The organism is Hydrogenophaga sp. RAC07 (genome assembly GCF_001713375.1).
In the GTDB taxonomy this organism is placed as follows: domain Bacteria; phylum Pseudomonadota; class Gammaproteobacteria; order Burkholderiales; family Burkholderiaceae_C; genus Hydrogenophaga.
The window spans coordinates 4167013-4222272 of the sequence record NZ_CP016449.1 but is presented as its reverse complement, the minus strand read 5'-3'; the positions used below and the strand labels follow the sequence as shown (position 1 = coordinate 4222272).

General features: G+C 67.5%; 56 protein-coding genes (2 of these 56 cut by a window edge). 24 read left to right on the top strand and 32 right to left on the bottom strand.

Annotated elements, in window-relative coordinates:
* The 6 genes from BSY239_RS19695 to BSY239_RS19670 form a co-directional block, all read left to right on the top strand.
* Positions 1 to 108, top strand: the end of a protein-coding gene (locus BSY239_RS19695; protein WP_069048298.1) for a tellurite resistance TerB family protein. 315 nt of this gene lie to the left of the window's left edge; the window shows 108 of its 423 coding nt (coding positions 316-423); the start codon falls outside the window, past its left edge; the stop codon is at positions 106 to 108.
* On the top strand, positions 105 to 515 hold the full coding sequence (locus BSY239_RS22630; protein WP_069048297.1) for a hypothetical protein: 411 nt from the start codon (positions 105 to 107) through the stop codon (positions 513 to 515). Before BSY239_RS19695 ends, BSY239_RS22630 begins: the two co-directional genes overlap by 4 nt.
* Entirely contained in the window at positions 512 to 1147 is a 636-nt protein-coding gene (locus BSY239_RS19685; RefSeq protein ID WP_069048296.1) for an exopolysaccharide biosynthesis protein, read from the top strand. Before BSY239_RS22630 ends, BSY239_RS19685 begins: the two co-directional genes overlap by 4 nt.
* A gap of 71 nt (positions 1148 to 1218) precedes the next feature.
* Positions 1219 to 2694 carry a UbiA family prenyltransferase gene (locus BSY239_RS19680; protein WP_069048295.1) on the top strand — a complete coding sequence of 492 codons (1476 nt, stop codon included), beginning with the start codon at positions 1219 to 1221 and terminating at the stop codon, positions 2692 to 2694.
* A 7-nt stretch (positions 2695 to 2701) separates the two neighbouring features.
* Complete coding sequence (locus BSY239_RS19675; protein WP_069048294.1) at positions 2702 to 3061, top strand: SMR family transporter; 360 nt, start codon at positions 2702 to 2704, stop codon at positions 3059 to 3061.
* 10 nt (positions 3062 to 3071) lie between these two features.
* Positions 3072 to 4616: an ArnT family glycosyltransferase gene (locus tag BSY239_RS19670; RefSeq protein ID WP_069048293.1), complete on the top strand. Its 1545-nt coding sequence runs from the start codon at positions 3072 to 3074 to the stop codon at positions 4614 to 4616.
* A gap of 29 nt (positions 4617 to 4645) precedes the next feature.
* Here BSY239_RS19670 and alr read toward each other — a convergent pair whose 3' ends face one another.
* Positions 4646 to 5761, bottom strand: coding sequence for an alanine racemase (alr, locus tag BSY239_RS19665; protein ID WP_069048292.1), 1116 nt, complete (start codon positions 5759 to 5761; stop codon positions 4646 to 4648).
* A gap of 195 nt (positions 5762 to 5956) precedes the next feature.
* Between alr and lplT the strand changes: the two genes are divergently transcribed.
* Positions 5957 to 7240, top strand: coding sequence for a lysophospholipid transporter LplT (gene lplT / locus BSY239_RS19660; RefSeq protein ID WP_069048291.1), 1284 nt, complete (start codon positions 5957 to 5959; stop codon positions 7238 to 7240).
* Here lplT and BSY239_RS19655 read toward each other — a convergent pair.
* The gene (locus tag BSY239_RS19655; protein ID WP_069048290.1) at positions 7237 to 8427 is read right to left on the bottom strand and encodes a response regulator transcription factor; all 1191 of its coding nucleotides are present in this window, start codon (positions 8425 to 8427) and stop codon (positions 7237 to 7239) included. The two genes, lplT and BSY239_RS19655, sit on opposite strands and share 4 nt — an antisense overlap.
* A 177-nt stretch (positions 8428 to 8604) precedes the next feature.
* Between BSY239_RS19655 and BSY239_RS19650 the strand changes: the two genes are divergently transcribed.
* Positions 8605 to 9087 (top strand): glutathione peroxidase, encoded by a 483-nt coding sequence (locus BSY239_RS19650; protein ID WP_069048289.1) that lies wholly within the window; start codon positions 8605 to 8607, stop codon positions 9085 to 9087.
* A 9-nt stretch (positions 9088 to 9096) separates the two neighbouring features.
* Here BSY239_RS19650 and corA read toward each other — a convergent pair whose 3' ends face one another.
* Both corA and BSY239_RS19640 read right to left on the bottom strand, forming a co-directional pair.
* Positions 9097 to 10083: a magnesium/cobalt transporter CorA gene (gene corA, locus BSY239_RS19645; RefSeq protein ID WP_069048288.1), complete on the bottom strand. Its 987-nt coding sequence runs from the start codon at positions 10081 to 10083 to the stop codon at positions 9097 to 9099.
* 207 nt (positions 10084 to 10290) lie between these two features.
* The gene (locus BSY239_RS19640; RefSeq protein WP_083240082.1) at positions 10291 to 11538 is read right to left on the bottom strand and encodes a patatin-like phospholipase family protein; all 1248 of its coding nucleotides are present in this window, start codon (positions 11536 to 11538) and stop codon (positions 10291 to 10293) included.
* Between the two features lie 133 nt (positions 11539 to 11671).
* Between BSY239_RS19640 and BSY239_RS19635 the strand changes: the two genes are divergently transcribed.
* On the top strand, positions 11672 to 12949 hold the full coding sequence (locus BSY239_RS19635) for an AsmA-like C-terminal region-containing protein (RefSeq protein WP_069048287.1): 1278 nt from the start codon (positions 11672 to 11674) through the stop codon (positions 12947 to 12949).
* A gap of 18 nt (positions 12950 to 12967) precedes the next feature.
* Here the strand turns inward: BSY239_RS19635 and BSY239_RS19630 are convergent, their stop codons facing one another.
* From BSY239_RS19630 to BSY239_RS19595, 8 genes are all read right to left on the bottom strand, one after another.
* Positions 12968 to 14344, bottom strand: coding sequence for a solute carrier family 23 protein (locus BSY239_RS19630; protein ID WP_069048286.1), 1377 nt, complete (start codon positions 14342 to 14344; stop codon positions 12968 to 12970).
* Positions 14345 to 14434: 90 nt separating this feature from the next.
* A complete protein-coding gene (gene fahA / locus BSY239_RS19625) occupies positions 14435 to 15769 on the bottom strand; it encodes a fumarylacetoacetase (protein WP_069048285.1) in 1335 nt (444 codons plus the stop codon).
* Complete coding sequence (locus tag BSY239_RS19620) at positions 15766 to 16575, bottom strand: cyclase family protein (RefSeq protein ID WP_069048284.1); 810 nt, start codon at positions 16573 to 16575, stop codon at positions 15766 to 15768. The genes fahA and BSY239_RS19620 overlap by 4 nt, the downstream gene beginning before the upstream one ends.
* A 24-nt stretch (positions 16576 to 16599) precedes the next feature.
* Positions 16600 to 17376, bottom strand: a complete 777-nt coding sequence (locus tag BSY239_RS19615) for an ABC transporter permease (protein WP_236944107.1) — start codon at positions 17374 to 17376, stop codon at positions 16600 to 16602.
* Positions 17373 to 18116 (bottom strand): ABC transporter permease, encoded by a 744-nt coding sequence (locus BSY239_RS19610; protein WP_069048282.1) that lies wholly within the window; start codon positions 18114 to 18116, stop codon positions 17373 to 17375. Before BSY239_RS19610 ends, BSY239_RS19615 begins: the two co-directional genes overlap by 4 nt.
* On the bottom strand, positions 18117 to 18893 hold the full coding sequence (locus tag BSY239_RS19605; RefSeq protein WP_069048281.1) for an ABC transporter ATP-binding protein: 777 nt from the start codon (positions 18891 to 18893) through the stop codon (positions 18117 to 18119).
* Between the two features lie 13 nt (positions 18894 to 18906).
* Positions 18907 to 19848: an ABC transporter substrate-binding protein gene (locus BSY239_RS19600; protein ID WP_069048280.1), complete on the bottom strand. Its 942-nt coding sequence runs from the start codon at positions 19846 to 19848 to the stop codon at positions 18907 to 18909.
* A complete protein-coding gene (locus tag BSY239_RS19595) occupies positions 19845 to 20576 on the bottom strand; it encodes a TetR/AcrR family transcriptional regulator (protein WP_172823132.1) in 732 nt (243 codons plus the stop codon). The genes BSY239_RS19600 and BSY239_RS19595 overlap by 4 nt, the downstream gene beginning before the upstream one ends.
* A 113-nt stretch (positions 20577 to 20689) precedes the next feature.
* On the opposite strand from BSY239_RS19595, the gene BSY239_RS19590 reads away from it, so the two are divergent.
* Positions 20690 to 22873 (top strand): acetoacetate--CoA ligase, encoded by a 2184-nt coding sequence (locus BSY239_RS19590; protein WP_069048278.1) that lies wholly within the window; start codon positions 20690 to 20692, stop codon positions 22871 to 22873.
* Positions 22874 to 22957: 84 nt separating this feature from the next.
* Complete coding sequence (locus tag BSY239_RS19585) at positions 22958 to 23962, top strand: tripartite tricarboxylate transporter substrate binding protein (protein ID WP_083240081.1); 1005 nt, start codon at positions 22958 to 22960, stop codon at positions 23960 to 23962.
* A 91-nt stretch (positions 23963 to 24053) separates the two neighbouring features.
* On the opposite strand, the gene BSY239_RS19580 is transcribed toward BSY239_RS19585, so the two are convergent.
* The gene (locus BSY239_RS19580) at positions 24054 to 24956 is read right to left on the bottom strand and encodes a DMT family transporter (RefSeq protein WP_069049104.1); all 903 of its coding nucleotides are present in this window, start codon (positions 24954 to 24956) and stop codon (positions 24054 to 24056) included.
* Between the two features lie 55 nt (positions 24957 to 25011).
* On the bottom strand, positions 25012 to 25533 hold the full coding sequence (locus tag BSY239_RS19575) for a flavin reductase family protein (protein WP_069048277.1): 522 nt from the start codon (positions 25531 to 25533) through the stop codon (positions 25012 to 25014).
* Positions 25534 to 25629: 96 nt separating this feature from the next.
* Here BSY239_RS19575 and BSY239_RS19570 point away from each other — a divergent pair, with 96 nt between their 5' ends.
* Complete coding sequence (locus BSY239_RS19570) at positions 25630 to 26508, top strand: M14 family murein peptide amidase A (protein ID WP_236944106.1); 879 nt, start codon at positions 25630 to 25632, stop codon at positions 26506 to 26508.
* A 264-nt stretch (positions 26509 to 26772) separates the two neighbouring features.
* The gene (locus BSY239_RS19565) at positions 26773 to 27666 is read left to right on the top strand and encodes a LysR family transcriptional regulator (RefSeq protein WP_069048276.1); all 894 of its coding nucleotides are present in this window, start codon (positions 26773 to 26775) and stop codon (positions 27664 to 27666) included.
* Positions 27667 to 27678: 12 nt separating this feature from the next.
* Here BSY239_RS19565 and BSY239_RS19560 read toward each other — a convergent pair whose 3' ends face one another.
* Positions 27679 to 29028 carry a D-amino acid dehydrogenase gene (locus BSY239_RS19560; protein WP_069048275.1) on the bottom strand — a complete coding sequence of 450 codons (1350 nt, stop codon included), beginning with the start codon at positions 29026 to 29028 and terminating at the stop codon, positions 27679 to 27681.
* Between the two features lie 118 nt (positions 29029 to 29146).
* On the opposite strand from BSY239_RS19560, the gene BSY239_RS19555 reads away from it, so the two are divergent.
* Positions 29147 to 30064 carry a LysR family transcriptional regulator ArgP gene (locus BSY239_RS19555; RefSeq protein ID WP_069048274.1) on the top strand — a complete coding sequence of 306 codons (918 nt, stop codon included), beginning with the start codon at positions 29147 to 29149 and terminating at the stop codon, positions 30062 to 30064.
* Between the two features lie 48 nt (positions 30065 to 30112).
* Here the strand turns inward: BSY239_RS19555 and BSY239_RS19550 are convergent, their stop codons facing one another.
* Entirely contained in the window at positions 30113 to 30568 is a 456-nt protein-coding gene (locus tag BSY239_RS19550; protein ID WP_069048273.1) for a fasciclin domain-containing protein, read from the bottom strand.
* Between the two features lie 196 nt (positions 30569 to 30764).
* Here BSY239_RS19550 and BSY239_RS19545 point away from each other — a divergent pair, with 196 nt between their 5' ends.
* Positions 30765 to 31409 carry a TetR/AcrR family transcriptional regulator gene (locus BSY239_RS19545; protein WP_069048272.1) on the top strand — a complete coding sequence of 215 codons (645 nt, stop codon included), beginning with the start codon at positions 30765 to 30767 and terminating at the stop codon, positions 31407 to 31409.
* 66 nt (positions 31410 to 31475) lie between these two features.
* Here BSY239_RS19545 and BSY239_RS19540 read toward each other — a convergent pair whose 3' ends face one another.
* From BSY239_RS19540 to BSY239_RS19530, 3 genes are all read right to left on the bottom strand, one after another.
* Positions 31476 to 31898, bottom strand: a complete 423-nt coding sequence (locus BSY239_RS19540; RefSeq protein ID WP_069048271.1) for a universal stress protein — start codon at positions 31896 to 31898, stop codon at positions 31476 to 31478.
* 72 nt (positions 31899 to 31970) lie between these two features.
* Positions 31971 to 32891: a metallophosphoesterase gene (locus tag BSY239_RS19535; RefSeq protein WP_069048270.1), complete on the bottom strand. Its 921-nt coding sequence runs from the start codon at positions 32889 to 32891 to the stop codon at positions 31971 to 31973.
* A gap of 22 nt (positions 32892 to 32913) precedes the next feature.
* Positions 32914 to 33921: a LysR family transcriptional regulator gene (locus BSY239_RS19530; protein ID WP_069049102.1), complete on the bottom strand. Its 1008-nt coding sequence runs from the start codon at positions 33919 to 33921 to the stop codon at positions 32914 to 32916.
* A 106-nt stretch (positions 33922 to 34027) separates the two neighbouring features.
* Between BSY239_RS19530 and BSY239_RS19525 the strand changes: the two genes are divergently transcribed.
* Entirely contained in the window at positions 34028 to 34576 is a 549-nt protein-coding gene (locus tag BSY239_RS19525) for a hypothetical protein (RefSeq protein ID WP_069048269.1), read from the top strand.
* A 144-nt stretch (positions 34577 to 34720) separates the two neighbouring features.
* On the opposite strand, the gene BSY239_RS19520 is transcribed toward BSY239_RS19525, so the two are convergent.
* From BSY239_RS19520 to BSY239_RS19510, 4 genes are all read right to left on the bottom strand, one after another.
* Positions 34721 to 36577 carry a phosphoenolpyruvate carboxykinase (GTP) gene (locus tag BSY239_RS19520; RefSeq protein ID WP_069048268.1) on the bottom strand — a complete coding sequence of 619 codons (1857 nt, stop codon included), beginning with the start codon at positions 36575 to 36577 and terminating at the stop codon, positions 34721 to 34723.
* Between the two features lie 364 nt (positions 36578 to 36941).
* Positions 36942 to 37085: a hypothetical protein gene (locus BSY239_RS22625; protein ID WP_172823131.1), complete on the bottom strand. Its 144-nt coding sequence runs from the start codon at positions 37083 to 37085 to the stop codon at positions 36942 to 36944.
* Positions 37086 to 37137: 52 nt separating this feature from the next.
* Positions 37138 to 37566 (bottom strand): PaaI family thioesterase, encoded by a 429-nt coding sequence (locus BSY239_RS19515; protein ID WP_069048267.1) that lies wholly within the window; start codon positions 37564 to 37566, stop codon positions 37138 to 37140.
* A gap of 36 nt (positions 37567 to 37602) precedes the next feature.
* Complete coding sequence (locus tag BSY239_RS19510) at positions 37603 to 38802, bottom strand: threonine ammonia-lyase (protein WP_069048266.1); 1200 nt, start codon at positions 38800 to 38802, stop codon at positions 37603 to 37605.
* Positions 38803 to 39110: 308 nt separating this feature from the next.
* On the opposite strand from BSY239_RS19510, the gene BSY239_RS19505 reads away from it, so the two are divergent.
* From BSY239_RS19505 to BSY239_RS19485, 5 genes are all read left to right on the top strand, one after another.
* Positions 39111 to 41378: an ATP-binding protein gene (locus BSY239_RS19505; protein ID WP_442905809.1), complete on the top strand. Its 2268-nt coding sequence runs from the start codon at positions 39111 to 39113 to the stop codon at positions 41376 to 41378.
* A 118-nt stretch (positions 41379 to 41496) separates the two neighbouring features.
* Entirely contained in the window at positions 41497 to 42261 is a 765-nt protein-coding gene (locus BSY239_RS19500) for a class II glutamine amidotransferase (protein WP_069048265.1), read from the top strand.
* Between the two features lie 100 nt (positions 42262 to 42361).
* Positions 42362 to 43387: an ABC transporter substrate-binding protein gene (locus BSY239_RS19495; RefSeq protein WP_069048264.1), complete on the top strand. Its 1026-nt coding sequence runs from the start codon at positions 42362 to 42364 to the stop codon at positions 43385 to 43387.
* Between the two features lies 1 nt (position 43388).
* Positions 43389 to 44201, top strand: coding sequence for an ABC transporter ATP-binding protein (locus tag BSY239_RS19490; RefSeq protein ID WP_069048263.1), 813 nt, complete (start codon positions 43389 to 43391; stop codon positions 44199 to 44201).
* A 90-nt stretch (positions 44202 to 44291) separates the two neighbouring features.
* Entirely contained in the window at positions 44292 to 45032 is a 741-nt protein-coding gene (locus BSY239_RS19485) for an ABC transporter permease (protein WP_442905808.1), read from the top strand.
* A gap of 47 nt (positions 45033 to 45079) precedes the next feature.
* Here BSY239_RS19485 and BSY239_RS19480 read toward each other — a convergent pair whose 3' ends face one another.
* Positions 45080 to 46021, bottom strand: coding sequence for an alpha/beta fold hydrolase (locus tag BSY239_RS19480; protein WP_216637487.1), 942 nt, complete (start codon positions 46019 to 46021; stop codon positions 45080 to 45082).
* A 98-nt stretch (positions 46022 to 46119) separates the two neighbouring features.
* Between BSY239_RS19480 and BSY239_RS19475 the strand changes: the two genes are divergently transcribed.
* On the top strand, positions 46120 to 46803 hold the full coding sequence (locus BSY239_RS19475; protein ID WP_236944105.1) for an extensin-like domain-containing protein: 684 nt from the start codon (positions 46120 to 46122) through the stop codon (positions 46801 to 46803).
* A 99-nt stretch (positions 46804 to 46902) separates the two neighbouring features.
* Positions 46903 to 47223: an SMR family transporter gene (locus BSY239_RS19470; protein ID WP_069048261.1), complete on the top strand. Its 321-nt coding sequence runs from the start codon at positions 46903 to 46905 to the stop codon at positions 47221 to 47223.
* Between the two features lie 15 nt (positions 47224 to 47238).
* On the opposite strand, the gene BSY239_RS19465 is transcribed toward BSY239_RS19470, so the two are convergent.
* Genes BSY239_RS19465 through BSY239_RS19445 form a run of 5 tightly spaced genes read right to left on the bottom strand, consistent with a single transcriptional unit; the run spans position 47239 to position 51522 of the window.
* Entirely contained in the window at positions 47239 to 47508 is a 270-nt protein-coding gene (locus BSY239_RS19465) for a VF530 family DNA-binding protein (protein ID WP_069048260.1), read from the bottom strand.
* On the bottom strand, positions 47505 to 48449 hold the full coding sequence (gene gshB, locus BSY239_RS19460; protein ID WP_069048259.1) for a glutathione synthase: 945 nt from the start codon (positions 48447 to 48449) through the stop codon (positions 47505 to 47507). The genes BSY239_RS19465 and gshB overlap by 4 nt, the downstream gene beginning before the upstream one ends.
* Positions 48446 to 49633, bottom strand: a complete 1188-nt coding sequence (locus BSY239_RS19455) for a benzoate/H(+) symporter BenE family transporter (protein ID WP_069048258.1) — start codon at positions 49631 to 49633, stop codon at positions 48446 to 48448. The genes gshB and BSY239_RS19455 overlap by 4 nt, the downstream gene beginning before the upstream one ends.
* 38 nt (positions 49634 to 49671) lie before the next feature.
* Entirely contained in the window at positions 49672 to 50112 is a 441-nt protein-coding gene (locus BSY239_RS22915; RefSeq protein WP_236944227.1) for a hypothetical protein, read from the bottom strand.
* A 12-nt stretch (positions 50113 to 50124) separates the two neighbouring features.
* The gene (locus BSY239_RS19445) at positions 50125 to 51522 is read right to left on the bottom strand and encodes an ammonium transporter (protein WP_083240077.1); all 1398 of its coding nucleotides are present in this window, start codon (positions 51520 to 51522) and stop codon (positions 50125 to 50127) included.
* Positions 51523 to 51800: 278 nt separating this feature from the next.
* Between BSY239_RS19445 and BSY239_RS19440 the strand changes: the two genes are divergently transcribed.
* Entirely contained in the window at positions 51801 to 52562 is a 762-nt protein-coding gene (locus BSY239_RS19440) for a sulfite exporter TauE/SafE family protein (RefSeq protein WP_069048257.1), read from the top strand.
* Here BSY239_RS19440 and mrdA read toward each other — a convergent pair.
* From mrdA to mreC, 3 genes are all read right to left on the bottom strand, one after another.
* Positions 52552 to 54534, bottom strand: a complete 1983-nt coding sequence (mrdA, locus tag BSY239_RS19435) for a penicillin-binding protein 2 (RefSeq protein ID WP_069048256.1) — start codon at positions 54532 to 54534, stop codon at positions 52552 to 52554. The two genes, BSY239_RS19440 and mrdA, sit on opposite strands and share 11 nt — an antisense overlap.
* 109 nt (positions 54535 to 54643) lie before the next feature.
* Entirely contained in the window at positions 54644 to 55174 is a 531-nt protein-coding gene (gene mreD / locus BSY239_RS19430) for a rod shape-determining protein MreD (protein WP_069048255.1), read from the bottom strand.
* Positions 55171 to 55260, bottom strand: partial view of a rod shape-determining protein MreC gene (gene mreC, locus BSY239_RS19425; protein ID WP_069048254.1) — the final stretch only. 849 nt of this gene lie beyond the right edge of the window; the window shows 90 of its 939 coding nt (coding positions 850-939); the start codon falls outside the window, past its right edge; the stop codon is at positions 55171 to 55173. The genes mreD and mreC overlap by 4 nt, the downstream gene beginning before the upstream one ends.

Below are 55260 nucleotides of genomic sequence, written 5' to 3'. Positions count from 1 at the left end.
GCCGACGGTCATCTGGCCGACGGTGAAACCGCGATGCTCGACAGCCTCGCGCGCGCCTGGCGCCAGATGCCCGGCAACCACCGAAACACCGAAGGAGCCTTGTCATGAAAACCATCGTCTGGGGCGTGTTCGCCTTTCTCTCGGTGTGCTGGACCGCGCTGATCGCGCTGTCGGTGCAACTCACCCACTGGCTGGTGGGCGCGGCGGGTTCGGGCCAGGCCACGTCTGCCGCCACGGCCGTGGGCGAGTGGCCCGTGCCGGCCTGGGCCGCGCTGTGGGTCGACCCGGCGTGGATCCAGTCCTTGCAGTTGATGTGGCTGGGCCTCGTGCAGTGGCTGGGCCAGGTGGCGCCGTCGAGCGACGGCGTCATGGGCTGGATCACACCGCTGCTGTGGACTGGCTGGGGCCTGGGCATGTTGTGCCTGCTGGTACCCGCGATCGGCCTGCACTGGATGGTGGGCCGCTTGAACAAACCCACCACGCTGCGCAATGTGCCGGCGCAGGGCCGCGCTTGAGCGAGCGGCTGGCGCAATCGCTGCGCCGCGCGGCCCATGCGCACGCGGCCAGTGCGCGGGGGCAGGCGCCCGACCCGGCCGATCTGCGGCTGAACCTGGCCGAGTTGTTGCAACTGCACGGTGACAGTTCGACCGCCGTGGTGCTGATGCTCATGGCCCTGCTCACCGTGGTGCCGATTGCCGGCGCCGGCACGGTGCTCAGCCTGGGCATCCTGGTCATCGCCTGGGGCTGGGCGCGCGGGCGCGACACGGTGGACTTGCCCGATCGCCTGGGCGCCCTGAGCCTGAACGAACGCTGGACCGGGCGCTGCCTGCACGGCCTGGCCTGGATGTACGAACGGGCCAACCGCTGGCTGCGGCCGCGCTGGTTGGTCTTGAGCCACGACGCCACGCGCTGGGGCTGGGGCGTCTGGATCGCCCTGATGGCATCGGTGATCTTTCTGCCCTTGCCGCTGGGCAATGTGCTGCCCAGCCTGAGCCTGATCCTGCTGAGCCTGGGCTGGATGTTTCGCGACGGCATCGCGCTCGCGGTTTCCGCGGTGACGGGTTGCGCGGCACTGGCCTACACCGCGTCGCTGGCCCACCTGCTGGTGCAACTGGTGGACCGCGCCCGGGGCTGGCTGCCCGTCTGACTCCCGTTGCGGCGGGGTGATGTGCCGCAGAAGCGGCGCCTAGAATCGGCGCACACCACCGGACCCACCGTTTGACGCCTGCCGCCGCCACCGCCCGCCCCACCGAAACCTGCCCGCTGTACGTGGACCTGGACGGAACGCTCACGCCCAGCGACACGCTGTACGAGTCGGTGATGCTGTTCATCCGGCGCAACCCGCTGAACCTGCTGCGCCTCTTCGTGTGGCTGCTGCTGGGCAAGGCCGGCTTCAAGCTCAAACTGGCCAACGCCGTGCGCCCCGACCCGGCGCGCCTGCCCTACCACGAGCGTTTTGTGCAGTACCTGCGCGAGGAACGCGCGCGCGGTCGCAGCCTGGTGCTGGCAAGCGCGGCGGACGCGCGCATCGTGCGCGACGTCGCCGCCCACCTCAACCTGTTCGACGACACGCTCGGCACCAATGCGCGCGCCGACGGCGTGAACCTCAGCCGGGGCAACAAGCGCGACGCGATCGCGGCACACGCGCAGGCCCTTGGCCACAGCAGCTGGGCCTACGCGGGCAACAGCCGCGACGACATCGCCGTGTGGCAGGGCAGCGCACAAGCGGTGGCGGTGAACGCACCGGCCAGCGTCATCAACGCGCTGCACAAGGTGCATCCGCAGGCGCGGGTGTTCGAGCGTGAACCGCTGCGCCTGAAGACCGTGCTGCGCGCCATCCGTCTCAAGCAGTGGTCCAAGAACGCGCTGCTGTTCATTCCGCTGCTCGCCTCGCACCGGCTCGACCCCCAGCTCTGGGCGCTGGTGCTGGTGGCGTTTGTGGCGTTTGGCCTGTGCGCCTCGGCCACCTACCTGTTCAACGACCTGCTGGACCTGCCCAACGACCGCGCACACCGCCTCAAGCGCTTTCGGCCGCTGGCCGCGGCCACCATCAGCATCCCGCTGGCGGTGGTGCTGGGCAGTGTGATGCTGGTGCTGGCCTTCGTGCTGGCCTGGGCGGTGTCGCCGGCCTTTGCCGCCATGCTGCTGGTCTACACCGTGACCACGCTGGCCTACTCGCTGGTGCTCAAGCGGCTCGCGCTCATCGACGTGCTGGTGCTTTCCGGTCTGTACACCTTGCGCATCGCCGCTGGCGCGGTGGCGGCGCAGGTGGAGCTCTCGAACTGGCTGGCCGCGATCTCGATCTTCTTGTTCCTGAGCCTGGCGCTGGTCAAGCGCTGCGCCGAACTCGAAGAGCTCGACGACGAACGCACCACGCTCGCACCCGGCCGCGGTTACCAGCCGCGCGATCTCTCGTCGCTGCGCGCCATGGGCATGGCCAGTGGCTTCCTGGCGGTGATGGTGCTGGCCCTGTACATCGACAGCCAGAACAGTGAAATGCTCTACGCCAACCCCGAGTGGTTGTGGGCCGCCGCACCCGTGCTGCTGTTGTGGATCATGCGCATCTGGCTCAAGACCGGGCGGCGTGAATTGCACGGCGAAGACCCGCTGCAGTTCGCGTTGAAAGACCCCTTCAGCTGGATGACGCTGCTGGCCATGGGCGGCATCGGTCTCACGGCCACCATCGGACTTTGACGCACCCATGAAATCCATCGCCATCGGTCTCGCCGTCTTCTGTGTGCTGCTGTCCTCGGCCGCGCAGATCGCCATGAAACGCGGCATGGGCGCGCCCAGCGGCGCCGACGTGGGTGCCACCTACCTGCACGCGCTCACCAGCCCCCTGGTGTGGCTGGGTCTGGTGCTCTACGGCGCCAGCGCCGTGTTGTGGCTGTGGGTGCTTTCGCGGCTCGATGTGAGCCTGGCCTACCCGTTGGTGAGCCTGGGCTTTGTGGTGACCATGGCGCTGGGGGTGCTCTGGCTGGGCGAGCCGTTCTCGTGGCTGCGGGTGGCGGGCTGCACCTTGATCGTGGTGGGCGTGAGCCTGCTGGCCATGGACGCTTGAGAACCCAGCGATGCGCGCCTCCGAATTTTCCGCACACGCGTCGCGCCAGATCTTCTGGTCATTCTTCGCCATCACCCTGGTCCTGAAGATCGCACTGGCGGCGGGTTTCCCCTTCTCCGGCGACGAGGCCTTCTTTTACCAATGGGGCGTGTTTCCGGCCTGGGGCTATTCAGACCACCCGCCCATGGTGGGCTGGCTGCTCGCGGTGCTGCGCCAGATCAGCGAACACCCGCTGGCGCTGCGCAGTTTCACACTCATCGTCACCAGCGTGATCGCGCTGGGCATCGTCGATGCGCTGCGCCGGTGGTTGCCCGACGAGCAGGAGTCCAGCGCCTGGCTGGCCGGTGCGGTGTACCTGGCCATGCCGTGGAGCTGGATGTTTGTGCTCGTGACCACCGACACGCCCTTGATCTTCTTCATGGCGCTCTCGGCCTGGGCCTACCTGCGTGCCGACACCAGCGCCACGCGAAGCGTGCCCTGGTACGCGCTGGCGGGCCTGTTTCTCGGCCTCGCGTTTCTTTCCAAGTACTTCGCAGCACTGCTGGGTTTTGCCTACGCCGCGCACTGCTTCGGCTGGCGGCGCGAGCGCTGGTGGGCGCCCTTCCTCATCTTCGCGCTGGCCCTGCCCTCGATCGCGCTCAACGTGGCCTTCAACGCCACGCACGGCTGGACCAATGTGATGTTCAACGTGTTCAACCGCAACGAAGGCTCGGCCTGGTCCTTCAAGACCTTCGGCACCTACCTGGCCATGGCGGTCTACCTGCTCACGCCATGGTTGCTGTGGCGCAGCGCGGTGGCCCGCCCGATCGCAGGGACCTCGGCCACCACACGCACCACGCTCGCGGTGCTGTGGCTCTTCCCCCTCGTGGTGTTCGCCCTGTTGAGCACGCGCCGCACCATCGGACTGCACTGGGTGCTGGGCTTCGTGCCGCTGTTCGTGGTGTGGGCCGGGCTGCGGCTGGAAGCCCGCCCCTTGCGCAGCGCATTGAACTGGACGGTGGCGCTGTCCGTGCCCCACCTCCTGGTGGTCGCCGCCATCGCCTGGGCGCCATTGGCCTGGTGGCAGCCCTTCAAAATTCATGACCGCGCGGTGTTTCTGCGCGAGACCCCCGCGGTGGTGGCCGCGCTGAGGCAAGACATGCCGCCCGGCGCCACGCTGATGGCGCACACCTACAACCCCGCCGGCATGCTCGCGTTTCACCACGGCGCCTACGTGCCGGTGTTCGGCGTCGGCCGCCACCACGCGCGGCAAGACGACCAGATCGTGGACTTCCGTTCATACGACGGCAAACCGATCCGCGTCTTCCTGTACGACGAACCCGTGCTCGCCGAGTTCGCGCCGTACTTCGAGCGGGTGAGCGTGAAGCGCTTCGAGGTGGAAGGCGTGGCGTTCTTCGCGGTGGATGGCGTGGGGTTCCGCTTTCAGGCGTACCGCGACGGGGTGCTGGCGGAGGTGGCGCGGGAGTTCCACAACGTGCCTTCGTGGCTCCCTGTGCTGGGGAGTCCGTTCTGTGAGCGGTATGGGTTTGTGGCCTGCTCGCCTGGGCGTTCTTGAGGGGGTTTCGGCGTGATGTCTGGAGAACCTCAGGGCGCAGCAAACGGTACGCGTTGAGCCACGGCACACATCAGCTCATAGCCGATCGTGCCCGCCGCCGCCGCCACCTCATCCACCGCCAACACAGCCCCGGCCGAAGACCGCCCCCACAACACCACCTCCGACCCCATGCCGGCGGCATCCAGGCCCGAGAGATCCACCGTCACCATGTCCATGCTGACCCGCCCCACCACCCGGGTTCGCACACCATCCACCAGCACCGGCGTGCCATTGGGTGCGTGGCGCGGATAACCATCCGCGTACCCACACGCCACCACGCCGATGCGCATGGGTTGCTTGGCCGTGAAGGCCGAGCCGTAGCCCACGGTGTCGCCGGCCTGCAGCGTCTGCACGCCGATGATGCGGCTCGACAAGGTCATGGCCGGTTGCAGGTTCCACTCAAGCGCAGAGCGCGCCGGAAAGTCGGGCGCGCTGCCGTAGAGCGCGATGCCTTCGCGCACCCAGTCGGCGGCCAGGTTGGTCACGCCTTCGCCGCGCAGCGCATCGCCCGGGTTCCTCAACAAGGCGGCGCTGTTGCACAGCGTGCGCTCGCCTGGCAGGTCCGCGGTGGCGGCTTCGAAGGAGGCCACCTGGTGGGCAATGCCGCGTGGGCCGTCGGCGTCGCTGAAGTGGGTCATGAGCGAGATTTCGTCCACCTGGGGCAGCGCGTTCAGGCGCGCCCAGGCGCTGCGAAACGCGTTGGGGGTGAAGCCCAGCCGGTTCATGCCGCTGTTGAGCTTCAGGAAGACGCGGTGCGGCACCAGCGTCTTGTGCGCGGCCAGCCAGTCGATCTGCTCGGTGCAGTGCACGGTGTGCCACAGGTGCAGGCGCGAGCACAGCTCCAGGTCGCGCGGTTCGAACGCGCCTTCCAGCAACAGGATGGGGCCACGCCAGTCGAGCGCGCGGATGCGTTCGGCCTCGGCCAGATCGAGCAGGGCAAAACCATCGGCCGCGCGCAGGGCATCAAAGCAGCGCTCGATGCCATGGCCGTAGGCGTTGGCCTTGACCACCGCCCAAACCCGCGCATCGGGGGCGCATTCGCGGGCGCGTTGCAGGTTGTGGCGCAGGGCTTCGGGGTGGACGGTGGCAAGGATCGGGCGGGGCATGGGCGTGCGGGCGTGAGGTCCGTCATCGAAAGGCGTTGCAAGCGGGTTCAACGCCGGTGAATGCGTGGTCGTTTCAGGGCAGCGTGCTATAACCCCGCATCCCCTGGAGACCCCCGTCAACTGTCGCATAAAAAAGCCGCTGCGACCCGCTCAGCCACCCTCCGCTGAGGCCCTTCGGCGCTCAAAATCATCGCCATGAAGCGCGGCTTCTACACCATCATGACGGCGCAGTTCTTCAGTTCGCTGGCGGACAACGCGCTGTTCGTGGCCGCGATCGAATTGCTGCGCACGCGCGGCTCACCCGAGTGGCAAAGCGCCGCCCTCGTTCCCCTGTTTGCCTTGTTCTACGTGGTGCTCGCGCCGTTCGTGGGGGCGTTCGCGGATGCGCGACCCAAAGGCCAGGTCATGTTCATCAGCAACGCCATCAAGGTGGTGGGCTGCCTGCTCATGCTCACCGGCGTGCACCCGCTGCTGGCCTACACGCTGGTGGGGCTGGGCGCGGCCGCCTACTCGCCGGCCAAGTACGGCATCCTCACCGAGTTGCTGCCGCCCTCGCAGCTGGTCAAGGCCAATGGCTGGATCGAGGGCCTCACGATCGCCTCCATCATTCTGGGTGTGTTGCTGGGTGGCCAGCTGGTGAGCCCCTGGGTGTCGGCGCAGTTGCTGGCCATCGACATCCCCGGTTTCCACACCGGCATCCACCACCCCGCACAAGCCGCTGTGGCCGCGCTGATGTTCGTGTACATGCTGGCTGCGTGGTTCAACACCCGCATCCCGCTCACCGGCGTGACGCCGCGCCCCATGCCCGCGAACCCCTGGGCGCTGCTGCCCGATTTCTGGCGCTGCAACAGCCGCCTGTGGCGCGACCGGCTCGGCCAGATCTCGCTGGCGACCACGACCTTGTTCTGGGGTGTGTCGGGCAACCTGCGTTACATCGTGCTGGCCTGGGCCGGCGCGGCGCTGGGCTACACCACCACGCAGGCCTCGTCGCTGGTGGGCGTGGTGGCGCTGGGCACCGCCGTGGGCGCGGTGGTGGCTTCCATGCGCATGCGGCTGGACCAGGCCACGCGCGTGATGCCGCTGGGCATCGCCATGGGCGTGCTGGTGATCCTCATGAACTTCATCGACAACGTGTGGGTGGCCGCGCCGTTCCTGGTGTTGCTCGGTGGCCTGGGCGGCTTCCTGGTGGTGCCGATGAACGCGCTGCTGCAGCACCGCGGCCACAACCTCATGGGCGCGGGCCGGTCCATTGCGGTGCAGAACTTCAACGAGCAGGCCTGCATCCTCACGCTGGGCGCGCTCTACGCGTCATCCACCGCGTGGGGCTGGTCGGCCTTCGCGGCCATCACCGCGTTTGGTGTGCTGGTGGCCGGTTTCATGGCCGTGATCGCGCTCTGGCACCGCCACAACCAGCGCGCGCATCCGCACGAACTGGAGCGGCTGCTGGAGATCGCGCGCCGCGACGACCTGCACGGCTAGAAGCCAACGTTGGTCGGGGCGAAGCCGTCGAGGCTGACCAACCGGTGCTGCGCCAGCACCTTGTACAGATCACTCTCGCTCACCGAGCGAGACAAGTAAGCGTCGCTGCCGGCCAGACCCGCCTTCATGCGGTCCATGCTGCCGGCGGTGGGAGCGAACATGATCACCACCGGCGCCCCCTTGGGGCCTTTGGTCTGTTTGGCGGATCGGCAGATCTGGTTGGCGTCGGGGTCGCCCTTGAGCCGGTCGATCACCACCAGGCGGTAGGGGTTGGCCTTGAGCATCACCAGCGCTTGCGTCGCCTCGCGCGACCAGTCGATGGTGAGGCCGTAGCGCTTGAAACGCTTGAGCAGGATGCGGCCTTCCACCAGGCTCTCCGCCACCAGCAGCATGTCGCCGCGCGCCACGTCGGGCACGCTGGCCTTGTCGGTGCTGATGCGGGAGCGCGGCGCACGGGTGGAGCGCGGTGCGGGTGGGGAGGGCAGGTCGTCCAGCCCGCCGAAGTCGGTCAGGCGCATCGTGCCCTGGCGGTTGTTGGGCGCGGCCGCGCGCTGAGGCGGTGGCGGCATGGCGGCCAGGGTGCGCTCTTCGCCGCGCTCCATGGGCCGGGTGGGCGGAAATTCGGTGTCGGCCGAACGGCGCCGGCGCAAGTTCGCCGCCGGAGCCATGGGCCGGGCCGGTTCGTCTTCGGGTGGCAGGGTGGCCGAAAAACCGCGGTCGGCACCCATGCTGGAGGCCACCGGTGGCAGGTGGTCGGGCGCGGCCAGGCGGCCACTGGCCAGGCGCATGCTGGCGTCCAGGCCTTGCAGCTGGGAACTCTGAAAAGGCTGGGTGGCCGCAAACCCGCCAGCGGGTGCCCGTTGGGCCACCTCCGCGGGGCGCACGCCGACGATGACATCGAGCGCGTTGAGCACCGAGACCAGCTTGACGGGTTTGCGTTGCAGCGGCCACCCGGTGCCGCCGTCGGACTGGCCCACCAGCAGGATCTTGCCGGGCAGTTCGGCGTAGCGCACCAGGTGCAGCGCCTGGGTGTTGTCGGCGTTGACGATCAGGATCTGGGCGTCCATCACCTCGTCCTGCACGGTGTAGCTGGGGGGGCGGCGCGCGGCCATGCGGAAAAACGACTCGAAAGTGGCAGACTCGGCTTGCGTGAAGCCCACCAGCGCCACCGAATAAGCTGCCACCATCGATATGCCCCGCCCGCAGAATTGTTGGTTGATGTCGTAAGACCTTGATGAGTATGCCTTTTTGTAACGAAATTCGCTGTCTCCGGGTCACACGTCATTTGAAATGCGACACCTTTGGCGTGCCAGGGCTGCCGGAGTCCGCCCTAACTTTCACCCGACCATTCCCCAAGGAGTCCCATGTCCAGCATCCACGACTTTGAAGCCCTGTCCATCGACGGCAAGCTGGTCTCGCTCGCGCAGTTCAAGGGAAAGCCCCTGCTGATCGTCAACACCGCCAGCGCCTGCGGCTTCACGCCGCAGTTCGGCGGGCTGGAAAAGCTGCACAAAACCTACGGCGAGCGTGGTCTGGTGGTGCTGGGTTTTCCCTGCAACCAGTTCGGCAGCCAGGACCCGGGCAGCAACGACGAAATCGCCAGCTTCTGCCAGCTCAACTACGGCGTGACTTTCCCCATGATGGAGAAGGTGAACGTGAATGGCGCCGAGGCCCACCCGCTGTACCAGTGGCTCACGGCCGAAGCGCCCGGGCTGCTGGGCAGCAAGGCGATCAAGTGGAACTTCACCAAGTTCTTGGTGGGCAAGGACGGGCGGGTGATCAAACGCTATGCGCCGCAGGACGCGCCGGAGAAGCTGGCCGCCGACATCGAGGCGGCCCTGGCCTGAGCCCGTCCCTTACCGAAGCCAGCCGCGCTTGCGGAAGTACAGCATGGGCACCACGGCCGACAGCACCATGAGGGTCAGCGCCAGCGGGTAGCCGTACTGCCACTGCAGTTCGGGCATGAACGCGAAGTTCATGCCGTAGCTGCTGGCCACCAGCGTGGGCGGCAGCAGCGAGACGCTGGCCACCGAAAAGATCTTGATGATCTTGTTCTGGTTGATGTTGATGAAACCGACGGTCGCATCCATCAGGAAGTTGATCTTGTCGAACAGGAAGGCGGTGTGGCTGTCGAGGGAGTCGAGGTCGCGCAGGATCTGGCGCGCGTCTTCAAACTGCTCGGCGCTCAGCAGGCGGCTGCGCATCATGAAGCTGACCGCGCGGCGCGTGTCCATCACGTTGCGGCGGATGCGACCCGACATGTCCTCGTGCCGCGCAATAGCCGAGAGCGCCTCGCTCAGCAGGTTGTCCGAGGCGTTGCTGTTGAGCACCTTCTTGCTCACCGTCTCGATCTCGTCGTAGATGTCTTCGAGCGTGTCGGCGCAGTACTCGGCGTCGGCGTCGAACAGCATCAGCAGCACGTCCTTGGCGTCTTCGATCAGGCCCGGCATGCGCCGCGCGCGCATGCGCAGCAGGCGGAACACCGGCACGTCCTCGTCGTGGATGGAGAACAGCACGCCCTGGCTCTTGAGCGTGTCGTTGTGCTCGTTGAGGATGAAGGCCACACGCACCGCGCGCGGGTCTTCCTCGTCGTCGATCAGGAAGTCGGAGCGAACATGCAGCTCGCCGTTGTCTTCCTCGAAGAAGCGGGCCGACTCCTCGATGTCCTCGTCCATCGCGTCTTCGGGAATCGACAGGCCGAAGTGCTGCTTGACCCAGCGGCGCTCTTCGGGGGTGGGGTCTTCCAGGTCGACCCAGATCGGCTTGAATTGCGCAAGCTCTTCGAGCGACTCGATCTCTTCCTGGAAGAGGCGGCCATTGGCCAGGGTGAATACGTTGAGCATGGAGCGCTCCCGGCGAAGTCTGCTGTCTGAAAGGGCGGGCCGCGTGGGCGGGCCCGAGGGCGGGAAAGGTGCTTTCAGCCAGCAGGCCGCCCGACTCAGGTCGCCGCGCGGGCGGCGGCGATCAGACGGTGGCGGGGGTGGCTGAAAGCACGCAACTGGGGGGCGTGCTGTCCATGGGGCTCTCCGGGGGTGGGTTCGACCGGCGAATTATGGCACTGCAGCAGCGCCCGGGAGGGGCGCATGAGGCGCCAGAAAGCGCATCAGTTCGTCTTTTCGGCGCCAGGCATCGTGCTCGCCGAGTTCAATCAGTGCGTGCACGAAGCCGGGTTCGAACAGCAGGTAACTGGCCAGCGCCGCGGCGCTGCCGGCCGCGCCGCGCGCGGTGTCCAGCGCGCCCAGGCCGGCGAGGGTGTTGCGGGTGGGCGCCGGCAATTCACCGATGTGTTTGTGCGCCAGTTCGTCGAGCGAGAAGCTGGGCTGGATCGCCAGCACGTCGACCGGCCGGTAGGGCAGGGCCGCGGCCAGCGAAGGGGGCAGGCGCGACAAGGTCTGGCTCACGCGCTGGGCCTGCTCCACATCGGCCTGCAAGGTGTCGTGGAACACGCTGGCCATGGCGTGGCCGGCGATGGTGCCTGCCGTCGGATCGCCCGCCCCCCGCACCACCATGCCCGAGCGCTGGGGCTGGCCCACGCCGATCACCAGCACGCGCCGCGCGCCGAAATGGATGGCCGGCGACAGCGGCGAGAGCTGGCGCATGGAGCCGTCGCCAAAGTGTTCCTTGTGGCCTTCGACCCAGAGCGGCACGGCCGGGAACAGGAACGGGATGGCGCTGGACGCCATGAGGTGTTCGATGGTGACGGGCTGAAAATCCGCCCGGCGTCCGGGCCGGTGCCAGGCCTGCACCGGGTGGCCGGGGCGGGTCTGGCAGAACGTCCAGTGCTCGCCGCTGGTGTAGCTCGACGCGGTGACGCCCAGCGCCTGGATGGTGCGTTGCTCCAGCGCCCGCTCCAGGCCCTGCAGGTTGATGGCGCGGTGCAGCGTGTCCACCAAGGGCAGCGTGTCGAGCAGGGCGCGGTGGCGCCGCACCTGGCGCGCCAGCGTCCAGCCCGCCACCAGCCGGTTGGCACGCACCCAGCCCGGCGCTTCCAGCCGGTAGACCTGCTCCGAGCGCAGGCCCATCCAGAACTGGGCGAGCATGGGCAAGGCGGCTTGCCCTTGTTCGGCCACACTGGCGAGATAGGCTGCGTTGAGCGCACCGGCCGAGGTGCCGAACAGCCACTGAAACGGAAACGCCGGCGCCCCGTTGGGCTGCATGGCGGCCAGCGCCTTGAGCACACCCGCCTGGTAGGCGGTGCGCGCGCCGCCGCCCATCAAGACCAGCGCACACGCGTCGGGGCTCGCCTCGTGCGAGGCAGGCGTCAGCATGTTGTGGGTGATGAGGGTGTCGAGTGACATGGGCCGGCGTGGATGGCGCCACTATAAAGAGAGGCGCGCAGACTGCAGGCAGACAAGGGCACGAGAACGCGGCGAATGCTGACAGACGGGGGCGCGTCTGGCCCCCACGATTCACCCAGGACCACATCCGACCATGACACACACACGCCGCTGGGCCCTTGCATCATGCGCCGTTGCGGGGCTGCTGGCCGCCGCCTGGCTGGCGCTGTGGGTGGTCGTGCCCGACGACGAGGAGCTCGCGCGCCGCGTGGAGGCCGAGTTCGAGGCGCGTCTGGGTCAGAAGCTGGTGGTCGGCGCCGTGCACTGGCGCTTGCTGGGTTTGCCCATGGTCGAGGTGCTGGACGCGCGCACCGGACAAGCCGAGGCCATTCGCGTGCGCCGCGTTGCGATCTATCCCGAAGTCCTGCCCTTGTTGCGCCAGCGCTTCGTCATCAACCGGCTGCAGATCGATGGCGCGGTGGTGCCGCGCAGCGCCCTGGCGGCCTACCGCGGCAAGGCACAGGACGGCGTGGGTTCGGTGGTGCTGCGCGCCGTGACCTTCACCGACACGACCTACATCTCCTACAGCGGCGTTCCCGTGGTGTACGAGGGCGACATCGAGTTCGACGATGACCGCCTGCCCCGGCGGGTGCAGGTGCGGCGCCCCGAGGTGAACCCGCCGGTCTCGCTGGACGCGACGCGGGACGGCAAGACGGACAGCGGCGCAGACCTGTACCGCCTGCGTCTGCAGGGCGGCGGAGGCTCGGCCAGCGGGCAGGCGCGCCTGGCTTCGGCGGCCGACGGCGGCAGGGTGCTCACTGGCGAACTCGCGCCGCGCAACGTGGACGTGCATGCCTTGATGGAGGCCTTTCATCGCCGCTCCCCCATCAGCGGCCTGGCGTCCGGCGAAACGGAGCTGCGCGCGCAAGGCGACACCTTGAGCGGCTTGTTCCGCTCGCTGAAGACGCGCAGCGTGCTCCAGGTGGAGGGCGCCAGGATCTTGCGGTTCGACCTGGACAAGGCGGTCAAGTCGGTTGGCAAGGACCGCGATGGCGAGACCGCGCTGGACAGCCTCTCGAGCGTCGTGGAGACCAGCAACACCGAGCAGGGGCTGAAGGCCGAGTTCACCCGTGTGAAGGCTGTGGCCGGTCCCTACACCGGCACCGGCCGGGGCACGGTGTACCGCCAGCAGATCGATGCCCAGGGCACGCTGGCGGTGGGCGGCGGGGTGCTGGAGGTGCCGTTCGCGCTGCGTGGCCCCACCCGCCAACCCGAGTTTCAGATCGCCTGGGGAACGCTGGCGGGCGCGGCGGTGGGCACGGCGGTGTTGCCGGGCATCGGCACGGTGCTGGGCGCCACCATCGGCGGCATGATCAGCGGGCCGCCGCAGGCTGCCGACCCGCCCGCGCCGGCCCGGCGGCCCCGGCGGTGAACGCGTGTGCTGCGCCGCTCAGGGCGCAGGGCGGGCTGTCGTCGCTGCGCCGCGGCTGAGCAGCCAATACAGAAAGATCGCGCCGAAGGTGGCGGTGCCGATGCCGCCCAGGCCGAACTCGCCGAACTTCAGCGTGTACTCGCCGGTGCCCAGGATGATCGGGATGGCGGCCACCAGCAGGTTGCGGTTGTCCGAGAAGTCGACCTTGTTGTCGACCCAGATCTTGGCGCCGGCAATGGCGATGAGGCCGAACACCACGATGGACACGCCGCCCATCACAGCCAGTGGGATCGCCTGGATCAGCGCGCCGAACTTGGGGCTGAAGCCCAGCACGATGGCGATGCAGGCAGCCACGACGAACATGGCGGTGGAATAGATCTTGGTGGCGGCCATCACGCCGATGTTCTCGGCGTAGGTGGTCACACCGGTGCCGCCGGCCGCGCCGCTGACCATGGTGGCCACGCCGTCGCCGATGAAGGCCTTGCCCAGGTAGGGATTGAGGTCGCGCCCCGTCATGGCGCTCACGGCCTTGATGTGGCCCAGGTTCTCCGCCACCAGGATCAGCGCCACGGGCGCGATCAGGAGGATGGCTTGCGCCTGGAAGACCGGCGCGGCGAAGGTGGGCATGCCGAACCACGCGGCGTTGGCGATGCCCGAGACGTCGATGGGTTTGCCCAGGCCCAGGCCGTTGGTGAGCACGGCGTAGACCACGCTGGCCGCGATCAGGCCGACCAGGATCAGCAGGCGCTGCGTCATGCCGCGTGCGTACACAGCCACCAGCGCCACGCTGATGAAGGTGATGGCCTGCATCCAGGCGTCAAAGCCGGTGGGCGCCATGTTCTTGATGGGGATGGCCGCGAGGTTCAGGCCGATCACGGCGACCACGGTGCCGGTGACCACCGGCGGCATGAGGCGCTCGATCCAGTGCACGGCGACGCCTTCGTCCACCTCGTCCACTTCCATGCCGGCCATGGGCCGCGACTTGGTGTGCTTCACGTTGGTGGCGTGCACGATGAAACCAATGACGGTGTAGACCAGGCCGCAGAGGATGATGCCGCCCAGGGCCACGCCCAGGTTGGCGTTGGGGCCGGGGCCTGCGTAGCCGCTGGCGGCGATCACCACGCCGATGAAGGCAAAGCTGGACCCGAGGTAGCTCGGCACCTTGCCGCCGGTGATGAAGAAGAAGATGAGCGTGCCGATGCCGCTCATGAGGATGGCCACGTTGGGGTTGAAGCCCATGAGCAGCGGGGCCAGCACCGTGGCGCCGAACATGGCGATGACGTGCTGCACGCCCATCACGCTGGTCTGCGGCCAGGGAAGTCGCTCGTCGGGGGCGATCACGCCGCCGTTGTCGAGAGTGGTGGACGGTTTTTCCGTCCAGCTGAACAGGCCCATGGAATTTCCTTGAGGTGGGTGGTGGGAGGCCCTGCGGCCGGCTGGGATTGTGCCTGCAAAGACCGTGCCGGCCCGCAGCCGAAGGGTCGCTCAGGCGCTGATGGCGGGCAGCACCTCACCCCGGTTTTCACCGAACCCGATGCGCGCTGCGCCCGGCTTCTCGCACCAGCCGCGCAAAACGATGGCGTCGCCGTCTTCCAGGAAGGTGCGGGCCTCGCCTGTGCCCGGCAGCGGGATGCTGCGCGACCCGCCCAGGCTGAGCTCCACGATGGCGCCGGCCTCATCGGGCGTGGGGCCCGAGATGGTGCCCGAGCCCAGCAAGTCGCCAGGCTGCAGGTTGCAGCCGCCCACGCTGTGCTGCGCCACCATCTGCGCGATGGTCCAGTACTGGTGGCGAAAGCTGGTGGCTGAAAGGCGGTCGGGGGGGATGCCGCGTTCGCGGTGCTGGCGCGATTCGATGCGCACCTCGAGCTGCACGTCCACGCCGCCGTGCGCCGTGTTGGCCGGGCTGTCCAGGTAGGCCAGGGGTTGTGGTTCGTCGGCCGGGTGGGCGAAGGGCACGCGGTAGGGCGCCAGCGCTTCCAGCGTCACGATCCAGGGCGAGACGGTGGTGCAGAAGTTCTTGCCGAGAAAGGGGCCGAGCGGCGCCATTTCCCAGAACTGGTGGTCGCGCGCCGACCAGTCGTTGAGCAGGCACATGCCGAAGATGTGCTGCTCGGCCTCGGCGATGGGAATCGGCTGGCCCATGTCGTTGCCCGGGCCGACGTAGAAGCCCAGTTCCAGCTCGTAGTCGAGCCGCCGGCATGGGCCGTACACCGGGGCGCTTGCGCCCGGCGGCATTGCCTGGCCCATAGGGCGCTTGAACGGTGTGCCGCTGATCACCACGCTGGAGGCGCGGCCGTGGTACGCGATGGGCATCCACTGGAAGTTGGGTGTGAGCGGGTCGTCGGGCCGGATCACACGGCCGACGTTGCGCGCGTGGTGGATGGAGGTGTAGAAGTCGGTGTAGTTGCCCACGCGCGTGGGCACACGCATCTCGGCCCCGGCCTGCGGCACCAGGCTGGCACGCAGCGCTTGCGCGCCGGGCCCGCTGGCGCCGGCCTTGAGCAGGTCGAACAGCGCATGGCGCAGCGCGCGCCATGCGTCGGGGCCCATGGCCAGAAAGTCGTTGAGCGCGTCGCCGGTGCAGGCGTTCACGGCCTGTGCGGCCAGGCCTGACACCGCACCTTCGCGCGCGATGGACGCCAGGTCGATCACCTGGTCGCCAATGGCCACGCCGCCGCGAAAGGCCTCGCTGCTGCCGGCACGTCGAAACACGCCGAAGGGCAGGTTCTGGATCGGAAAGTCGGTGCCTGCGGCGTTGGCGGATTCGAGCCAGCTGCGGGCTTCGGGGTCGTGGGTGTGGTTGAGTTCCATGGTGTTCATGCCGCTGTGGCTTGCAAGGCGTCGTCAAAAATGGCCACGGCACGTGTCCAGCCCGCCGAAGCGCCGCGGATCTTGTGCGGGAAGCAGCTGATGAAGAACCCGTTGGCCGGCAAGGCTTCCAGGTTGTGCATCTTCTCCAGGTGGCAGTAGCCGATGTCGCGCCCGGCCTTGTGGCCTTCCCAGATCAGCGAGGCGTCTTTCGTCTCGCCGTATTTCCGGGCCGTGTGCACGAAGGGCGCGTCCCAGCTCCAGGCGTCGGTGCCGGTCAGGCGCACGCCATGTTCCAGCAAATACATGGTGGCCTCGTAGCCCATGCCGCAACCGGACGCCACGTAATCGTTGTGGCCGTAGCGCGAACCCGCGCGCGTGTTCACCACCACGATCTCCAATGGCTTGAGGGTGTGGTCAATGCGCTTGAGCTCGGTCTGCACATCGTCGGCCGTGACCACGTAGCCGTCGGCGAAGTGGCGGAAATCCAGCTTCACGCCGGGCTGGAAACACCACTCCAGCGGCACGTCGTGGATCGCGATCGCGGGCTTCTTATCGCCCAGCGCCTGGTCCATGGTGGAGTGAAAGTGGTAGGGCGCGTCCAGGTGCGTGCCGTTGTGGGTGGAGAGCTGCACCAGCTCCACCGCCCAGCCTTCGCCGTCGGGCAGGTCTTCCTTTTTCAAGCCGGGGAAGAAGGGCTCGATCTGCTCGAACGTGTGCTCGTGCGTGAAGTATTGGATCCTGGGCGCGAACGCGGGCGGGTCGCTGACCACGTCGTTTTCCAGGTAGATCGAGAGGTCGACAAAACGGCGGGGCATGGTGGTCTCCAGAGGGGCTTGAAATCAGGAACGCTGCCAGCGCAGCAGGCGGCGCTCGGCCAGGGCGAGCAACACATTGCTCACGAAGCCCAGGGCTCCAAGCAGCACGATGCCGGCAAACAGATCGCTGGCCTGGAAGGAGCGCGCGGCCAGCAGGATGGCCTGGCCCAGTCCGGCCTGCGAGGCGATCATTTCGCCCACCACCGAGACGATGAGCGAGACCGTGAGCGACAGGCGCATGCCGGCGAGGATGTCGGGCATGGCGTTGGGCAGGCCGATCTTGAGCACGAAGTTGAAATGGCCCAGCTCCAGCGAGCGCGACACCTCGCGCAACTGCGTGTGCACATTCGCCAGGCCATGCAGCGTGGCCAGCAGCACTGGCCACATGGCACCAAAGGCCACCACCGCCAGCACCATGTTGCCCGACAGGCCGAACAGCGCAATGGCCAGCGGCATCACGGCCGAGGCCGGCAGCGGGCGGATGAATTCGAGCGTGGGCGCGATCCACTCGCGGGCCCGCACCGAACTGCCGATGAGTGCACCCAGCGAGATGCCGAGCGCGCTGGCCAGGACCCAGCCCGTGACCATGCGGCTCAGCGTGGCCCAGGTGTAGGCCGCGAGGTCTCCGCCGGCCAGGCCTTGCACCAGGCTCGCCAGCGTGGCCTGCGGCGTCGGCAGGAAGGCGCGGTTGACCCAGCCGCTGGTGCTGGCCGCCCACCACAGGGCGATGAAGGCGCCGAGCACGAGAACGGAGCCGGCGGCGTTGCCCAACGCGACCATGCTTGTGCTGAGTCGGTTCATGCGGTTTGCTCCCCCATGCGGCGCGCAACCCACCGCTGCAGCGCCAGCGCGCCCACGTTGATGGCGTAGCCCACCACGCCGATCCAGGCCAGCCAGGCCAGCATGAGGGCCGGGTCCAGGCTTTGCTGCGCGATCATCATCGCGTAGCCCATGCCGTGCGGGTTGGCCGCGATCTCCACCGTGACGGCGACCACCAACGCAATCGCCACACCCAGGCGCAGCGCCACGAACAGGCGCGGCACGATGGCCGGCCCGACGATCCAGGCAAAGCGCTGCAGCGGCGACAGCTGCAACGCACGCGCCACCTCCAGCAGGCGCGGCTCCACCTGCAGCACCGCCGCCTGCGTGAGCACCAGCATGGGCCACAGGCAGGCGAAGGCCACCACGCTCACCTCCATGCGCAGGCCGAAGCCGAACACCAGCATGGCCAGCGGGATCAGCGCCACCGACGGAATCGGGCGCGCCACTTCCACGCTCAGGTAGCCCCACTGCCCCGCGCGTCGCGACAGGCCCAGCAGCGTGCCGAGCAACAAACCGCCGAGCGCACCGATCAGCAGGCCCAGCGCGGCGCTGCCCAGCGTGAAGGCCGTGGCCTCCAGCAGCGAGCCGTCCATGAGCGCGCCACCGAAGGCGAGAACCGCGGCGCTGGGTGGTGCGATGGCGTCGCTGCCCTGGCCGGTGGTGCGGGCCCAGAGCTCCAGCGCAACGAGCAGCGCGGCCGGGAAGACCAGGGCCCTCATTCAATGTCCCAGGTAGTGGTAGAGCTCGCGGCGCAGCCGCAAGAACTCGGGGTGTTCCTTGGTGCTCAACTGATCGCGCGGTTGCGGCAGCGGCACCTCGATCAGCGCGGCCAGGCTGGGCAGCGCGGCCGTGGGGTTGCTGCGCAGCGCGATCACGCGGTCGCCCAGGTACAGCGCTTCCTCCAGGTCGTGGGTGACGAACATCACCGTGAGGCCTTCCTCGCGCACCAGCCGCGCGAGCTCGTCCTGCAGCGTCTCGCGCGTCATCGCGTCGAGCGCGCCGAAGGGTTCGTCCATCAGCATCACGTCGGGCTGTTGCGCCAGGCAGCGCGCGATCTGCACGCGCTGCTGCATGCCGCCGGAAAGCTGGGCCGGAAACTTGTCGGCGTGCGCGCCCAGGCCCACCGTCTGCAGCACGCGCGCAATGCGCCCGGGCCGCTCGGCCGCCGGCACCTGGGCCGCTTCCAGCGCCAGGCTCACGTTGGCCTGCACCGTGCGCCAGGGCAGCAGGGCGCGCCCGTAGTCCTGGAACACAAACGCCACTTCGCGGCTCGGGCCGGTGATGGCTTTGCCCTGGCGTTGCACGCTGCCGCCGCTGGGCGCCACGAAGCCGGCGGCGGCGCGCAGCAGCGTGGTCTTGCCGCAGCCCGAGGGACCGATCACGCAGACGAACTCGCCGCGCCGGATGGACAGGTCCACCGGCGACAGGATCTGCCGACCACCCAGCGTGATGGCCACCTGGTCGAAGTGCAGGACGGTGTCGGCCGCGGGCGTCATGGGTGGGCCACGCTCACTTCGCGATCAGGCTGGCGACGTTGGGCTGGCCCTTGAGCATGGCCTGGTCGTTCATGAGGTCGACCCAGTAGGTGAGCTGCTTCTCGGTGACCACCGGCCCGGGCGGCGAGATCTGGATCTTCGCAATCACTTCCGGTGGCAGCTTGATGTATTTGCCGATGGCCGCGCGCACGGCGTCGTTGTTCTTCGGCTGCTGCATGAAGGCGGCGGCTTCCTGCACCGCTTCGCGAAAGGCGCGCGCCGCGCCGGCGTTTTGCGCCACCCAGTCGCGCCGCGCGGTGTGGATGATGGTGGGCTGGTTCTCGGGCAGGAAGGTCGAGTAGTACGACGCCACGTAGCCGATGCCGCTGTCGGTGATGCGGCTCATGAACGGATCGGCGCTGACCACCGCATCCACCGAACCGCCGCGCAGCAGGTCGCCGTGTTGCGGGAACGACGCCTCGACGAAGTTGACCGTCTTGAAATCCACGCCCTGCGTCTTGAGCCAGCCGCGAAAGGTCACGTGCAGAAACGCGCCCAGGCCGGGCACGCCGATCTTCTTGCCCACGCAGTCCTTGGCCGTGCGGATGCCGCTGCCGGCCTTGGCCACCAGGCCGAAGCCGGTGATGGTCTTGGAGGTCACGCCGCCACCGGCCACGACCACGTGGTCCAGCCCGCCGTCGACCGACTGCAGGAACACGCTGGGTGTGGGTCCGCCGATCTGCAGCGAGCCGGCCTGCACCGCGGCCGGGATGGTGGAGTTGATCGGGATGAACTTGAGCTCCACATCCAGCGCCCGCTTCTTGAAGTAGCCGTTTTCTGCCGCGATGAACACCGAGGCAAAGTCGGTCACGGCCGTGTAGCCGAACACGATCCTGGTCGCGCTTTGTGCGAACGCAGGCAGGCCGATGGCGGCCGGTACAGCGGCCAGAGCGGCCAGGGCGGTGCGTCTTTTCATCTCTGTCTCCTCGTGGTGATGGCGGAACGGGTTGGGGTCGGGACGGGCAAGGCGGCGCGCAGGCCGCCGACGATGAAGCGCACCAGGCGCTCGCTGGCGGCGGGATCGCCGGGCTGGTTGACGTCGAGCGACAGGCGTGCGACCCGGTCGTCCACCAGGTGGTGCAACAGCGCGCCGAGCGCGAACTGGTAACCCCAGGCCACATCGGCCCGTGTGGCGTGGGGCAGTGCGGCGTGCAGCGCATCGATGAAGCGGTGGGCCATGGGGTCGAAGAAATCGCGCAGCACGCGATCGGCTTCCTGGCTGTTGTAGGCGAGCTCGCGGCCCACCAGCTGGGCGTAGTGGTGCCCCTCGGGGCTGGCGCGCAGCTTGATGACCGGACCGACAAAAGCCTCCACGATGCGCGTGAGCGTCTGCGGGTCCGCGGGATCGTGCGAGGCCGAGTCGAGCGCGGCCAGGCGCTCTTCGATGGTCTGGTTCCAGTGCGCGAAGATGGCGTGGAACAGCTCGTGTTTCGGGCCGTAGTAGTAGGCCACCAGCGCCAGCGGCACACCGGCCTCTTCGGCAATCTGGCGGATCGTCACCGCGTGGTAGCCGTTGCGCGCAAACAGCTTTTCGGCTGCGGACAGGATGGCTTGTTGCCGGTCGGGCCGCTGCGGGCTGCGCACAGCCGTGGCGCCCTTTCGGGTGCGCGTTGCGGCTGCGGCGGTCCTGGGTTCGCTGGGCATGGGAGACATTGAACGGCCGTACAAAAATATTGAACACCCGTACAAACCCGAGGCCCGCAGGCACCACGGAAGGGAACCGCGCTGTTAACCTGCTGGCCAAAAAGGACAACGACATGAACGAGACAAATCCACCCCCTTTCACGCCACAGATCCGGCTCTACCAGCAGTGGCTGGCCGATCAACGCGGCCTGCATTTCGACGACTACCAGGCGATGTGGCGCTGGTCGACCACCGAACTCGAAGCGTTCTGGCAAAGCATCTGGGACTACTTCGACATGCACTCGCCGACGCCGCACACCGCGGTGCTGGAGCGCAACGTGATGCCTGGGGCCCGGTGGTTCCCGGGCGCGCAGGTGAACTACGTGGAGCAGGTGTTCCGCCATGTGCAGCCCGCGCACGAGGCCGGCTTCATGGCCATCGTGAGCCGCAACGAAAAGGGCCGCCATGTGGAGATGAGCTGGCCCGAGTTGCGCCGCCAGGTGGCGTCGCTTGCGCTGCACCTGCAGGCCCAGGGCGTGCAGCCCGGCGACCGCGTGGCCGCGTACCTGCCCAACATCCCGGAGGCCATGGTCGCGTTTCTGGCCACGGTGAGCATCGGCGGTGTGTGGAGCCTGTGCGCGCCCGACATGGGCACCCACGCCGTGCTCGACCGCTTCCGCCAGATCGAACCGGTGGTGCTGATCGCCTGCGACGGCGTGACCTACGGCGGGCGCGACTTCGATCGCCAGGCCGTGGTGGCCGAGCTGCGCGCGGCCCTGCCCACGGTGCGCCATGTGGTGCTGCAGACCAACCTGGCGGCCGACGCCGAGGACGCGGCCGAAGCCGCAGAACGCGCGCTGCGGGCCGCCGCGCCCTGCACCGATTTCGCTGAAGCCACGTCGCGCATGGACGCCGCAGTCGCGCAGTTCGAACCGCTCTGGCTGCCGTTCGACCACCCGCTGTGGATCGTGTATTCCAGCGGCACCACCGGCCTGCCCAAGCCCATCGTGCACGGCCACGGTGGCACCACCATCGTGGCGCTCGCGCTCAAGATCCTGCACAACGACATCGGCTGCAGCTACGAACCCAACAGCTGGGGCGAGCGCTACCACTGGTACAGCTCCACCGGCTGGGTGATGTGGAACGCGCAGACCGGCGGCCTGCTGGGCGGCACCACCTGCGTGATCTATGACGGCAACCCCGGTGGATCGAAAGACAAGCCCGACTGGACCACGCTGTGGCGCTTCGCGGCCGAACAGGGCGTGACCTTCTTCGGCGCGGGCGCGGCGTTTTTTGCCAACTGCTTCAAGGCGGGCGTGGACCTGTCGACCTGTGGTGATCTGTCGGCGGTGCGCGCGCTGGGCACCACCGGGTCGCCGTTGTCGGAGGATGCGCAGAACTGGGGGACGGAGCAGTTCCGCAAGGTATGGGCAGCAGAAGACCGATCCACCGCCGGGCCGCCCCAAGGTGGATCAGCCCCCTCGGGGGGCAGCGGACCTCGCGCAGCGGGGGAGCGTGGGGGCGACATCTGGTGGTGCAACATCAGTGGCGGCACCGACTTCGCCGGCGCCTTCATCGGCGGCAACCGCGACCTGCCACAGACCCCCGGCCGCATGCAATGCCGCCTCATGGGTTGTGCGGTGGAAGCCTGGAACGAACAAGGCCAGCCGGTGATCGACGAGGTGGGCGAACTCGTGTGTTCGCAACCCATCCCGTCGATGCCGCTGTACTTCGTGGGTGACGTCGACAACAAGCGTCTGCTCGGCAGCTACTTCGACAGCTACCCCGCCGGCCACGGCCGCAAGCCCGGTGGTGGTGACCTCGACAACGCAGCCGGCGCCGTCTGGCGCCACGGCGACTGGCTGCGCATCCACCCCGACGGTTCGTGCGTGATCTACGGCCGCTCGGACGCCACCATCAACCGCCACGGCCTGCGCATGGGCACCAGCGAGCTCTACAGCGCGGTCGAATCGCTGCCCGAGGTGATGGACTCCATGGTGGTGGATCTGGAATACCTGGGCCGCGAGAGCTACATGCCGCTCTTCGTGGTGCTGCGTGAAGGCGTGCTGCTCGACGACGCGGTGCGCGCGCGCATCACCGACAGCATCCGCACCGCGCTCTCGCCGCGCTTCGTGCCCAACGACGTGTTCCAGGTGGCCGAGATTCCGCGCACGCTCTCGGGCAAGAAGCAGGAGTTGCCGATCAAGAAGCTGCTGCTGGGGCAGCCGCTGGAGAAGGTGATCAACAAGGAAGCCATGGCGAATCCGGGCTGCCTGGACTGGTACGTGGATTTCGCCCTGCGCCGCCAAGGCGCCTGAGAACCCGGCCTTCGGGCTAACCCGCTGTCGGCAACGCCGGCCTTGCGCTAAGTTGGAGGCCCAGCCAAACACCGGAGACGCGCGATGCAGCCCACCGACCGTTCTGTCAGCCGCCGCAAGGCGCTCACCCTGGCTGCCAGCGGCGCCGCCGCGGTGGCCGCGCCGGGTCTGTTCAGCAGCGGGGCGTGGGCGCAAGACAAGTTTCCCTCGCGCCCCATCACCCTCATTGCGCCCTGGCCCGCCGGCGGCAGCAGCGACGGTGTGATGCGGGCACTGGCCCAGAGCGCGAGCAAGGCCCTGGGTGTGCCGGTGGTGATCGAGAACAAGCCCGGTGTGGGCGGCACGCTGGGCGCCAGCGCCATGGTGCAGGCCAAGCCCGACGGCTACACGCTCACGCAGCTGCCGCTGGGCATCTACCGTCTGCCGCACATGCAGCCGATGCCCTTCAATCCGGTGACCGACATCACCCACATCGTCTGCCTCACCGGCTACACCTTCGGCCTCGCCTGCACGGCGGAGGCGCCGTTCAAGACGCTCAAGGAGATGGTGGCCTACGCCAAGGCCAACCCGGGCAAGCTCGAATACGGCCACACCGGCACCGGCACCACGCCGCATCTGGCGATTGAAGAGTTCAGCGAGAAGGCGGGCATCCAGCTCAACCCCATTCCGTTCAAGGGCTCGGCGGAAATCATGAGTTCCATTCTCGGGGGCCACATCCGCATGATGAGCGGCACCACCGAATTTGCACCGCATGTGCAGAGCGGCAAGCTGCGCCTGCTGGCCACGCTGGGCCGTGAGCGCAACAAGGCCTTTGCCGACGTGCCCACGGTGAAGGAAAGCGGCTGGGACACCATCAGCGAATCGCCGTTCGGCATCGGCGGCCCCAAGGGCATGGACCCGGCCGTGGTGAAGGTGCTGCACGACGCGTTCAAGTCCACGCTGGACGACCCCGAGGTCAAGGCCACCTTCGACAAGTTCTACCAGCCCACGATCTACATGAACACCGCCGACTACACGGCCTATGCGGCGCGCACGTTCGAGGCGGAGAAGAAAACGATTGAGCGCCTGGGTTTGTCGAAAAAGAGCTGATCGGGTCGGTGCGATTCGCCGCCGGGCCGCCCCAAGGCGAATCAGCCCCCTTGGGGGCAGCGACCCGCGAAGCGGTGGAGCGTGGGGGGGGCTACCGCTTGCTCACCAGAACAATTCCAACGGCCACACCCACCAACGCCAGCACCAGCTGCAGCGTGAGCGGCTCGCTCAGCAGCACCACGCCGAACACCAGCGCAAACACCGGCGTGAGGAAGGTGAAGGTCGACATCTGCGTGGCCGGGTAGTGGCGCAGCATCCACATCCAGGTGAGGTAGCTCGCGAACGCGCCCACCACCGTCTGGATGGCCAGCGAACCCCAGGCGCGCGCCGAGTAGTCGAGCGACCACACCTCACCAAGTGCAAGCGAAATGAAGGGCGCCACCGCCGCCGTGACGGCGACCTGGTAGAACAGTGTTTTCTCCGGGCTCGCGGTGGCGAGTCTGCTGGCGCGGATGGTCAGCGTGGTCAGACCCCAGAGCACGCCCGCCGCCAGTGCCATGGCATCGCCCAGCCAGGCGCCGGCCACCGGCGAGCCGTGCATGAAGCCTTCACCAAAGGCCAGCGCCACCGCGGCAAACGCGATCACCAGGCCCACCCACTGGATGCGCCGCAACTTCTCGCCCGGCACCACGCGCGGCAACAGCAGGGCCACCACAAAGGGGCTTGTGTAGAGGAACACCGTGAGGCGCGAGGCGGTGGTGTGCATCAGTCCGAGGTAGATGAAAGCGAATTCACCCGCGAACAGCGAACCCGCGAGCAGTCCGGCCTTGAGCGTGCCGTCGCGCTGGAAGAGCGGCACGCCGCGCGTCGCGCACCACGCCCAGATCAGCACGGCCGCGCCCCAGAAACGCAGGGACGCCTGCCAGAGCGGTGGCACCTCGCCCACCGTGTCCTTGATCAGGATCTGCTGGAAACCCCAGAAGGCACAGCACACCACGAGCAGCGTGATGGCGAGGGAGTCGAGGTGGTTCTTGCGTGCGGTGGGCGGGGTCATGCCGCCCATTGTCGCGAGGTCGTGCGCGGCGCCCTGTCGCTGGTGCGCGCGCCGGTCAGAGCGGGTGTTCGGTGTAGAAGCGCCCGCCGTGGAACAGCAGCGGTGAGGCCTCGGCACGGTGGCTGCAGCGCTCCACCTCGCCCACAAAGATCACGTGGTCGCCTTCAGCGTATTGGCTGCGGTTGAAGCATTCGAACGACGCGGCGGCGCCTTCGAGCAAGGGCGCGCCGTTGCCGCCTTCGCGAAACGCCACGCCGGCCCAGCGGTCGGTGTCCTTGGCGGCGAACTGCTCGGCCAGCGCCTGCTGGTCGGCCGCGAGCACGTTGATGGCGTAGTGGCGGCCATTGGAAAACGCGGCCATGGAGCCGGCCGATCGGCCCAGGCTCCAGAGCACCAGCGGCGGATTGAGTGAGACCGAGTTGAACGAGTTGGCGGTGAGCCCGACCAGTTCGCCGCTGTCGGTGCGCGCGGTGACGATGGTCACGCCGGTGGCGAACATGCCCAGCGAGGCGCGGAACTCGAGCGCCGAGAAATCGGGCGCGCGGGCCTGGAGGGCGGTGGGACGGTCAGAAGGCATCGGGGGCAGGTGCGTGGAACGGTGGTGGGTGGATTCTCGGTGATCGGTGCCTTGGTGCGGTACCGTCCCTAGAATGCCGTGATGCATTGCCCCCCTTTGTCCCCCGCGAACCGCCTGTCTGCCTGGGCCGTGTTCGCCGTGCTCGCTGCGGGGTGGCTCTGCACCAGCGCTGCGCAGGCCGCGTCGCCTCTGCGCGGACCGCCTCACCACCGAACCACCGTGCCCGCCAGCGCGCCGCCGTGCGTGCACCTGTCGGCCCGCCTGCCGCACATGGGCCGTGCGCTGTGCGATGCGGCCGAACTGGTGGCCACCGAGGGACGTTCGTCGCAGGGCCGCACGCTGTACGCGCGCGACGTGGTGGCGCCCCAGGCGCGCCTGCGTGTGCTGGTGGTTGGGGCCATGCACGGCGACGAGATGTCATCGGCCTCGGTCGCGCTGCACTGGATACAGCACGCACTGAAGGAGCCGGCCGACGCGCATTGGCGCTTCATTCCCGTGCTCAACCCCGACGGTTTGCTGGCGCGGCCCTCCAGGCGCATGAACGCGCGTGGTGTGGACCTCAACCGCAACTTCCCCACGCCCAACTGGGCCAGCGATGCCAAGGTGTACTGGGAACAGCGCACCAGGAAGGACCCGCGCCGCTGGCCCGGGCCCAGCCCGCTGTCGGAGCCGGAGTCGCGTTTCTTGCACGACGAGATGGCGCGCTTCCAGCCGCACCTCATCGTGAGCATCCACGCGCCCTACGGCGTGCTCGACTTCGACGGACCGGGTGCACCACCGCCCAAGCTCGGGCGGCTTTACCTCGACCAGGTGGGCATCTTTCCGGGCAGCCTGGGCAACTACGGCGGCGTGCACCGCGGCATGCCGGTCGTCACCATCGAACTGCCCAACGCCTTTCGCGCGCCGCTGGACAGCGAGATGCGCCAGATGTGGATGGACCTGCAGCGCTGGATGGTGGAGCGGCTGCGGCCCTGAGTTCTTCAGCCCCGCCGCAGTTGCCGGATCGGGCTCGGCAACTGCACGTCACGGTTCAAGCGTCGAACGCCATGCCGCACGGACGCCAGATGCGCGCCGCCATGTGCTCGGTCAGTCGCCGGGGCCGGCAGCGCTCCCGGCCATGGGGGTTCTCCGGTGGGTGGACGGGAACGGGGGCAATGAAGGCCGTTCGACGGCAACTTGGCCCGCATGATCAAACGTCGCTGTCGACCGGTAAGATCGAAAAAAAGGTCGGATTCATCCATGAAATCAATCAACGTTTCGATGCGCGATTTCGACGCGTTCATCGCGTTGGCACAGGTTCAACATTTCACCCGCGCGGCGGAGCGGTGCAACCTGTCCCAGAGCGCGTTCAGCCAGAAAATCGGCCGCATCGAGGCCAGCGCGGGCGTGCGGCTGTTCGAGCGGTCCACCCGCCACGTGACGCTCACGCCCGAAGGTGAGGTGTTTGCCGAAGAGGTGCGCCGCATCCAGGCCGATGTACAGCACGCGTTCTCCGGCTTGCAGGATCTTGCCCACCGCCGGGTGGGCCGGGTGGCGGTGGCTGCGCTGCCCTCGGTGGCGGCGGAGTGGATGCCGCCGGTGATTGCCCGCTACCGGGCGGCCAATCCGCAGATCAAGGTCGAACTGTTCGACTCGCTGGCAGGCCCGGCGCTGTCCATGCTGCGCGAGGGCCGCGTGGACATGGCGATCACCTCGGGCGAAGACCTGCGCGAGTTCGAGTGCATGGTGCTGCGGCTGGAGAAGTTCTTCTTCGTCTGCCGAGACGACCATCCCATGGCGGACAAGAGCTCGGTCAGCCTGCTGCAGGTGGCGGGCGCCGACATGATGCACCTGGCGCGCAGCAGCAGCGTGCGCCAGCACCTGCAGGCGCAGCCCGCGATGCTGGCAGCACCGCCGCATGGTCTGGAGGTGGAGCACCTCGCCACGCTGGCCGCGCTGATCGCGCAGGGGCTGGGTGTGAGCGTGGTGCCCGAGCTCACCTTGTTCCACTTTCGCCGCGACCGGCTCAAGGCCATCCCGATCCGCGACCGACAGTTGCGACGCCCGATCGTGCTGGCACGCCACAAGGCGCGGGCCTTGTCCATCGCCGCGCGCGCCATGTTTGACGAGGTGGTGGCCCAGGCGCGGGCCTGAGTCACCGGGCGCTCAGGCCCGGCTGGGTGGCGGGGCGACGCTGAAGTGCCGGGCTGCGCGGTGTACTTGCGCGGGCATGCCGTGAAAGCCGAAGTCCATTGCAGGTTGTTCGCCACTGATCAGCTCGGCCAGTGCCTTGCCGGAGCCCGCGCCGTGGGTCCAGCCCAGCGTGCCGTGGCCGGCGTTGATCCAGAGGTTCTTCAGCGGCAGACGGCCAATGAGCGGGATGTTGGTCGGCGTGGCCGGGCGCAGGCCGCACCAGAACTGCGGATCGCCGCCCTGCTCGGGCGTGCGCGTGTCGGCCACACCGGGAAACACCTGCTCGATGCGGCGCACCAGCATCTCGCAGCGCTTTTTTGCCAGCGGTGTGTCCAGCGAGAGGTCAAACCCACCCAGCTCGATGGTGCCGGCCACGCGCAGCTGGTTGCCCAGGCGCGAGACAGCGATCTTGAGCTGGTCGTCGATCATGCTCACGCTGGGGGCCTGCCCGGGCTTGAGCAGCGGCAGCGTGGCGCTGTAGCCCTTGCCTGGGTAGATCGGCACAGTCACACCGACGGACTTGAGCAGCGGCGTGGTGTACGAGCCGCAGGCCACCACAAAGGCGTCGGCCTTGAGCGCCCGCACGGTGCCGCTCTGGCGGTCGCGCACCCGCACCTCGCGGATCTCGCGGCCGTCGCTGTCCAGGCGCTCGATGTCGTGGCCGAACATCAGCCGCGCGCCGCGCTGGCCGCACAGCTGGGCGAGTTGTTGCGTGAAGCTGCGTGCGTCGCCCGACTCGTCGCTCTGGGTGTAGGTGCCGCCCACAATCCGGTCGGCAAAGGCGCTGAGCGCGGGCTCGATGGACAGCAATTCGTTGCGCGATACCACGCGGCGCTTGACGCCGAAGCGCTGCATCACGGCGGCGGCTTCGGCAGCGCCGTCGAAAGACTTCTGGTCGGTGTAGTAGTGGGCGATGCCGCGCTCCAGCCGGTGGTAGTCGATGCCGGTGGCGGCCACCACGGACTTGAGCGCAGCGTGGCTGTAGGAGCCCAGAGCGACGAGTTGCGCCACGTTGCGCTCGAACGCGGCGTCGTTGCACTGCGCCAGAAACTGCAGACCCCAACGCCATTGCGCCCAGTCGAGCTGCGGGCGGAACAGCAGCGGCGACTCGTCGGAGAACATCCACTTCAAGGTCTTGAGCGGCGCGTCCTTGTTGGCCCAGGGCTCGCAGTAGCTCACCGAGATTTGTGCCGCGTTGGCAAAGCTGGTTTCCAGCGCGGCGTCGGGCTGGCGGTCGACCAGCGTGACCTCGTGGCCACGCTCCAGCAGGTGCCACGCGGTGCTGACGCCGATGATGCCCGCGCCGAGAATGGTGACCTGCATGACCTGCTCCTCAAAGGAATGAAACTGGTCGCAGTATCGAAAGAAGCGGTCTCGAAGTGAAGCGGAATTAAACTAAAATTTTGGGCATCAGATCTGCTTATATGACCAGCGAGCACCCATGAGCACCTTCGATCCCGACGCCCTCGAATGCCTGGCCGCCATCATTGAAGAGGGTGGATTCGAGCGCGCTGCGCAGCGCCTGTCGATCACGCAGTCGGCGGTGTCGCAGCGCTTGCGGGCCCTGGAAGCACAGGTGGGCACCGTGCTGATCGTGCGCAGCCGCCCGCTCAAGCCCACGCAGGCCGGCCAGCTCATGCTCAAGCACGCCAAGATGATGCGGCTGCTGCGCGCCGACCTGGAAAAAGACCTCAAGGAACTCGCGCCCAGCTCCACCGGCAGCGGCCGCGAGGAAGAGCGCATTTCGGTGGCGATCAACGCCGACAGCATCGCCACCTGGGCGCTGCCCGCGCTGGACGCCCTGGCGCAGAACGGCCTGCCGATCGAAATCATCACCGACGACCAGGAGTTCACCCACGAGTGGCTGCGCGAAGGTCAGGTGCTGGGCTGCGTCACCTCGCTCGGCCAGGCGCTGCGCGGCTGCAAGATGGAAGCGCTGGGTTGCATGGACTACGTGGCCGTGGCGCGTGCCGACTTTGCCGCGCAGCACCTGCCCAAAGGTCTGAATGCCCACAACTTTCACAAGGTGCCGTTCGTGGCCTTCAACCGCAAGGACAACCTGCAGCACGGCTTCGTGATGAAGGCCTTCGGTCTGCCGCGCGTGATGCTCAAGCAACTCTTCGTTCCGGCCAGCGAAGGCCAGGTGCGCGCCGTTCAGGCCGGCTGGGGGGTGAGCGTCCTGCCCGAGCTGCGGGTGCGCGAGCTGATCGAATCGGGCGAACTGGTCAATCTGGCGCCGCGCCACCGGCTCGGGGTGGCGCTGTACTGGCACTGCTGGAACCTGAGCTCGGACGTGCTGGACGCCTTGAGCAAGGCCTTGCGCACCGCGGCTGCGGACAACCTGCGCCCGGCGAATTGACAACAAAAAGCCCCGCCGAAGCGGGGCTTGATGCAAGCGAGCGCCCGCTTACTTGGGCATGATCACGGTGTCGATGACGTGGATCACGCCGTTGTCGGCCGCGATGTCGGTCTTGACCACATTCGCCGCGTCCACCTTCACACCGCCCATGGTGGCCACGGTGATGGAACTGCCCTGCACGGTTTTCACCATGCCGGCTTTCACGTCCTTGGCCATCACCTTGCCGGGCACCACGTGGTAGGTCAACACCTTGGTCAACGCGGCCTTGTCTTTCAGCAGCGCGTCCAGCGTGGCTTTGGGGATCTTGGCGAAGGCTTCGTCGGTGGGGGCAAACACGGTGAACGGGCCTGGGCCCTTGAGCGTGTCGACCAGGCCGGCGGCTTGAACGGCTGTGACCAGGGTCTTGAACGAGCCGGCGGCCACGGCCGTGTCGACGATGTCGGCGGCCTGGGCCGAGCCGAGGGCGCCGAGGGCCAGCAAAGATGCGATGAGGGTTTTCTTCATGGTGAGGTCCTTGGAAAAATGGAGGGAAAGTCAAGAGCAGAAGCACCCGGCTGGTGGGCCGTGCCCGTGCTGTGAGCTGGCGTGTTACGAGCAAGTTTCAAAATGGACTTATTAGTATGTAACATTACTTTGCGGTAGGGTTATCGACGACCCCGTCGATATCGGGCAGAATCCGAGACGTATCAAAAGGTTGTTCATGACCAGCGCAGTCCAAAAATCTCCCACCGACACTCCCCAGAAACGCAGCTTTCGCCAGCAGATGCACCTGGCCCGTGAAGACGCCATCGTCTCGGCGGTGAACCGCTTGCTGGCCGAAAAGGGCTTCGACGCCATGACGGTGGACGAGGTGGCGGCCGAGGTGGGCATCGCCAAAGCCAGCCTGTACAAACATTTCCCCAGCAAGGAAGACCTCGCGGCAGCGGCCATGGTGCGGGTGATGGACCGGGCCCGTGCCTTTCTGGACAGTCTGGAAGCTCACCCCGAACGGGCACCGATCGAGCAGCTGCGGGCCGTGGCCCGCTGGACCATGGAGGTGCAGCTGGCGGGCGAAATGCCTTCATTGCCGAGCGAAAACTCCAGCCTGCGGGCTTCGCTCACCACGAACAAGGCATATGTCGATGGCCTCATGGACGTGAGCGAGCGGCTGGGTCAGTGGATCACCCAGGCCCAGGCCGACGGCAGCCTCAACAACAAGCTGCCTCCCATTGCCGTGCTCTACACCTTGTATGCGCGCGCCTGCGACCCGGTGCTGGGTTTCCTCAAGGGCTCGGGCCAGCACAGCGCCGAAGAGATCATCGAGATGGTTCTCAGCACCTGTTTTGACGGATTGAAGTCGCGCTGACCGCAAGCCTTCGACGCGCACAAAAAAAGGCCGCGATAGCGGCCTTTGTTGTCTGCGCCAGCGCTCTCAGCGAACCAGCAGCACCGGCACGCCGCAATGCGCCAGCACCTTGGTGGCCACCGAGCCCATGACCAGGTTGCCCAGCGCGCTGTGGCCGTGCGAGCCCATCATCAGCAGGTCGTACTTGCCGTCGTTGGCCACCTTGGCAATCAACTCGCCCGGCGAGCCCACCTTGCTCACCACTTTGGGCTCCATGCCGTGGCGCTTGAGGAACTTGACCACGGGAGCCGTGACCTTGGTCGCCTCGTCGGCGTAGTAGCCATTGGCCACGTCGGCGCCCACGGCAGCGCGTGCACGCGGAGGCAGGGGCAACTGCACCGTGATGAGCGTGACGGTGTTGTTGTTGCCGAACATCTCGTCGTGCGTGGCGAGGTAGGCCAGCATCTTCTTGGTGTAAGCACTGCCATCAACGGCGAGCAGGATCTTCATGAAGGTCTCCTTGGAGGTTCGTTAGGGTTCAGGCGAGTTTAGGGGCATCGTGGGCCATTTCCTTGCGCTGGCTCAAACGGGCTGCGGCTCGGCCGGAGCGAGCCCGCGTGCGCTCACCTCGATGCAGCGTGTCGGCACAAAGCCCGCCTGTTCGTTCTTGTCGTGGTAGCCCAGGGGATTGGCGATGATGCGGCAGCGCCCGACCTGCACATCGGTCGGGCAATGCAGGTGGCCGTGCAGCCAGACATCGGCCAGCGGCAGCAGCTCGTCCAGCCCGTTGCAGAAACCCGCGGTACCCGGGCTCATGCCGTAGCGCGGGTCCATGCTGTGCAGCGTGGGCGCGAAGTGGGTGATGACCACCGTGGGGCCGTCGAACGGCTCGGCCAAGGCCTCGCGCAGCCAGGCCTGGCAGTCCAGTCCGAGTGCGCGCATGGCCTCGGCATCGAACAGGCGGCCGTGCCGGCGGCCGTTCATTTTCTGCAGGTAGTGGTTGGCGGCGCGAAACGCTTTTTCGCGCTGGCGCAGTCGGTGCGTGAGCGGGTCGGGCGCGCGCGGTTTTTGAACGGCTCCGGCACGGCTGTGCCGTGCGGGCGTGGGCTCCGGTGCATGCTCTCCCAATGCGTCGTAGTCGCTCCAGAGCGTGGTGCCGATCAGGCGCACACCCTGCATGTGCAGGCTCTCGCGCTCCAGCCACTGGATGCCCAGTCGATCACAAGCCTTTCGCAGTTCTTCGTGGGCCTGGTCCACGTCCAGCGCGTCGTACTCGTGGTTGCCGGGCACAAACACCACCGGCGCGGGCCAGCCCGCGTACTGCGGCAAGGGCGAGAAGCGCTGCAGGCCCCAGTCCGGCTCGTTCATCACGCTGCCGTCCCGGCGCGTCTGGTAGGAACCGATGTCACCGGCCAGCACCAGCAGGTCGGCCCCGGGCGCCGGCACGGGCACGAAGTCGGGGTTGGCTTCCAGGTGCAGGTCGCTGAGCAGTTGGATCTTCATGCGGCCATTGTCCGACAGCCCGTCATGCGGAATCGGCTGACTCGCGCCGTGCCACAGCGTGCGTGGCCGCATCGACCACGCGAAACCCGATCGCCGATGCCCGCTCGACCGCTTCGCGCAGCCAGCGGTGGCCGCTGTTGTGGGTGGCCTGGCGGTGCCACAGCGCGTCCACGTGCACCGGGGGCACCGGCAACGGCAGGTCGAGCAGGGCAAGTTCGTGTTCCATGCCGGTGGCGCCCACGAAGTGGCGAGGCAACACGGTGAGCAGGTCGGTGGTGGCCACCACCCGCCCTGCGGTGAAGAACTGGTTGACGGTGAGCACCACGCGCCGCTGGCGCGAGAGGGCGGCCAGCGACTCGTCCACAAAGCCGAAGGGCCGCCCGGAGAAGCTCACCAGCAGGTGGCGCGCCTCACAGTAAGCGTCCAGGCTCAGTGGCTGCCCGGCCAGCGGGTGGCCCTTGCGCATGACCACCACGTATTCGCCGTCGTACAGGCGCTGGTGCAGGAACTGCGGGTTGTTTTCCTGCAGGTGCAGGGCGCCGAGTTCGGCCAGCACGCCGGGAAAGTGGCCGATGGCGAGGTCGGCCGAGCCGCTCTCCAGCAGTTCGCGCGGATCGCGCGTGGTCAACGGCAGCACGCGCAGATTCACGCCGGGCGCTTCGGCTTCGAAGATGTCGATCAGGCCGGGCACCAGCTTGGCGGCGGTGGCGTCCGCCATGGCCAGCACAAAGGCGTTGTGGGCCGTCAGCGGGTCGAAGGAGCCCGGGGCCAGCGATTCGCGCAGCAGGTGCAGCGCGTCCCGAATGGAGGGCCACAGGCTCAACGCCAGCGGCGTGGGTTCCACGCCGTAGCCCGAGCGGCGCACCAGATCGTCCCCCACCACCTCGCGCAGCCGGCGCAACGCATTGCTCACCGCCGGCTGGGTCATGGCGAGGTTGTGGGCAGCGCGGGTGAGGTTGCGCTCGGTCATGACCTCGTCAAAGACCCGCAGCAGGTTCAGGTCGAGGTTGCGAAAGTTCAGGCTGTTTATCACCCGTGTGAATGTAAGACATCACAAAGATAAATTGGCGAAGAATTCGGGTTAACCCTAGTATTGCGGTGTCCAAAAGACATTCCTTCCTTCTCAGGAGCCCGCCATGAGCACCCTTGCATCCACACCTTCTTCTGTTTCGATCGGCCTGCGCCGCGCCCCCTCCAGCCACCACCAACCCAAGCGCGTTGATGGCTCCCGCGGCCTGGCCGCCATGTTGCTGGCCGCTGTTGTTGCGGCCATGGTTGTCCTCGCCGATCGTGTGATCAGCACCTGGGCCGACGGCCACCTCCTGCTGGCCTGGGTGTTCCTGTGGGTCGTGGTGTTTGCGGGTCTGGCCTTGTTTGCCGATTCGGCCCGTCGCATGGCCCGCCGCGGCATCGTGGTGCTGGACAGCTGGTCGGAGTCGATGGCCGAAGCCCGCGCCGAAACCCGCCTGTGGGAAATGGCCCGCCAAGATCCACGCCTGATGAGCGAACTCACCCTGGCCCGCACGCGTGCCGAGCAGGATGAGCCGGCGACCTCGTTCGACTCGGCATTGGCGCCCCTGGGCCTGCCGGTTGCCACCGCCACCATCGCCGCGCCGGAGGTTTCGTACTGGGAACGCCTGGGTCAGGCCCGTGCTGCGCGCCACATGCACAACCGCTACCTGTGATCACCTGATCCGCCGACCCGGCCAGGGTCTGCGCACAAAAAAGCCACCGGGTCCGGTGGCTTTTTTTTCGCCCGGACGTCTTGATCCGGGCGGTGTCCCGGTCAACGGCAGATCGTGCCGCCGACCGTTTCGGGGTCGCCGGCCTCAGGCGGCCAGGCGCTGCTCGATGTTTGCTTTTGTCTCCTCGAGTTCCCGTGGCAAGTGATGGGCCAGCTGCGTGAACAGCTCGGTGTGCAGCGCGAGTTCCTGCGTCCAGGCGGCCTTGTCGATGTGGGTGACGGTCTTGTACTGCTCGGTGGAGAAGTCCAGACCGTCCCAGTGGATGTCTTCATAGCGCGGGCTCACGCCAAACGCATGTTCGGTGCCCTGGCCACGGCCTTCCAGGCGGTCGATCATCCACTTGAGCACGCGCATGTTTTCGCCGAAACCGGGCCAGACAAACTTGCCGGCTTCGTCCTTGCGGAACCAGTTCACACAGAAGATGCCGGGCAACTTCGCGCCCTGGCCTTGCAGTTTTGCGCCCAGGTCCAGCCAGTGCTGGAAGTAGTCGCTCATGTTGTAGCCGGCGAACGGCAGCATGGCGAACGGATCACGGCGCACCACGCCTTGCGCACCGAAGGCGGCGGCGGTGGTCTCCGAGCCCATGGTCGCGGCCATGTACACACCTTCAGTCCAGTTGCGGGCTTCGGTCACCAGCGGCACGGTGGTGGAGCGGCGGCCGCCGAAGATGAAGGCGTCGATCGGAACACCGGCCGGGTCGTCCCAGGCCGGGTCGAGTGCGGGGTTGTTGGTGGCGGCCACGGTGAAGCGCGCGTTGGGGTGCGCGGCCTTGGCGCCCGTTTCCTTGGCGATCTGTGGTGTCCAGTCCTTGCCTTGCCAGTCGATGGCGTGTGCGGGGGCCTCGCTCATGCCTTCCCACCACACGTCGCCGTCGTCGGTCAGGGCCACGTTGGTGAAGATCACGTCGCGGTCCAGGCTGGCCATGCAGTTCGGGTTGGTCAGGGTGTTGGTGCCAGGCGCCACACCAAAATAGCCCGCTTCGGGGTTGATCGCGTAGAGGCGGCCGTCGGCGTGCGGCTTGATCCAGGCGATGTCGTCACCGATGGTGGTGACGCTCCAGCCCTCGAATCCCTTGGGCGGAATCAGCATGGCGAAATTGGTCTTGCCGCAGGCGCTGGGGAAGGCCGCGGCCACGTGGTACTTCTTGCCTTCGGGGTTGGTCACGCCCAGGATGAGCATGTGCTCGGCCAGCCAGCCCTGGCGCTTGCCCATGGTGGAGGCGATGCGCAGCGCAAAGCACTTCTTGCCCAGCAGCGCGTTGCCGCCGTAGCCCGAACCGTAGCTCCAGATCTCGCGCGTTTCAGGGTAGTGAACGATGTACTTGGTGGTGGGGTTGCACGGCCAGCCGTTGGTGTCGGTTTCGCCAGCGGCCAGGGGCGCGCCCACCGTGTGCACGCAAGGCACGAACTCGCCGTCGGTGCCGAGCACGTCGAACACGGCCTTGCCCATGCGGGTCATGAGCTTCATGTTGACGGCCACGTAGGCGCTGTCGGAGAGCTCGATGCCGATGTGGGCAATGGGGCTGCCCAGCGGGCCCATGCTGAACGGCACCACGTACATGGTGCGACCGCGCATGCAGCCGTCAAACAGCGGCTGCAGGGTGGCGCGCATCTCGGCCGGGGCTTTCCAGTTGTTGGTCGGGCCGGCGTCTTCCTGCTTGTCGGAGCAGATAAAGGTGCGGTCTTCCACGCGGGCCACATCCGACGGGTCGGAGCAGGCCAGGAAGCTGTTCGGGCGCTTGACCGGGTTGAGCCGCTTCATCGTGCCGGCACTCACCAGCTGTTCGCACAGGCGCGCGTATTCCTCGTCGCTGCCGTCGCACCAGACCACGGTGTCGGGCTTGCACAGGGCGGCCATGTCGGCCACCCAGGCGATCAGCCGGGCGTTCTTCACATAGGACGGGGTGTTGAGGGTCAGGCCCTGCATCACGGGAGAGTTCATGGAAAAGACTCCAGAAGTTGATAACCGGTGCGCACCAGAGACGCCGACAGCCGCGGGCTGCAGTGCATGCAGCTGGGCGGCTGTCGGGGGTCCCTTGTGCTTGAAAGGGTGGTCGGCGCGGTGGCCGGGAGGCGGTTGGCGCCCGCCGGCAAGAGGGACAAGGGGCGGGTCGGTGTGCCCGCGGCTCGGTCCGTGTGTCGTCCTTGGTCCCGATTTTATGAAACCGGGCGCCGGGTTACGAACTGGTTACATGCAAAACCCGCATAACGTGATGCATTGGACAGTCTGAGCCCAACGCCCGTTTCACCAAGCAAAACGGCCGCACACCCCCAGGGGGCAGGCGGCCGTTTTGCAGGCGGGCGCGTCAGGCCATGAAGACGGCGATGAAGGCCAGCAGGAACATGAGCACGCCGCCGGCGACGGGGAGCACGATGGGCATCATGGGGACGATGGACTCAACCACGTCTTGGGGCTGGTCGCTGGGGGTGTGGTGGTCGTGCTGGGACATGAGGCTCTCCGCGGGGTGGTTCAAAAACTCCGGCGATTTTAAGGCAGACCATTCACAGCAAGGCGTAGGTGGTGCTGGCGCGGCAGACGCTGCGCCCATCGGTGGCGCCGGCGATGTCGATTTCGCCGAACACCAGGCTTTTGCCGGCCCGGATCACGCGCGCGGTGATGCGGGCGTCCTGGTTTGAGAGGGGCTTGAGGAAACTGGTGTTGAGCTGCACCGTGGTCATGGGGCGATGGTCGCCCAGCTGGGTGACGATGGCCAGCACCATGGCGGTGTCGGCGGCCGACATCATGGACTGGCCGCACAACATGCCGCCCACGCGGGAGAGCTGGTCGTTCTGCGGCAGGCGCAGCGTGACCACACCGTCTGCAAACGACTCGACCTGCAGGCCCAGGGCCTGGACCCAGGGTGCAAACCAGGCCGACAACAAAGCTTGCAGCGATTCAACGGACACGGGGGTGGTTTCAGGTGCGCTCATGCGTTCGTCTTTCAAACAGGGAGGGCGGCTTTTCGATCACAGCAACGCAGTCTCGAATCCCGCCCGCTGCAGGCGTTCAATCACCTGCGCGATGTGTTCGCGCCCGCGCGTCTGCAGCACCAGCTCGATGGCCACGTTCTGTGCCGCCAGCAGTGTGAAGGCGCGCTGGTGGTGCACCTCGTCGATGTTGGCGCCCGCGTCCGCCACGGTGGCGGTGATGCGCGCGAGGTTGCCCGGCACGTCGCGCGCGTTCACCTGGATGCGCGCCAGCCGGCCGGCGCGCACCATGCCGCGTTCGATGATGGAGGCCAGCAGCATCGGGTCGATGTTGCCGCCGCACAGCACCAGGCCCACGCGTTTGCCGGCAAAGCGCTGCGGGTGTTTGATGAGCGCGGCCAGGCCGGCCGCGCCTGCGCCTTCCACCAGCGTCTTCTCGATCTCCAGCAGCATCACGATGGCTTGTTCGATGTCGCCCTCGTCGACCAGCAGCAGGTCGTCCACCTTCCGGCGCACGATGGCCTCGGTGATCACGCCCGGTGTGCCCACGGCGATGCCTTCGGCGATGGTGCTCGTGCCTTGCGGCAGGTGCGTGCCCTTGATCGCATTGACCATGGCGGGGAAGCGTTCGGTCTGCACGCCGATGATTTCGATGCCCGGCTTGATCGCCTTGGCCGCCGTGGCCATGCCGGCGATCAGGCCGCCGCCGCCGATGGCCACCACCAGCGTGTCGAGGTCGGGTTGCTCGCGCAGCATCTCCAGCGCCACCGTGCCCTGCCCGGCCACGATGTCCTCATCGTCGTAGGGGTGCACGAACACCAGGCCTTCGCGGGCCGCGAGGTCGCGCGCGTGGGTGCGCGACTCGTCCAGCGTGTCGCCGTGCAGCACCACCTCGGCGCCGAAACCGCGCGTGCGCTCGACCTTCACACCCGGCGTGAAGCGTGGCATGACGATCACCGCCCGCAGTCCCAGGCGCTGCGCATGGTAGGCCACACCCTGTGCGTGGTTGCCCGCGCTCATGGCGATCACGCCACGCGCCCGCTCGTCGGCGCCGAGCTGCGCGAGCTTGTTGCAGGCACCGCGCTCCTTGAACGAGGCGGTGTACTGCAGGTTCTCGAATTTCAGGAACACCTGGCAGCCGGTGAGCTGCGAGATGGTGCGTGATTCCACGAACGGTGTGTCCAGCACATGGCCGCTCAGGCGGGCGGCGGCGGCTTGAATGTCTTTGAGTTCCAGCATCGCGCGATTGTGAACCGGGCGGCGGCGGGGCGTGCGGGGTTAAAGCCGGACAAATCCCACAAACACCGACCATCACTCACTTCCATGAATCATCAAGCTGGGTTATGGTCCATTTGAATACCGGATGTCCCGGTACGGCGTCACTGGAAGCACGTTCTGGAGGTGTCTGGATGAGCAAGCGTTCCGTGCAGCCTGCGGTCACCGCAGGCCGCACCCCGACCGACCCGCGCGAGGGCCGCGCGCCCTTGGTGGGCGAGGGCCGCGTGTTCGTCCCGCACGGCCTGCGCCAGGCCCCCGTGCTCGACCTCATGTGCTCGCACTTCGTGCTCACCCTGGCGGCTCGCCAGGGGCCCCGCTTCAACGTGCGGCGCGACCTCAACACTTTGCTCTCGCTCGCCGGCCGCCATCTGGTGTGGCCGCTCACCGTGCTGTCCCGCCTGCGCGAGTTTCTGGAGCGCCGCTGCAAGGACAACGAACTCTGGAGCGGCCACAACGCGCTCGCCACCACGGCCTTCATGGAGCGCTACGGTGTGTGGCGCGGCCCCTACGAAGAAGGCACGCTCTTCTTCTATCTGGACGAGTACGCCAAGGAATCGCCCAAGGACCTGCTCGCGGTGCTCGCCGTCACCGGCGAATGGCTCAGCCACGCGCTCAAGAAACAGTCCACGCTGGTGGAGAAGAACATCGATGCGCTCGCCGGCCTGTTGCAGCTCAACCGCGCCGAGCGCGCGTTGCTGCTCTACGGCACGCTCGCGCGTTACCAGCGCGACTTGCGCTCCATCCTGGTGGAGTTCAAGGTGAACAACGCGCCCGAGGCCTATGCGGCCATCGCCGACGTGGCCGGTGTGAAAGCCAGCGAGGTCGGTGAGGCGCTGCGCGCGGGCTCGCGGCTCGAGCGCATCGGCATGGTGGAAAACCTCATATCCGAACACAACATCACCGACCTGGCCGACCTGATGAAGGTCAGCGAAAAGCTGCCGCCGGTGCTGATGCGCGAGTACCGGACACAAAGCGAACTCATGGCGGTGTTCACCCGCCCGGCCGCGCGCTCGGCGCTGACGCCGAAAGACTTCGACTACGTCGGCGAAGACGTGCGCCTGCTCTGCGGCCTGCTGCGCGAAGCCGTGGTGCGCAAGGAACCTGGCGTGAACGTGTTGATGTACGGCCCGCCCGGCACCGGCAAGACCGAACTCGCGCGCGTGGTCGCGCAGGCCGCCGGCCTGGAATTGTTCGAGGTGGAATACGCCGACCGCGACGGCAACGCGCTCTCGGGCCGCGACCGCTACCGCTCCTTGCAGATCGCCCAGGTGTTCCTCAAAGGCACGGCGCACTCGGCGCTGTTGTTCGACGAGGTGGAAGACGTGTTCCCGCCGATTTCCAGCGAGGCCGCGCAGATCATGGCGCGCGCCGAGCACGTGGCGGCGTCGCACACCGGCAGTGTCAGCGGCAAGGCCTGGGTCAACCAGATCCTGGAGACCAACGCCGTGCCCACGATCTGGGTCACCAACCGCATCGAGCAGATCGACCCGGCGTTTCGCCGCCGCTTCGCCTACCACCTCGAACTCAAAAGCCCTCCGCCGGGCGCGCGCGAACAGCTCGTGCGCAAGACGCTCGAAGGGGCGCCCGTGTCCGACGCGCTGGTGGCGCGACTCACCGAACGCAAGGGCCTCACGCCGGCGCAGATCCGCACCGCGGTGCGGTTCGCCGAGCTGGCGGCCAGCCCTGTCAAACCGGCGGCTCGCCGCAGCGCCAAGTCCCGCACCGCCCAGGCTCCGATGCTCGACGAGCTCATCGAACGGCAACTGAAGAATGCCGACCTCGCCTTGGGCCGCAAGCCCGACCTGGTGCAGCGGCCCAGCGTCACCCAGTACAGCCTGGACATGCTCAACGTGGAGTCGCGCTACGAGCTGCCGCGCGTGATCGCTGCGCTCAAGGCGCGGGGCCATGGGTGCCTGTGTTTCCACGGTGCGCCCGGCACCGGCAAGACCGCGCTGGCCGAGCACCTCGCGCAGCAGCTCGAACGCCCGCTGATGATCCGCCGCGCGAGCGACCTGGTGAGCAAGTTCGTGGGCGAGACCGAGCAGCAGATGGCGGCGATGTTTCGTGAGGCCGAGGCCGAGAAGGCGGTGCTGCTGCTCGACGAGGCCGACAGCTTTCTGCAGGACCGCCGTGGCGCGCAGCGCACCTACGAGGTGACCGAGGTCAACGAAATGCTCCAGGGCATGGAGCGCTTCGCCGGCATCTTCATCTGCACCACCAACCTGATGGACAGCATCGACCAGGCGGCGCTGCGACGCTTCACGTTCAAGATCCGCTTCAAGCCACTCACCGCGGAGCAGCGCGAGACCATGTTTGTGGTGGAGGCGCTTGGGGGTGATGCCTCGCGGCTGGACGCGGCACACGCCACCCGCCTCCTCAAGCTCGACCAGCTGTGCCCCGGTGACTTTGCCGCGGTGAAGCGGCAGGTGGAGATCCTCGCCGAAGCGCTCGAGCCCGACGAGTTCATGGCCCAGCTCGAAGCCGAACACCGCATCAAGCCCGAGGTGCGCGAGGCCCGCAGCATGGGTTTCACTTGATCTCTCCTCTCGTGCGAGGCTTGGGGGCACAACGGGCCAGCCGCCGGGCCGCCCCAAGGCAGGCCCAGCCCGGGGCGGCGACCCGCGCAGCGGCGGAGCGTGGGGGCACAATCCTCTGATGTGCCAACTTCTCGGTCTCAACTGCGCCACCCCCACCGACGCATCGTTCAGCTTCACCGGCTTCTGCCAGCGCGGTGGCAACACCGACCACCACGCCGATGGCTGGGGCATCGCGTTCTTCGAAGGCAAGGGCCTGCGCCTGTTTGTCGACCACGCGAGTGCAGCGCAGTCGCCCATGGCCAACTTCCTGCAGGGCTACCCGCTCAAGAGCCGCAACATCATTGCCCACGTGCGCAAGGCCACCATTGGCGAGGTGTCGCTGGAGAACGCACACCCCTTCGTGCGAGAGCTCTGGGGACGCCAGTGGGTGTTCGCACACAACGGTGACCTGAAGGACTATTTCCCCAATCTGCACAGCCACTTCCGCCCGGTGGGCACGACCGACAGCGAACGCGCCTTCTGCTGGCTGATGCAGGAGCTGGCCAAGTCGCACGCGGGCCTGCCCAGCGTGCAGGAGCTCACCCTCACGCTGCAGGAACTCTTGCCGCAGGTGCGGCGCTTCGGCAGCTTCAACTTCCTGCTCTCCAACGGTGAAGCGCTGTGGGCGCACTGCAGCACCAGGCTGCACTGGCTGGTGCGCCAGCACCCGTTCGCCCAAGCCACGCTGATGGACCAGGACTGGACGGTGAACTTCGCCGACCTCAACCAGCCGGGCGACCGCGCTGCCGTGGTGGTGACCACCCCGCTGACCAGCAACGAGCAGTGGACTTCGTTCAAGCCCGACGAACTCAAGGTGTTTGTGGACGGTCTGCCACTGCCGTGATTTCCCGGGTGGCACCGGGTACTCCCCCGGGCTACCATGCATCGAGCACGGACGCCCCGCGCGACCCGTCGCCCAACCCCTCAACGAAGGAGACAAACCCATGCAAAGACGACACCTCGTGGCCGGTGGCATTGCCGCGGCAGTGCTGCCCCCGTTCGCATTCGCGCAAGGCCTGGAGAAACCCAAGGTCACCATCGCGGTGGGCGGCAAGAACCTGCTGTACTACCTGCCGCTCACCATTGCCGAGCAGCTGGGTTACTTCAAGGCCGAGGGGTTGGATGTGACCATCGCCGACTTCGCGGGCGGCTCGCGCGCACTGGCCGCGGTGGTGGGTGGCAGCGCCGACGTGGTCTCGGGTGCCTTCGAGCACACGGTCAACATGCAATTCAAGGGCCAGCCCATGCGCGCCTTCGTGCTGCAGGGCCTGGCACCGCAGATCGTGCTGGGCTTCAATCCCAAGACCATGGCCGGCTACAAGACCATCACCGACCTCAAGGGCAAGAAGATCGGCGTGACCGCGCCGGGCAGCTCCACCAACGTGATGGTCAACTTCGTGCTCGCCAAGGCCGGTCTGAAGCCGAGCGACGTGAGCATCGTCGGTGTGGGGGCGGGCAGTGGGGCGGTGGCCGCCATGCGCTCGGGCCAGATCGACGCCATGAGCAACCTCGACCCGGTGGTCACGCTGCTGCAACGCTCGGGCGACATGAAGGTCATTTCCGACACGCGCATCGTCGCCGAGTCCGAGAAGGTGTTCGGTGGTCCCATGCCCGCGGGCTGCCTGTATGCGCCCCAGCCCTTCCTGGACAAGAACCCCAACACCGCGCAGGCCCTGACCAACGCGATGGTGCGTGCCAACAAATGGATCCAGGCCGCCGGCCCGGGCGACATCATCAAGGTGGTGCCCGAGGGTTTCCTGCTCGGGGACCGCGCGGTCTACATCGACGCCTTCATGGCCGCCAAGGGCGCGCTGTCGCCCGACGGCAGCTTCCCGGCCAAGGGTGCCGACACGGCGTTTCGCGCACTGGCGAGCGTGGACGACAAGATCGCCGCGGCCAAGCTGGATCTGAACGCGGTGTACACCAACGCCTTCGTGCAAAAGGCCAACGCCAAGTACCCGAAGGGCTGATGTGACGAGTCCGGCGATCGATCTGCAGGGCGTGTCCTGCACCTTCATCAGCAAGGACGACCCCGGTCAACGCTACACCGCCGTGCGCGATGTGACGTTGACCGTGGGCGCTGGTGAATTCGTCAGTGTGGTGGGCCCCACGGGCTGCGGCAAGAGCACGCTGCTCAACGTGGCGGCCGGCCTGCTGTCGCCCAGCACCGGCACGGTGAACGTGTTCGGCGAACCGCTGGCCGGCATCAACACCCGCGCGGGCTACATGTTCCAGACCGAGAGCCTGATGCCCTGGCGCACCGCGCTGGGCAACGTGATGGCGGGTCTGTCGTTTCGCGGCGCCTCGGACGCCGACGCAAAGACGCAGGCCGACGACTGGCTGCGCCGCGTGGGCCTGGGCGGCTTCGGCGACCGCTACCCGCACCAGATGAGCGGCGGCATGCGCAAGCGCGCGAGCCTGGCGCAGACCCTGGTGCTCGACCCCGACATCATCCTGATGGACGAACCGTTTTCCGCGCTCGACATCCAGACCCGGCAGCTGATGGAAAACGAAGTGCTGGACTTGTGGGCGGCGAAGAAGAAGGCGGTGCTCTTCATCACGCACGACTTGGACGAAGCCATCGCCATGAGCGACCGCGTCGTGGTGCTCAGCGCCGGTCCGGCCAGCCACCCCATCGGCGAATTCACCATCGACATCCCGCGCCCGCGCGACGTGGCCGAGATCAAGACCACCGCCCGCTTCATCGAACTGCACGCCGCCATCTGGGCCGTGATGCGCGAAGAGGTGCTCAAGGGCTACCAGCAACAACTCAAGGTGGCCTGAGCCATGTGGAATCTCATCAAGCCGCAACCCAGCACCCTGCGCGCGTGGCAGCTGGGCTTGCTCGTTGCGCTCATCGTGTTCTGGTACGCCATGACCACGCCTGGCCTGTTGCCGAACTTCATGTTCGAGAACGACCGCCAGGCCGCGTTTTTCTTCGGTGAACCGCTGCGCGTGGCCGAGCGCATCTGGGCCTGGTTCGTCACCGACGCCGACATTTACAAACACCTGGGCGTGACGCTCACCGAGACCGTGCTGGCCTTTGGCATCGGCGCGCTCGGCGGCCTGGGCGGTGGCTTGTGGCTCGCACTCTCGCCCATGGCCTCGGCCATCCTGGAGCCTTACATCAAGGCCATGAACTCCATGCCGCGCATCATCCTCGCGCCCATCTTCGCGGTGTGGTTTGGCCTGGGCATCGCGAGCAAGGTGGCGCTGGGCGTGACGCTGGTGTTCTTCATTGTGTTCTTCAACGTCTACCAGGGCGTGAAGGAAGTGAGCCCGGTCATCCTGGCCAACGCACGCATGCTCGGCGCGAGCCAGAAACAGCTGCTGCGCCACGTGTACCTGCCCAGCGCGACCAGCTGGGTCTTCAGCTCACTGCACACCAGCGTGGGCCTGGCCTTCGTGGGCGCGGTGGTGGGCGAATACCTGGGGTCCAGCCAGGGCGTGGGTTACCTGATCCTGCAGGCCGAAGGCAGCTTCGACATCAACACCGTGATGGCCGGCATCGTGGTGCTCACCGGCTTTGCGCTGGTGCTCGACGCGGTGGTGGGCAGGATCGAAAAGCGCTTGATGAAGTGGCAGCCCAAGGTGGGGGAGACGGAGAAGCTCTGAAGCTGCACCGGGGTGTCGCGGCGGCCCGCCGGCGCGGGCCAGGCGTTTCACTTCTTCAGAAACGCCTGCACCGCCGCCACGGTGCGCGCCGGGTCTTCCTCGTGCGGGACGTGGCCGAGGCCCTCGAACACCTGCACCTGGCTGCCCTGGATGTCGCGGGCGAAGTACTGCGCCTGCGACGGCGGGATCAGCCGGTCTTGCGCGCCCCAGAGCACCAGCGTGGGCTGTTTGATCTGCGCGATCTGCGCGGTGAACGCCTCGTTGCCCGCTTTCAGGCGTGCGCTCAGCGCCTCCCGGTTGCCTTCGCGCAGGGTGAGTTCAAAGTAGCGGTCGACCAGCTCGGGCGTGACCTTGGCGGGGTCGGCGTACACGTTGCGCACGCTCGATTCGACCAGGCGCCGGGGCAACACATTGCGCATCAGAGGGGCGAGTGCCGGGATGTGCGCGATCCGGAAACCCAGGGGGACGGACTGCGCCTCCATCGGGTAGCCGGCGGCGTCCACCAGCACCAGCTTGACCACGCGCGACGGGTGGTCCACGGCGGTCTTCCACGCCACCGCGCCTCCCAGCGAATTGCCCGCGAGCACCGCCCGTTGCAGGTTCAGCCGGTCCAACACCTGCACGATGAAACGCGAGTAGGCGGGCAGGCTGTAGTCGCCGTCGGGCGACGGCCCGGTGAGTCCGAAGCCGGGCAGGTCGACGCGGATCACGCGGTGCTTTCCCTTGAGGGCCTCGACCCAGCCGTCCCAGGTGTGCAGGCTGGCGGAGGTGCCGTGCACCAGCACGATGGGCAGCGGGTCCTCGCGCGGACCCTCGTCGCGCAGGTGCACGTCCATGCCGCCGATCCGGACGAACTGCGAGGGCGCTGCGGCCCAGCGGGCCTTGAGGGAGGCCAGGGGGCGGTCGGGTGCCCAGCTGGCGGTCACGGCGAGCCCCCCCGCCACCAGCAACACCACCGCCACCACACCCAGGAACTTCAGCATCCGCATCGTTGGCCTCCCGCCCACAGCGGGCGTGCCGGGCGATTTTGCCCCTGCGCGCCGGCTTGACCAACCACCGTGTCACCATGGGCCGGATGGTCCGCAGCTTGTTCGCCCTCCTCCTCATTGCCGCCGGCCTGCTGGCGTGGGCCGTGCAGAGCGGCCGCGTCGATGTACCGCCGCACTGGAACCCATGGGCGCCGCTGCGGGTGGCCGAGCCCGACCACTGGCTCCGGGGCTACCGGCTGCAACGCACTGCGGCCGACCCGGCCCTGTGCAGTGTCGCGCTGGCGGCCTCGAACTTGAAGCACACCGCCGTGCCCGACAACGCAACGGGCGACGGCTGTGGCTGGGCTGCCGCCGTGCGGGTGGACGATGCGCGTTTTGCGCCCGCGTTCACGCTCACCTGCAGCGCGGCGCTGTCGCTGGCGATGTGGGAGCGCCATGCCCTGCAACCCGCTGCAGAGGCGCATTTCGGCCATCCGGTGGCGCGTGTCGAACATTTCGGCAGCTACGCCTGCCGCAATGTGCGCGGTGCCAGCGGAGAAGGCGAGCGGCGCAGCCAGCATGCCACCGCCAACGCCTTTGATGTCGCGGGTGTCCGCCTGGACAACGGCCGGCGCATCAGCCTGGTGAACCATTGGGGTGTTGGAGGCGCGGAAGGCGTTTTTCTGCGCGAGGCGCGCGATGGCGCATGCCGCTTCTTCAAGGGCACGCTGGGTCCTGACTACAACGCCGCCCACCGCGACCACTTCCACCTGGACCAGGGGCCCTACCGAATCTGCCGGTGAGTTTGTGCCGTGAAGCGAGCAGACGGGGGCCCGCTCCTGTGGCAGAGTCCGGGTTCCCGAAACCACGCGTCCCAAGGAGACCACCGATTGAATGCCTGGATGTTGCTCGGACTGGCCATCGTGGCCGAGGTGATCGGCACCACCGCTCTGAAGGCCAGCGAAAGCTTCACCAAACTTGCACCGTCGCTGATCGTGGTGGTGGGTTATGGCGTGGCGTTTTACTGCCTGTCGCTGGTGCTCAAGAGCGTGCCGGTGGGCATCGCGTACGCGGTCTGGTCGGGCCTGGGCATCGTGCTGATCACCGCGGTGGCGTGGCTGCTCTACGGGCAGCGCATCGACCTCGCCGGCCTGCTCGGCATGGGCCTGATCATCGCCGGCGTGGTGGTGCTCAACGTGTTTTCCAAGGCGGCGGTGCACTGAGCCCCGCAGCGCTCGTCAACCCCGACCGGCCCGGCGCTCTTCGCGCAGCATGAAGAGGTAAAGGCCTTCGACCTTCTCGCGCGCCCAGGGTGTCTTGCGCAGGAACTTCAGGCTCGATCCCACGCTGGGGTCGACGTTGAAGCAGCGCACGGGAATGCGCTGACCCAGTTCTTCCCAACCGTAGTGGTCGGCCAGCGCGGTGACGATGGCCTCCAGCGTCAACCCGTGCAAGGGGTTCCTGGGTTGGCCAGGCGTTGCGGTCGCCGCGTCGTCGTCCTCGCTCATGCCATTGCCGCTTCCAGCGCGTCCGCAAACATCGCCGGCACATCGAACCCGGTCTGCTGCTGAATCTCCTGGAAGCAGGTCGGGCTGGTGACGTTGATCTCGGTGACCTTGTCGCCGATCATGTCCAGGCCCACCAGCAGCAGACCTCGCGCCGCCAGCGTGGGCGCGATGGCTTCCGCGATCGCACGGTCGGTGTCGCTCAGCGGCTGGGCCACGCCCTTGCCACCCACCGCCAGGTTGCCGCGCAGCTCGGTGCCTTGCGGGATGCGCGCCAGCACGTAGGGCGCGACCTTCCCGCCGATCAGCAGCAGGCGCTTGTCACCGTCCACGATCGCGGGCAAATACGCCTGCACCATCACGCTGGTGGCGCCGCCCTGGTTCAGCGTTTCGGTGATCGAGCCGAGGTTCATGCCGTCAGGCCCGACGCGAAAGATGCCCATGCCGCCCATGCCGTCGAGCGGCTTGAGGATGATGTCCTTGTGCTCGGCGTGGAAGTGGCGGATGGCTTCGGGCGAGCGCGTCACCAGCGTGGGCGGAGCGTACTGGGCGAACTCCATGAGCGCGAGTTTTTCCGGGTGGTCGCGCAGCGCACGCGGGCTGTTGAACACCTTTGCACCCTCGCGCTCGGCCTGCTCCAGCAGGTGCGTGGCGTAGAAGAACTCGCTGTCGAAGGGCGGGTCCTTGCGCATGAGCACGGCGTCAAACGTGTGCAGGGCTTCGCGACCCTGGTGCAGCACGCGGTACCAGTCGTCGGCAGCACCCGTGAGTTCGATGCGGCGCACCAGCGCGCTCACCGGGTGCCCGGTCTGCCACTGCAGGTGCTGCGGCTCGCAGGCGGCCAGCGTGTGGCCGCGTTTCTGCAGCTCGCGCATCATGGCGAAGGTGGTGTCTTTGTAGGTCTTGAAGGTGACCAGCGGGTCGGCGACAACGAGGATGTTCATGGCTTGCTTTTCGGACGAAGGCCGTACTGTTGCACAAACAGCGCGAGGGCGCCGGCCACCACACCCCAAAAGGCCGAGCCGATGCCGGCAATCACCACGCCGCTAAGCGTGACGAGAAAAGTGATGAGCGCGGCTTCGCGGTGCGTTTCGTCCTTCAGGGCCGCGTGCAGACCGCCGCCGATGCTGCCCAGCAGCGCGACGCCGGCAATCGCCAGCACCAGTTCGCGCGGGAAGGCGATCAGCAGACCCGTGACGGCCGCGCCGAACAGGCCGATGAGCACGTAGATGGCGCCACAGGTGACGGCGGCGGTGTAGCGCTTCTTCGGGTCGGGGTGCGCCTCGGGGCCCATGCAGATGGCGGCGGTGATGGCGCTGAGGTTGAGCGCGAAGGCGCCAAAGGGCGCGAGCAGCAACGTGGCCACGCCGGTGAGCGTGATGATTCTGGAGATCGGCATGTTGTAGCCCGCTGCCCGGATCGCCGCCACGCCGGGCAGGTTCTGCGAGGCCATGGTGACCACGAACAGCGGCAGCGCCAGGCTGGTGAAAGCGGCCAGTGTGAAGTCCGGCAGGGTGAACACCGGTCGGGCCAGCTCCAGCGTGAGCGAGCCGGCGTTGAACTGGCCCTGCAGCACCACATGGACCACCGACACCAGCAGCGTGATCACCACCGCATAACGCGGCGCCAGCCGCCGGCCCAGCAAATACGCCAGCAGCATCAGCACCACGAGCACCAATGCGGTCTGCGCGGCGGCAAAGGCCTGCAGGCCGAAGCGCGCCAGCACACCGGCCAGCAGCGCGGAAGCCAGCGCCATCGGAATCTTGTTCATCACACGCTCGAACCAGCCGGTGGCGCCCGCCAGTGTGATGAGCGCGCCGCAGACCATGAACGCGCCGATGGCCTCGGCCATGGAGAAGCCGCCCGCCAGACCCGCCGTGGCCAGCACCGCCGCGCCCGGCGTGCTCCAGGCGATCATGACCGGCTGCTTGAGCACCAGCGACGGAATGGCCGAACACAGGCCCATGCCCAGGCCGAGCGCCCACATCCACGAGGTGATCTGCGCCGGCGTGGCGCCAAACGCCTGCGCGGCCTGGAAGACGATGGCCACCGAGCTGGTGAAACCCACCAGCACCGCGACGAAGCCGGCGGTGGCGGCCGAGAGGTTGAGGTCTTTGAAGAACGGCATCGGGCGATTCTCACCGCGATGCCTGGTGCCTCAAGGCATCAGCGGATGCCGCCCACGTAGCGTGCGTCCGGGTCTTCGCCTTCCTTGCGCGGCCCGCCAAAGGCCGAGATCAGCGTCGACTCGATGAAGCCGCTGGGGTGGCCGGGCACCGAGTTGGCGAAGCCACCCGATCGGGGGGTGGCCGCGCGCTGGGCGGTGTCTGCACTCACCTGGCCCGCCTTCAATGTGTCGGCCGCAGCCTGCAGCAAGGGTTTGCGCGCGGGCGCGGACATGAGCGGGATGGCGGCTTCGAGCTTGTCGGCCAGGGCCAGCAGGTCGGCGTGTTCGTCCGTGGTGGCCTTCTCGCGCGTGAAACGCACGATCTCCCGGGCGTAGTCCACATTGCTGGCCAGCCACTCGGTGTCGGTCACGCGGCCGGTCTTGCGCCGCAGCAGCACGTGCAGGTGCGCGGCAATGGCAAAGACGTCGTTGGCGGGCATGGGGTGCGGCCTTCAGTGGCCGAGCTGTTCGTTGTGCAGCGACACGTCCAGGCCCGCGCGCTCCTCGAACTCGCGCACGCGCAGCGTGGTGAAGCGCGAGGTGATCCACAGCACCAGGGCGGTCATCACCAAGCTGTAGGCCAGCACGGCCACACACGCGATCACCTGCGACAGGAAACTGGCTTCCACGCCCGAAATGGCCGGGTCGGCCAGCAGACCTGTGAGCAGCGCGCCCACCAGGCCGCCCACGCCGTGCACGCCGAACACATCGAGCGAATCGTCGGCGCGCAGCTTGCGCTTGAGTGCCGTGGCGCCCCAGTAGCAGGCCACGCCGGCCACCAGGCCGATGATCAGCGCACTGCGTGGTGTGACAAACCCCGCCGCCGGCGTGATGGCCACCAGACCCGCGACCACGCCCGAGCACAGGCCCAACAACGAGGTACGTTTGCGCGCCAGCCACTCGGCGGCCATCCAGGAAAGCGCGCCGGCTGCCGCCGCGATGTGCGTGACCGCCATGGCCAGACCCGCACGGCCGTCGGCAGCGAGCGCCGAGCCGGCGTTGAAGCCGAACCAGCCCACCCACAGCAGGCCGGTGCCGGCCATCGTGAGACCCAGGTTGAATGGAATGAAAGGCTCGCGGCCATAGCCTTCGCGGGGGCCGAGCGCGTAGGCGCAGACCAGTGCCGCGGCGCCCGCGTTGATGTGCACCACCGCGCCACCGGCAAAGTCGAGCGCGCCCAATTGCGCCAGCCAGCCGCCCGGCTCCCACACCCAGTGGGCGATGGGCGCGTACACCAGCAGCAGCCACAGGCCGGTGAACGTGAGCAACGCGCCGAAGTGCATGCGCTCCACCAACGCACCGACCACCAAGGCGCAGGTGATGATGGCAAAGGTGAGCTGGAACATGGCGAACACCGATTCGGGCACGTGCTTGGCAATGTGGTTCACGGCCACCTGCGAGGTGGAACCCAGGAACTCCATGCCCGAGAAACCCATGCGCTCCACGCCACCGATGAAGCCACCCAGAGCGCCCCCCGGTGTGAACGCCAGCGAATAGGCCACCCCAAACCACAGCAGGCTCACCACAGCGGCGATGCCCACCACGCTGGCCATGGTGTTGATCACGTTGAAGCGGCGCACCATGCCGCCGTAAAACAGCGCGATGCCCGGCAGCGTCATGAGCAGCACGAGCGCGGTGCTCACCATGAGCCAGGCGGTGTCGGCGCCCGAGATCGAGCTGGCCGCCACCAGCCCGGGTGAGGTGAGCGCCGGTGCCGCGGGCGCGGCGGGGGCGGTCTGGGCAGCAGCCGTCACCGGCCCGAGCAGCGCGGCGATCAGTGCGGTGGAGGGAAGGCGGTGTCTCTGGTGGATGGATGGATGAAAGAAGGCGGTCACACGGTTCTGGTGCATTTTGTTACCTGTTTCCAACGACCCCGGGCCCACTGCATCAACTGTGCCAAGGGTTGTCCCGGCCAAGGGAAAGCCCGGGTGCACACCGCTGGTGCGAGCCGATACAGTGCATGCACTCGCTCAAGCGCACTGCGCTGGTGACCGCGGGGGACCGAGGAGACAACCCAGTCCACAAATCCAAAAACGTGTTTCAGCGTCCCCAGAGATGCCAGATTCCTCAAACCGACCCCTGTGGGTCGGTTTTTTTTCGTCTTCGCGTGGCAGCGACAATCGCTTTCATGGAATTGCTGCTTGTTTCGCTGGCCTCGTTTTTCGCCGGCTTCGTGGATTCGATCGTGGGCGGCGGTGGCCTCATCCTGGTGCCCGCGTTGTTCGCCATGTTTCCCACCACCCACCCGGCCACGCTGTTCGGCGTGAACAAGGGCGCGTCGGTGTGGGGCACAGCGGCGGCCACCCTGCAGTACGCGCGGCGCGTCAAGATGCCGTGGCACGCGCTCCTGCCGGCGGCGGCCGTGGGCTTTGCCGGCTCGATGGCCGGCGCCTGGACCGTGACGGTGATATCGCCCGACTTTTTGCGCCGCGCCTTGCCCCTGGTGTTGATGGGTGTGCTGGCCTACACGCTGGCGCGCAAGGACCTGGGCCGCCACCACGCCCCGCGCTTCAGCGGCCGGCGGGAAGCCGCCGCCGCCTGTGTGCTCGCTTTGATCATCGGCTTTTACGACGGCTTCTTCGGCCCGGGCACCGGCAGCTTCTTCGTGTTCCTGTTCGTGCGCTGGCTGGGTTACGACTTCCTGCACGCCAGCGCCAGCGCGAAGCTCATCAACACCGCCACCAACCTCGCGGCCCTGATGCTGTTTGCCTGGAAAGGCCATGTGTGGTGGCACTTCGTGCTGGCGATGGCCATCGCCAACGTGGTGGGCAGCCTGCTGGGCACGCGCCTGGCGCTCAAGCACGGCAGCGGCTTTGTGCGCATCGCCTTCATCGTGGTGGTGTCGGCGCTGATCCTGAAAACGACCTTTGATGCGTGGATCAGGGGGTGACGCGGGGCGCTGCGGGGCTCGCCGCCTCCGGTGGCCACGGCATCGCGCTGGCTTTCAGCGGCGTGCCCATCGGGGCTGACGCCTGCCCCACGCTCACCGCCGCCAGGTCTTGCGGATTGGGGTACTGGTCGAGCAGCAGGTAGTCGAACACGCGCCGCGCGATCGGCGCGGCGGACGCGGCGCCGAAGCCGGCGTTTTCCACCACCACCGCGATGGCCACGCGGGGCTGGTCGATCGGGGCGAAGGCCACGTACAGCGCGTGGTCGCGCTGGTGTTCTTCGAGTTTGCGCGCGTCGTAGCGGTCGCGCTGGCCGATGGTCACGGCTTGCGCCGTGCCGGTCTTGCCGCCGCTGGCGTAACCGGCGCCGGCAAACACGCGGGTGGAGGTGCCCTCGGTGGTCACGGCCTGCATGGCTTCGAGCACCACGCGCACGTTTTCGGGCTTGTATCCCAGGTTCACCGCGGGAGGGTTGGGCAGGGGCTTGCGCTCGCGGGTGATCACGTTTTCGGTGGCCATGGTGAGGTGGGGTGCGTGCTTCACGCCGCCGTTGGCCAGCGTGGCCATGGCATGGGCCAGCTGCACCATGGTGAAACTGTTGTAGCCCTGGCCAATGCCCAGCGAGATCGTCTCGCCGGGGTACCAGCGCTGCTGGTCCGGGCGCTTGTAGGCGTTGCGCTTCCATTCCTGGCTGGGCAGCACGCCGCGCACTTCGCCGCGCAGGTCGATGCCTGTGATCTGACCGAAACCCAGCGGCTTCATGAAGTCGTGCATGGCGTCCACGCCCATCTCGTTGGCCAGCGAGTAGTAGTAGGTGTTGCTCGACTTCACGATGCTGCGCTTCATGTCCACCGCGCCCAGGCCGCCGTCGCCGTGGCTGCGGAAGCGGTGGCTGCCGAACATCCAGAAGCCCGGGTCGTTGATGACGGTCTGCGCCGCGCGGGTGCCGGTCTCCAGCGCGCCCAGCGCCATGAAGGGCTTGTAGGTCGAGCCCGGTGGGTAGGTGCCGCGCAGGGCCCGGTTGAGCAGCGGCTTGTCCAGCGATTCGTTGAGCGCGCGCCAGTTCTCCACGTCGATGCCTTCAACGAAGAGGTTTGGATCGAAGGTGGGCTTGCTCACGAAGGCCAGCACTTCGCCAGTGCGCGGATCGATGGCCACCAGCGCGCCGCGCCGCTCGCCGAACATGTCTTCGATCAGCTTCTGCAGCTGGATGTCGATCGACAGCACCACGGTGTCGCCGGGGGTGGCGGGTGTGTTGGCCAGCGAGCGCACCGCGCGGCCGCCGGCCGAGGTTTCCACGCGCTCGAAGCCGGTGGTGCCGTGCAGGGTCTGTTCGTAACTTTGTTCGGCGCCGAGCTTGCCGATGTATTCGGTGCCGCGGTAGTTGGCCTGGTCCTCTTCGGCCCAGTCGGCGATCGACTCTTTCTCGCGCTGGTTGATGCGCCCGATGTAGCCGATGACGTGGCTGGCGGTTTCGCCATTGGGGTATTGGCGCAGCAGACGCGCGCGCACGTCCACCCCGGGAAAGCGGTAACGCTGCACGGTGAAGCGGGCGACTTCTTCGTCGGTGAGGCGGGTGCGGATCGGCAGCGAATCGAAACTGTGCGACTCTTCGAGCAGCTTCTTGAAACGGCGCTGATCGCGCGGGGAGATTTCCACCAGCTCGCCCAACTGGGCGATGGTGGCTTGCATGTCGAGCACGCGGGACGGTGTGATCTCCAGCGTGTAGGCCGAGTAGTTGGTGGCCAGCACCCGGCCGTTGCGGTCCACGATCTGGCCCCGGTTGGGCACCACCGGCAGCACCGCGGTGCGGTTGCTCTCGGCCTGCGCCAACAAGTCGTCGTGGCGCACCACCTGCAGGTAGACCATGCGCGCGGCCACCAGGCCAAACGCAAACACCACCGCCAGCCCGATCACCAGCAAGCGGGTGCGGAACTGAGCCAGGTCGGCTTCGACGTTTCGCAGTTCGGTCATGGGGACTTGACTTCAAGCCAGTGAAAGAAGTTTCGCCGCCGGGCCGCCCCCAGGCGAAACAGCCCCCTCGGGGGGCAGCGACCCGCGCAGCGGCGGAGCGTGGGGGCTTTCATAGCGGTCTGTTGTCGTCGGGGTTGGGGGCGCGCCTTTGTGGGGCGAGCAACAGCACACTCACCACCGGCCACAGCATGGCTTCGAGCACCGGCGCGATGAAGTAGGTCAAACCCGGGAAGCTGCCGCCCGAGGCCATGCGCACCAGCAGTTCCAGCACGTGGGCAGCCACGAACAGCGGAAGCACCTGCACCGCCTGATTGGGCACGCCGAACCAGAGCAGGCGGCGGTGCATGGAAATCGCCAGGAAACCGAGCACGGTGTAGGCCAGCGCATGCTGGCCGAGCAGGGCGCCCTGGTGCACGTCCATGGCCAAACCAAAGAGAAACGCCACACCCACGCCGATGCGCAGCGGCTGGTGCACCGCCCAGAAGACCAGCGTCACCGCCAGCAGGTCCGGTACCCACGCCGAGCGGCCCCACAGACCCATGTTCAGCAGCATGTTGAACATCAGCGCGCTGAGCAGGCTGAACCAGATGAAGGCGGGGTTGGCGGGCAGCAGCAGCTGCTGGCCGGGGCGCATGATCATGGCGCGTTGCTCCGGGTGCCGGGCCGGTCGACCACGGCGGGCGCGCGGGCCGCGTCGGTCAAGGGCGAGGGCGGCAAGGACGCGCC

Coding starts and splice junctions, on each gene's coding strand:
- BSY239_RS22630 (WP_069048297.1), top strand. CDS start 105: ATGAAAACCATCGTCTGGGGCGTGTTCGCCTTTCTCTCGGTGTGCTGG.
- BSY239_RS19675 (WP_069048294.1), top strand. CDS start 2,702: ATGAAATCCATCGCCATCGGTCTCGCCGTCTTCTGTGTGCTGCTGTCC.
- BSY239_RS19670 (WP_069048293.1), top strand. CDS start 3,072: ATGCGCGCCTCCGAATTTTCCGCACACGCGTCGCGCCAGATCTTCTGG.
- alr (WP_069048292.1), bottom strand. CDS start 5,761: ATGCCCCGCCCGATCCTTGCCACCGTCCACCCCGAAGCCCTGCGCCAC.
- lplT (WP_069048291.1), top strand. CDS start 5,957: ATGAAGCGCGGCTTCTACACCATCATGACGGCGCAGTTCTTCAGTTCG.
- BSY239_RS19655 (WP_069048290.1), bottom strand. CDS start 8,427: ATGGTGGCAGCTTATTCGGTGGCGCTGGTGGGCTTCACGCAAGCCGAG.
- BSY239_RS19650 (WP_069048289.1), top strand. CDS start 8,605: ATGTCCAGCATCCACGACTTTGAAGCCCTGTCCATCGACGGCAAGCTG.
- corA (WP_069048288.1), bottom strand. CDS start 10,083: ATGCTCAACGTATTCACCCTGGCCAATGGCCGCCTCTTCCAGGAAGAG.
- BSY239_RS19640 (WP_083240082.1), bottom strand. CDS start 11,538: ATGTCACTCGACACCCTCATCACCCACAACATGCTGACGCCTGCCTCG.
- BSY239_RS19635 (WP_069048287.1), top strand. CDS start 11,672: ATGACACACACACGCCGCTGGGCCCTTGCATCATGCGCCGTTGCGGGG.
- BSY239_RS19630 (WP_069048286.1), bottom strand. CDS start 14,344: ATGGGCCTGTTCAGCTGGACGGAAAAACCGTCCACCACTCTCGACAAC.
- fahA (WP_069048285.1), bottom strand. CDS start 15,769: ATGAACACCATGGAACTCAACCACACCCACGACCCCGAAGCCCGCAGC.
- BSY239_RS19620 (WP_069048284.1), bottom strand. CDS start 16,575: ATGCCCCGCCGTTTTGTCGACCTCTCGATCTACCTGGAAAACGACGTG.
- BSY239_RS19615 (WP_236944107.1), bottom strand. CDS start 17,376: ATGAACCGACTCAGCACAAGCATGGTCGCGTTGGGCAACGCCGCCGGC.
- BSY239_RS19610 (WP_069048282.1), bottom strand. CDS start 18,116: ATGAGGGCCCTGGTCTTCCCGGCCGCGCTGCTCGTTGCGCTGGAGCTC.
- BSY239_RS19605 (WP_069048281.1), bottom strand. CDS start 18,893: ATGACGCCCGCGGCCGACACCGTCCTGCACTTCGACCAGGTGGCCATC.
- BSY239_RS19600 (WP_069048280.1), bottom strand. CDS start 19,848: ATGAAAAGACGCACCGCCCTGGCCGCTCTGGCCGCTGTACCGGCCGCC.
- BSY239_RS19595 (WP_172823132.1), bottom strand. CDS start 20,576: ATGCCCAGCGAACCCAGGACCGCCGCAGCCGCAACGCGCACCCGAAAG.
- BSY239_RS19590 (WP_069048278.1), top strand. CDS start 20,690: ATGAACGAGACAAATCCACCCCCTTTCACGCCACAGATCCGGCTCTAC.
- BSY239_RS19585 (WP_083240081.1), top strand. CDS start 22,958: ATGCAGCCCACCGACCGTTCTGTCAGCCGCCGCAAGGCGCTCACCCTG.
- BSY239_RS19580 (WP_069049104.1), bottom strand. CDS start 24,956: ATGACCCCGCCCACCGCACGCAAGAACCACCTCGACTCCCTCGCCATC.
- BSY239_RS19575 (WP_069048277.1), bottom strand. CDS start 25,533: ATGCCTTCTGACCGTCCCACCGCCCTCCAGGCCCGCGCGCCCGATTTC.
- BSY239_RS19565 (WP_069048276.1), top strand. CDS start 26,773: ATGAAATCAATCAACGTTTCGATGCGCGATTTCGACGCGTTCATCGCG.
- BSY239_RS19560 (WP_069048275.1), bottom strand. CDS start 29,028: ATGCAGGTCACCATTCTCGGCGCGGGCATCATCGGCGTCAGCACCGCG.
- BSY239_RS19555 (WP_069048274.1), top strand. CDS start 29,147: ATGAGCACCTTCGATCCCGACGCCCTCGAATGCCTGGCCGCCATCATT.
- BSY239_RS19550 (WP_069048273.1), bottom strand. CDS start 30,568: ATGAAGAAAACCCTCATCGCATCTTTGCTGGCCCTCGGCGCCCTCGGC.
- BSY239_RS19545 (WP_069048272.1), top strand. CDS start 30,765: ATGACCAGCGCAGTCCAAAAATCTCCCACCGACACTCCCCAGAAACGC.
- BSY239_RS19540 (WP_069048271.1), bottom strand. CDS start 31,898: ATGAAGATCCTGCTCGCCGTTGATGGCAGTGCTTACACCAAGAAGATG.
- BSY239_RS19535 (WP_069048270.1), bottom strand. CDS start 32,891: ATGAAGATCCAACTGCTCAGCGACCTGCACCTGGAAGCCAACCCCGAC.
- BSY239_RS19525 (WP_069048269.1), top strand. CDS start 34,028: ATGAGCACCCTTGCATCCACACCTTCTTCTGTTTCGATCGGCCTGCGC.
- BSY239_RS19520 (WP_069048268.1), bottom strand. CDS start 36,577: ATGAACTCTCCCGTGATGCAGGGCCTGACCCTCAACACCCCGTCCTAT.
- BSY239_RS22625 (WP_172823131.1), bottom strand. CDS start 37,085: ATGTCCCAGCACGACCACCACACCCCCAGCGACCAGCCCCAAGACGTG.
- BSY239_RS19515 (WP_069048267.1), bottom strand. CDS start 37,566: ATGAGCGCACCTGAAACCACCCCCGTGTCCGTTGAATCGCTGCAAGCT.
- BSY239_RS19510 (WP_069048266.1), bottom strand. CDS start 38,802: ATGCTGGAACTCAAAGACATTCAAGCCGCCGCCGCCCGCCTGAGCGGC.
- BSY239_RS19505 (WP_442905809.1), top strand. CDS start 39,111: ATGTGCTCGCACTTCGTGCTCACCCTGGCGGCTCGCCAGGGGCCCCGC.
- BSY239_RS19500 (WP_069048265.1), top strand. CDS start 41,497: ATGTGCCAACTTCTCGGTCTCAACTGCGCCACCCCCACCGACGCATCG.
- BSY239_RS19495 (WP_069048264.1), top strand. CDS start 42,362: ATGCAAAGACGACACCTCGTGGCCGGTGGCATTGCCGCGGCAGTGCTG.
- BSY239_RS19485 (WP_442905808.1), top strand. CDS start 44,292: ATGACCACGCCTGGCCTGTTGCCGAACTTCATGTTCGAGAACGACCGC.
- BSY239_RS19480 (WP_216637487.1), bottom strand. CDS start 46,021: ATGCGGATGCTGAAGTTCCTGGGTGTGGTGGCGGTGGTGTTGCTGGTG.
- BSY239_RS19470 (WP_069048261.1), top strand. CDS start 46,903: ATGTTGCTCGGACTGGCCATCGTGGCCGAGGTGATCGGCACCACCGCT.
- BSY239_RS19465 (WP_069048260.1), bottom strand. CDS start 47,508: ATGAGCGAGGACGACGACGCGGCGACCGCAACGCCTGGCCAACCCAGG.
- gshB (WP_069048259.1), bottom strand. CDS start 48,449: ATGAACATCCTCGTTGTCGCCGACCCGCTGGTCACCTTCAAGACCTAC.
- BSY239_RS19455 (WP_069048258.1), bottom strand. CDS start 49,633: ATGCCGTTCTTCAAAGACCTCAACCTCTCGGCCGCCACCGCCGGCTTC.
- BSY239_RS22915 (WP_236944227.1), bottom strand. CDS start 50,112: ATGCCCGCCAACGACGTCTTTGCCATTGCCGCGCACCTGCACGTGCTG.
- BSY239_RS19445 (WP_083240077.1), bottom strand. CDS start 51,522: ATGCACCAGAACCGTGTGACCGCCTTCTTTCATCCATCCATCCACCAG.
- BSY239_RS19440 (WP_069048257.1), top strand. CDS start 51,801: ATGGAATTGCTGCTTGTTTCGCTGGCCTCGTTTTTCGCCGGCTTCGTG.
- mrdA (WP_069048256.1), bottom strand. CDS start 54,534: ATGACCGAACTGCGAAACGTCGAAGCCGACCTGGCTCAGTTCCGCACC.
- mreD (WP_069048255.1), bottom strand. CDS start 55,174: ATGATCATGCGCCCCGGCCAGCAGCTGCTGCTGCCCGCCAACCCCGCC.